We start from the raw sequence: 57671 nt of genomic DNA on the forward strand, positions 1-57671 counted from the left end.
GATTTATTCAACAAAGCCGTGAAAAGATGAAACAAAGCGTCAGTGGCATTGAACAGACTTCACAGCTGATGCGGTATATCTGCGCGTATTCAGAAGAGCAAAGCAGCGTCATTTCGCAAATCAATATTACGGTAACCAGATGGATCAGGTAACGCAGCATGCGGTGCTGGTTGAGCAATCTGCATCATCAGCGCATGAGCTGATGGATCGCGCCGGACAACTGCGCAACATAGTCGCGCTGTTCAGAACGGCCTGATAGTGTCAGCGAAACGGCGGCTTGCGGGCCGTCGTTTATTGCAGTTATTCCTCTTTGTTTTCCAGACAGGCCAGATAGGTTTGCCCCGAACGCATCACTTTCTCTTTGGCCTGCTGGTGAATTTCCTGCCCGTCAAATGCCCCATATAGTTGCCCGAATGCCACACCAGATAGCCGTTGCAGAATACTCTGCACCGCGGCGGCGGAAAGCGGCAGCATGTTCGGATAACTCCACATAAACGACACGCCATGCGCGCCGGGCGTCACCTGAAGAATATCACCCGCCAGGATCACACCGTCGCCTTCATCCCAGTGCAGTACGCAGCCACCGGGAAAATGGCCGCCCAGCCGTAATAGCGTCAGTGAAGGCAGCAGCGCTAATGACTCGCCCTGCCACAGTTTGATCTGTGGGCTGTCGCGCACTATCCATTCGCGATCGCGCGCGTGCAGGAAAATCGGTGCGTTAAAAGCGGCGGCCCACTCCTGCATGGTGGTGTAGTAGTGCGGATGGGAAATGGCAATGGCGTGCAAACCGCCGAGTGCTTTTACCAGCGTCAGGGTCGCCTCATCAAGATTGGCAATGCAGTCCCACAGCACATTTCCCTGCGGGGTGCGCAGCAGAAAAGCCCGCTGATCGATAGCAAATTTCGGCACGGTTTTGATGCTCAGCAGAGCATCGCTGTGTGCTGTCCATGTATTGGCATGACGGGATGTCAGTTGCTTGAAATCGATCCAGCTCTGGCCCGAGGCAGGCACGTACTGGCGCGGATCGTCACAGATTTTACAGTGAGTTAACTGACTCTGCTGTTGCTGATATGCGGTGCCACAGGCGGTACATAGCCTGATCATGGTGACCTCCATTTATCCCGACAGGGAATATTGTTCATCAGGGTGCCGTCCGGCGACGCCACGCCTGCTTCAGCCGTGCGCCATATAAGCCGGTACTCAGGCCACTGACAATGATCAGCAGCGCAGCCAGCTTCAGCGCTGACAACGGCTCATTAAAAATCCAGAACGATCCCAGTAAGCCAAACACCGGCACCAGCAAGGAGAGTGGCGCAACGGTAGAGACCGGATAACGTTTCAGTAAGGCGTTCCATACCCAGTAGCCAAACAGGGTATTGGGATAGACCTGGAACAGGATCGACAACAGCGTTATTCCGTGGGTGTGAGCCAGTAAACCGTGGAAGCCGCTCCATCCATTAACAGCATAAGCCAGAATAAATAATGGGATCGGGGCGAAGAGACTCGACCAGATTAAAAAAGCGAACACCTGCCGGGTATCCGCTTTTTTATACAGAATAGTGGCAACGCTCCACGCAACCGCAGCCACCAGTACGCAGCCCAGTCCGGATAGAGAAACGGATCCATCGGTCAGAAAGATGATGCACAGCAAGCCCGTCAGCGCGATGGCGATGCCCGCCCACTGATAGCGCGACAGCGGTTCGCGAAATACCCAGCCTCCCAGTAACAGGGTAAACAGCGCGCTGAACTGCAGTAACAGTGACGCGACCCCGGCCGACAGCCCGAGCCTTATCGCCAGATTGACCATGCCCCACAAACCGACGCCGAATACCAGCCCGTAGCCAATCAGCCAGCGCCATTTCACATCGGGTTTAGCAATGAAAAACAGGGCTGGCAGGGCACACAGGAGAAAGCGGATCCCGGCAAGGATAAAAGGATCAACCTCCTGCAAGCCGAGCTTAATCACGGAAAAGTTAATTCCCCAGATAGCGGTAATCAGCACGGCAAGCAGCAGATGATGCGTTTTCATTTTATCGCTCCTCAATGGCGGAAGAAGCAGCTAAAGCGCGTGACGTGACCCACCAGAACAGCAGCGCGGTCAGGCTGATAACGCTGCCGAGCAGACAAACGCCCGGCCATTGCCAGAGCGCATAGACCCGCGTGCCGGCCACTGCACCCAGGGCGCTGCCGACAGAATAGAAGCACATATAGGCGGCGATCAGCCGGCTACCCGCCTCAGGCCGGGCCTGGAGAAGCAGACTCTGACTGCTGACGTGGACCGCCTGCACCGCGAAATCCAGCAGGATCACGCCCGCGATAAACAGCCAGATCGAATTATTGAGTAACGCCAGCGGCAGCCACGACAGCGTCAGCAGCAGTAAGCCAGCGCCGGTGGTTCGTTGCCCATAGCCGCGGTCGGTCCAGCGACCGGCCCGGATGGCGGCCAGTGCGCCCGCGATACCCGCCAGGCCAAACAGGCCGATAGCGGTATGGCTGAAATTAAGCTGGCTTAACGGCAGCACCATCGAGGTCCAGCACACACTGAAGGCAGCAAAAATCAGCATAGCCAGCGTTCCCCGCACCTGGAGTCGCGCTTCATCGGTAAATAACCGGAAAAAGCTGCGCATCAGCTGGGGCCAGCGGGATTTGACGACAGGGACACGCGCGGCGGGCGCCGTGCGGTAGAAGATCCCAGCCAGCAGTACTAACAGTGCCGCAGAGCAGAGATAGACCGCACGCCAGCCCGCGAGATCGGCGATCACGCCAGCCGTCAGCCGGGCAAAAAGAATCCCCAGCACGACGCCCCCGGTGACCATGCCAACCACCTGACCGCGTTGCGCCGCTGTGCAGAGTGAGGCGGCGTAAGCCACTACCACCTGAACCACCACCGCCATCAGACCGACCAGGCTCATGCTGATCAGCAGGGCATAAAAATCCGGGGAGAAACTCACCAGCAACACCGCCAGCGCCAGCATCAAAAGCTGGCCGACAATCAGATGGCGGCCATTAAAGATATCCCCCAGCGGCACGATAAACAGCAGTCCCAGCGCATAACCCACCTGCGTGGCGGTAACTACCACGCCGGTTGAACCGGTCGGAACGGCAAAAGTTTGCGCCATAGCGTATAGCAGCGGCTGGGCGAAATAGATGTTGCCAACTGCCAGTGCGCAGATCATACCGAACAGCAACACCTGTCTCAGCGGCACCGGCTTACTGTTGGCTGATGAGGCCCTGACGCGACTGTCCACTGTCGGAACCCGCCTGTTCCTGTGGGTCTGAAGCATTACGCACCTCCGGTGATTAATTGGTTTCAAAATAAAACCAGTTAACCATTATTAGCTGTATTGGTTTTTTTTAGCAACCAGATTGGCGAGGACAGGGTATACTCAACAGAACGCCGCCCAGAGCAGGAGTGAACATGGCAAAACAATCCGCATTGTTAAACAGTGAATGTCCGGTGGCCCGAACGCTGGAAGCGATTGGCGAACGCTGGTGTTTAATGATCGTTCGCGAGGCGTTCGACAACGTCCGCCGTTTCAGTGAGTTTCAGAAAAACCTTGGGCTGGCGAAAAATATTCTGGCCGCGCGCCTGAAATTGCTGGTGGAGCTGGGGGTGTTTGATCTGCGGCCCGCGTCTGACGGCAGCGCCTACAGCGAGTATGCACTGACAGAACGTGGACGCGGGCTGTTTCCGATTATCGTGGCGATGCGCCAGTGGGGTGAACAGAATATGTTTACTGCAGGCGAAGTTCATTCGGTGTTGATTGATAATCAGAGCAAGCTGCCATTGCAGCCGCTGGCCGTGGTATCCGCCAGCGGAGAGCCGCTGGGGGCCGAGGATTGTCACCGTATTCGGGTGACGAAAGAAGGATAATGACACCGGTCTGAACCGCACGCATCGCGGGTCAGGCCTGGCTCTGACGGGTGAATCAGGGCTGACGTCTGAGCGTAATGCGGGTCAGTTCTGACGGACGTCCGAGACGAACCGCCATTCCTGGCCAGAGCGCCGTACCGTTATTGACATAGAGCTGCATTCCGTCCACCTGATAAAGACCGGAAACAAAGCCACCGTTGGGTTTCGCAAACAGCCGGTCCAGACCGACGATCAGGCCGCCGTGGGTATGACCGGAGAGCTGCACATCGACGCCCAGCGCGGCGTTGTGACGGGCATTACGGGGCTGATGATCCAGCAGGATGACCGGTGCATCGGCGGGCGCATTCTCCAGCGCTTTTGCCAGATCGGGGCCCGGTGCGTGTCTCGCGGGTGCCGATGCGTCCGGCAGACCGGCAATCACCAGTTTTGCCTCGCCACGCTGGATCACCCTGTGGCTGTTCAGCAACGGCTGAAGTCCCAGTGAAGCCAGATGTTCGGTCCAGATTGCCTGATGGAAGAAATATTCATGATTCCCGGTAATTGCCCAGACGCCATCGGGTGCATAGAGGCCGCGCAGCGGGGCGACATCGTTGCGGCGGTGTTCGAGACTGCCATCAATCACATCGCCGGTAACTACAATCAGATCAACCCCCAGCGACATCGCCTTTTTAACCGTTGCTGCACTCCAGTCCGCGTTAAACAAGCGCGTGATATGCAAATCTGTCAGCTGCAACAGCTGGTATCCGTCAAATGCCGCCGGCAGGTCGGGCAGCACAAGGGTTACCTCTTTGACCGGCGGCACCCGTATCGCCTGGTGAACGCCCACCGCCGCCAGCACCATGGCGAACAGCACGGCCAGATAGCGTACGCCGGGGACCAGTTCCAGCGGATGGCGCAGCAGCAGGGCGAGCAGCGCGATAATATCTATCGCGATCTGGGTCAGCGCCAGCAGAAGCACGGTGCTGAAGGCCCAGTTGAACAGAATGATAATGATGCGCGGCATCTCCGCCGAGAAGAGGCCGCCCGAGGTGAAGCGGCTGACCAGCAGATATTGTGAGGCCAGCAGGGCCAGCATCGATAACAGAACTTTAACGGCCAGCGGCATGGATAAGGGAACAATGACGCGCGCAATCACGTACCAGCTGGGTACGCTGAAAATCAGGTGAAACATAGCAATTTTCCCTTTAAGCACCGAAGAGCGGCGCAAGCGATAAAACGAGAACGTGCATTATTGACCGCATAAACACGCGGGTCGCGCAGGCGGGTAGTGTATACGACTCTGCCGCGGTGTTGACTGTGCGACGAATGCTTTATGCAGAGAAAACCGCTGGCAGCGGCTGGGTGAAACCGGCGGAAGGACCCTCGTGGCGCTGGCTAAAGCACCTCACTGCAGCACAGGAAGAGTGGCCGGCAAGCCGGACATTGGGTTATAGGACCACCGGACGTTTGTTCTGCGACAGCGCCGCCATAAAGGCGTCGTCCAGATGCAGATGCTGCTTAACCAGAGCCGGAGGCGTACTGGCCAGCCACTGATTGAGGGAGAAATCGGCGTAATAGTCGCTCTTAAACAGCTCAAGGAAGCGTAACGGACCCTTGCCGGTATTTTCGATGTAATGGCCCATAGCGAACGGCACGTAGCCGACATCCCCGGCCCGATAATCAAACGTCCGCGCCTGACCCGATGAGGCAAACACGCCCATCCGGCCCTCTCCCTCCAGGTAGTATTGCCACTCATCATTATTGGGATGCCAGTGCAGCTCGCGCAGTCCCCCGGGTTCGATTTCGACCAGCGCCGCCGCGATATCTTTGGCTATTGGAAAGTTAGAGGAGTCGGTGATGCGAACCGTCCCGCCCGGCGCTTTAATCGGATCCTGTGCCAGCATGTGGTGGGTAAAACGCAGCGTTGATCGGCTGCCGCCCTGCACAGCATCGCCGGCAGGCCGGTCAGGCAGCGTACTGGCGAAAATGTATTCGTCAGCCGGTGGCGGCAGCTGAGAGAAGGTAGAAACCGGCAGCTGGAAGTTTTTGGCGAGAATTTCAGGCGGAACATGCTTAAACCAGTCGGAGAGCAGAGACGTGCTGTCCTCATCGAAATTGCCATCATCAAAGGCCAGTAAAAATTCACAGCCGTCGGGTCCCAGCCCTGAATCGAGTGCGGGATACCCGGCGGGAAATACCATAGGTCACCGACGCCGATGTCATCGACGAACCAGCCGCCCTGCGTATCGAAGGCGGTGACCCGCGCGGTTCCGTAGGTCATGTAGGCCCATTCTGCTTCTTTGTGCCAGTGCAATTCACGTATGCCGCCTGCGTTGAGACGCATATCGACCCCGGCGATGGTAGTGGAGATGCTCAACTCGCGCTGAGTCACCTGTCGTGTCCAGCCGCCGCTGCCTTTGCGGACATGTGCATCGCTGAAACTGTAAAGCAGATTGGGCAGGGTGCCGCTGTCAGTGGCGGGCGGATTAACCAGATCCGGGTTTTCCGCTTCACGAATGGGATCGTGCGGACCCGGATCACGACCGCCGGATTGCGCACCGGCCGGATAAGTCCTGACCTGATTATCATGGGCGTGTACCTGACCCGCGGCCAGCGCAACCGTTCCACCGGCGGCAAAGGCCATAAAGCGTCGTCTGCTTAATACTGTCATGAGTTTGCTTCCTTCCTGTCAATTGATGAGGAGCAGTAATGCGTGCTGCATAACCGTTATAAGAGCAGACGAAAGGTTGCGTTTAACAAATTTGTAACGTCATCAGGCCGTGATCGTACCGGTAAGCCATATTGATGCGTTGGCGGGCTGGGCGAAGAAGGTTGCGCGTTGAGTTGAGTATAACCTCGGGCAAAAAACGGTCCTGTTAATCGCATTAGATGCCTGATTGATAGGCGTATGTTTAATCCCGGTTTAATGAGTAGGGCCGGTTACGACTGACATAACCTGTTACGGATAGGGCAATTAAAATTTAACTCTTAGGGCGCTAGTGATACCTTGCCACACAGCCATAACCTGCCACAGCGCGTATAAAAAGGTTGCCTGAATGTCAGGCAACCTTGTCTCATACTGCGTCCGGCACAAGCTGGAAGGTTAACGTAATATTCCCGACGCGGTTGTCGTTTCGTCGGTTACTCGCGTCATCGACACCGGGATGCTCTTATAAGCCGGTATACCACTCTGCGTATCGTGGCTGTCGAGCGGCACCATCACGTTAGCTTCAGGGTAGTAGGCACCGACGGAACCGGGCGCCATATCGATAATCACAATCGTCAGGTTTTTCATCTGACGCGAAGTGGGGTTACCGTCCGGGTCCAGCGCCATTAAATCGACCCGATCACCCACCCGCAGTTCACGTTTCTCGGCCTCTTCGGCATTGATAAACAGCACGTCGCGGCGTCCGGTTACCCCTCGATAACGGTCGTTCAGGCCGTACAATGTGGTGTTGTACTGATCGTGACTGCGCAGTGTCGTGAGCACCAAATCGTGGCACTTCAGCGAACGGGGATCCTCATTAATGCCCTGCATCACTTTGAACTGCGCGCGGCCTGACGGCGTATTCCAGACCCGCTCGGAAGCGGCATTGTGGAGTCGGAATCCGCCCGGCTTCTTCACCCGCTCATTGAAATTTTCAAACGCCGGGAAGACGGCTTCTATAGCATCACGGATGCGGCTGTAATCGGCGATCATTGCGCGCCAGTCGACGACACTGTCAGGCAAGGTAGCCTGAGCCAGCGCGGCGACCAACGCCGGCTCAGATTTCAGGTGTGGTGAAGCCGGTTCCAGAGAGCCGCGAGAGGCGTGCACCATAGACATTGAATCTTCCACTGTGACGCTTTGCGCGCCGGTCGCCTGAATATCGGTCTCCGTGCGGCCCAGCACCGGTAGCAGATAGTTGTGTTTGCCGAGCAGCAGGTGAGAGCGGTTGAGTTTGGTGGCCATGTGTACTACCAGGTCAAGGTTGCGCATCGCCGGGAATGTCACCTGGGGATCAGAAATGGCCTCAGCCAGATTGCCGCCCAGGCAGAGCAGAGCTTTGGCTTTGCCATCCCGCATCGCCTGAATGGCCTGAATAGCACCGTGACCGTGTTTCTGCGGCGGCCGGAAGCCAAAGACCTTTTCCAGATTATCGAGCAACGACTGCGGTGGGATTTCGGTGATACCGACTGTGCGATCGCCCTGCACGTTAGAGTGTCCACGCAGCGGACAGATTCCGGCGCCGGGTTTGCCGATATTGCCGCGCAGCAGCAGCAGGTTGGCGATTTGCTGGACGTTCTGAGTGCCATACTGATGTTGAGTAATGCCCATGCCGTAACAGATGATGGTGCGTTCAGCGCTGGCATACAGTCGGGCGATATGCTGGATCTCTTCACGCGCCATGCCTGACACTTTCAGAATATGGTCCCAGTCAGTGCCCTCAAGGTCGGCCTTCAGGCGTCGAATCCTTCGGTGTGCCGGGCGATGAAGTCTTCGTCGATCACCCCTGGCTCACCTTTGCTTAGCGCCTCCTGATGCATTGTCAGCAGGATTTTCATCACGCCTTTCAGCATCGCCGCATCGCCACCGACCCGTACTTTGTAATAGGTCGATGCCAGTTCGGTGGAGCTGAGGGAAAGCATTTCAATCGGACTCTGAGGCGACGTAAAACGCTCAAGCCCGCGTTCACGCAACGGGTTGATCGCCACGATAGTCGCGCCACGTTTAGAGACCTCACGCAGGGTGCCGAGCATACGGGGATGGTTGGTGCCGGGGTTGTGACCGATGCACAGCACCAGATCGCAATGGTCAAAATCTTCCAGCTCTACCGTGCCTTTGCCGACGCCAATTGATTCCGGCAGACCTACGCTGGTCGGTTCATGACACATATTGGAACAGTCTGGAAAGTTATTGGTGCCATATTCACGGGCAAAGAGCTGCCACAGGAAAGCCGCTTCGTTAGAGGCGCGACCCGAGGTGTAAAACTCCACGCTGTCGGGATCGTCATAGCTGCGCAGGTGTTCGCCAATCTCCTTGAACGCGGTTTCCCACTCAATCGGCTGATAGGTATCGGTGGCCGCATCGTACTTCATCGGATGCGTCAGACGCCCTTCACCCTCAAGATGTAATGCGCTGCGCTGCCACAGTTCAGTGACGGTATGGGCTGCAAAAAATTCTGGCGTCGTGCGTTTGCTGGTTGCTTCCCAGGAGACCGCTTTCGCGCCATTTTCACAAAATTCAAACGAGGAGGCATGTTGCGGATCGGGCCAGGCGCAACCCGGACAGTCAAAGCCCTGCGGCTGATTGACTTTAAACAGGGCAATCACATCCTGTTTCACTGACATCTGACCACGAATCGCATCCGCGACCGCTTTCAGGGCTCCCCAGCCGCCTGCTGCGCCGCCATAAGGGGCGATACCGGTTGTGCGATTTTGCTCTTTCATAATGCTCCACATTGTCTGTATTGTTATTTGCTAAGTCTGGTACACAAATAACCAAAACAGGGTGGATGCAGGCTATTATTTGATGAAAATCTTTCTCAAAATGTTTCTGTCAGACGGTGCCAGATTACTGGCTGGTCATCAGCATAAATAAAGACTGGCGCCATGAAGCGCCAGCAGAGAAATACACGAACCGAATGAGTGCAGCGCAATAATCAGGCGATCGTTACGCTCTTATTGTGTCCGGAAAACGGCGAGGGTTTAACTGGCGACAACCAGCGGTTTTGCCGGTTTCGCTTTCAGCCCAAACAGGGTCGCGAGGAAAGAGTGACGCTTGATGACCATATAGCAAAGCGCACTCAGTCCTGACGCAATAGCGGTCACTATGAGCACATACGTCACAGGATAATTATCCGGCAGGTAGTCGTCCAGCAGCCAGGCGAAGCCAATCGCGATAGGATAGTGCAGAATATAAACCACCAGCGCAGAGTCAACCACGGTGTTAACGATGCGGCTCTCTTTAAACCGTAACTTTTCAAAAAAGAAGATCACCCAGTAGGAAAAAATCACCGAGAACAGACTGCTGAGCAGTACCGGGATATATTTTGCCACACCCTGCAGATTAAATTTCAGCGTCAGGAAGAAAGCGATATAACAGATGATCGCCAGCAGCGTCACAAGGGCCGTGTTCAGCAGCGGATGTTTCGCTAATTGCGGGATAGCATCACGATTAAGATAAAGGACATAGCCTGCCGCATAATAAACACAGAAACGCGCCGTCACCGGAATTAACGTGATCAGCTCGCCCAGATCTTTTACCGCGAATTTCACCACAAACAGACTATTCGCCGCGAGTATCAGGGCTGCCAGCCAGACCGTAAACGGCAGGCGTCGGGCAAGGGTGGCCAGCTGCGCGTAGAGGCGGGCAGGAACGAAAAAGGAAATGACCGAAAGCGACACCAGGAACCACAGGTGATGCAGTTGCATATAGGCGGCCAGCAAACCACTGGTCGAGGTATCAACCCCTTTAATCGTCGCGCTCAGCCAGTACATCACGCCGGGTATAAAGGCAAAGGCGGCCAGCAGCGGAACCAGCACCCGCTTGCGGCGATTATCATAGAAAAAAGCCTGCCCCTTGCGTAAGAAAACCATCGCCGAGAACATGCCTGAAAGGAAGAAAAAGGCCTCCATCCGAAAGGTATGGATAAATTCGATCAGCGAGCTAAAGATCAATGACTCATTTTTATCCGAAACGTAATACCAGCTATTACCGCCTGGCAGACTCCGGGCCGCATGATATAAAACCCCTTCAAGGATAAGTATGGCGCGCAGAAAATCGAGGCCGATATTTCGGCTCGATAAAAAAGAGGGTGTAGTCACTTTTATTACCTTAATAAATGACGGAGTGTTGGGGTCTGAGGCGACCTTGTAGCGGCAGAATATCACTCTGAAGTTTAATTAACATATTGCACGACACTTTTCAGAATTTCCCCAGCACGCCATTCTGTCTGATCCATAAATTATGATAAACCGGCCTGGTCCTTTTTTAACGTCGCTTTTTTATCTGAAAATGACCTCTGCTGGTAAGCATCAGGCGCGAATTTTCGCCCCAACCCTTGCTACGCGGCGATTTCGTTGTCCGAAAAGCTGCCGGGCGGATAAAGCTTTGCTTAATCGATGGTTAAAAAACAAGCAGTCCGCGCCTCTGTTGCTGATGTTTTCTGGCCGCTGAGGTGCGCCTTTTTATATGGCCCGACATCGGCGGAGGTAATGATTGGTTGCTAAAGGGTTCGCTTATTCGCCTCTTGTTCTCTTCAGGCGGGATAAGGAGAAGAGGGAACGGCAAAATAATTTTGCCGCAGGCGAAATATCACTGATAATCTTTTTTTTCGGTTATGTCAGAGTAACGCCCAATGAGACATTTGCTCCTTACACTGTTTGTATCTTTCCCGCTTTGCTTATTTTCCGGCGTGTCACTGGCAGCCATTCAGGACGGTAAATATATTATCGAAGCCTATGGCGGTTCCAGCACCAAAGGCGCGATGGCCGTCAGAAAGGACGGTAAATTACGGGCTACGCTGACAAAAAATAACGAAATCTCGCAGCTGGGCCAGATGCTGAAAACCAAATATGGCGCTAACGTCGAGATCGTCAATAAAGGTGAGCTGTCGGCGCAGTCGAAGGATCTGTTACAGGGGCGCTATTTTTACCGCAAGAACAAAAGCTGGCGTGAAGAGATGGCGGCTTCGCCCGCCGATCTGATTCTGCTTAACTTTGCCACTAACGATGCCCGTCATTATCACTTCAAAGATATTGAACCGGATTACATCGTCAGTCCGGGGCAATACCGGGCAATCATGTCTGAACTGATCGCCGTGGCGCAGCAGTACGGTAAAGCGGTGATTGTGCAGGAGCCGCATCCGTTGTGCGGGCGGGCGGAAAAATGGAACGTTGCACCCTATGTGGCACAGATCGATAACCTGGCCCAGGCCGATGACGTGCCGCTGGTCCGGCAGTACCAGCGCATTCAGGAGATCGGAAACTGGCAGGCCATGATGTCACCCGACTGCATTCATCCTTCAGAAGCGCTCTATCAGATCAAAGCGCAGGAGACTTTCAGGGTAGTAGACCGTCATTATGGTCCACAGATTAAAGCCGCGATTAATGCCCCGTCAGCGGCTGTCCCGCCGTCTTCACGCGCCGCTACGGACCGCCAGGGCGGCAATGCCGGCGGCCAGGATGCCGGATAAGCGCTATAGCGGGCAGGCGCTGGAAAAACGCACGCTAAATTGCCGCCCGATCAGAGACCTGGCGACGAAGAGTGGGGCTTTTGCCGCTTTGGTTAAAAAGGCGCATCAGAGGTAGTGACGGACACCATAGACGGCCCAGAACAGGGCATTGGCACCGAGATAAGCCCAGCATCCCCAGTAGGCGATAGGTTCGCGTTTGGTTCGGAGTTTAGGCAGGAATGCCAGTAAATAAAGCGCTGAGGCGATAAGCGAAACGAAATAGAAAAATTTCATCATTCTCTCCTGGTTAATTTCCTTTGTTTTCAGGATAGCCAGGCCTCGCTATTTTGCTTACTGCTGATGAGAGCGATTCACTCTGACCGGCGACGTTTCAGGCTGAGGGGTGCCAGAACCGCGAGCAAACTCTGCGGGATCAGTTTGTGCGGGATAAAGAAATGATACCGTCAGGATGTTTAGCCTGAACGTAACAAACTATAATCAGCGCTGCACCGCTTTGATACAACCTGCAGGAATGCCGGTTTTGCGCCCGCCCTAAAAAGGAAGAGACCCCGCTGATGTTTTCTCGTTTTTTTATTTATCGTCCCGTCTTTGCATGGGTCGTTGCCATTCTTATCATGCTGCTTGGTGCGCTCTCCATCACACTATTGCCGGTAGAGCAATATCCTGATGTCGCGCCGCCGTCGGTCAATATCAGTGCCACCTATACCGGCGCATCCGCCGAGACACTGGAAAACAGCGTCACCCAGGTGATTGAGCAGCAGCTGACCGGGCTGGATCATCTGCTTTATTTCACCTCCAGCAGCAGTTCGCAGGGCAATGTGACGGTGACGGTCACCTTCAGTCAGGGCACCGATCCTGACACCGCACAGGTGCAGGTGCAGAACAAGGTGCAACAGGCCCTGTCGCGGTTGCCCAGCGAGGTACAGCAACTTGGCGTGACGGTCACCAAATCGCAGTCAAACTTTTTGCTGGTGATGGGGCTGTATGACACCACCGGCAAGAGCAACAGCACTGACATCGGTGACTGGCTGGTGAGTAATATGCAGGAGCCGCTGGCCAGAACCGAAGGGGTAGGGGATATCCAGGTCTTCGGCGGACAGTACGCGATGCGTATCTGGCTCGATCCGTTTAAGCTGAACGCCTATTCACTGCAGCCTTCTGACGTGACGGCAGCGATTCGCTCGCAAAATATTCAGATCTCAGCCGGTAAAATTGGTGGCCTGCCGTCACCTGACAATCAGCAACTGACCGCCACAGTCAGGGCGCAGTCGCGGCTGCAGACGCCGGAGCAGTTCCGCAACATCATCGTCAAAAGCGATACCCGCGGGGCGGTTGTGCGCGTCGGTGACGTGGCCCGCGTCGAGCTGGGTGGCGAATCGTACGACATGACGACCCGGCTTAATGGACATCCGGCTGCCGGTATCGGGGTGATGCTGGCACCGGGCGCCAATGCACTCAATACCGCGACCCTGGTAAAAAATAAAGTGGAAGAGTATCGCCACTCTATGCCGGAAGGCTATGAGGTCGCCTATGCACTTGATAGCACTGACTTCATCAAAATCTCGGTAGAAGATGTGGTCATCACCCTGATCGAGGCGATAGCGCTGGTCGTCGTGGTGATGTACCTGTTCCTGCAAAACCTCCGCGCGACGCTGATCCCGGCGCTGGCGGTGCCGGTGGTGCTGCTCGGAACTTTTGGCGTGCTGGCACTGTGCGGTTATACCATCAACACCCTGACGCTGTTTGCCATGGTGCTGGCGATCGGGCTGCTGGTGGATGACGCGATTGTGGTGGTGGAGAACGTCGAGCGCATCATGCACGACGAAGGTTTACCTGCCCGCGAGGCTACGGAAAAGTCGATGAAAGAGATTTCCGGTGCGCTGATCGCTATCGCGCTGGTGTTGTCTGCGGTCTTTCTGCCGATGGCCTTTTTTGCTGGATCGACCGGTGTGATCTACCGGCAATTCTCGATCACTATCATTGCGGCCATGTCTTTCTCGGTGCTGGTGGCGCTGACGCTGACACCGGCGCTATGTGGCATGTTGCTGCGCCCCGGAACACCGCATCGCAAAGGTTTCTTTGGCGGATTTAACCGCTTCTACGCCGCTACTGAACGCCAGTATCGTCACAAAGTGGTCAGCACGCTGCGTCGCCCGCTGATTATGGTGTCGCTGTATGCTGCAATGGGCGTCGTTCTGTTTGTAATGTTTACCCGATTGCCGGGCAGTTTTCTGCCCACCGAGGATCAGGGCAGTATTATGCTTCAGGCGACCCTGCCCGCTGGCGCGACCGCCAGCCGCACCGAAGCGGTTAATAAGCAGATCGTTGACTGGTTTCTGACCGAAGAGAAAGAGAACATCGACGTGGTGTTTACCATCAACGGCTTTAACTTCAGCGGTGCCGCACAGAATGCCGGCATGGCGTTTATTAAACTGAAAAACTGGGATCAGCGTCCCGGCAAGGAGAACTCGGCGGAAGCGATCGCCGGACGTGCCACCTATGCGCTTTCTGCTATTCGGGATGCGCAGATCTTTGCCCTGACGCCACCTTCAGTACCCGGCCTGGGGCAGAATAATGGCTTTACCTATGAATTGCTGGCAAGTGGCGGCACCACTCGCGATGAACTGGGCCAGTTGCGTGATCAACTGCTGCAACGGGCAGCGGAAAGCCCGGCGCTGATCGGGGTACGCGCGAATATCCTGCCACAGACACCGCAGTTGCAGGTCGATATTGACACCAGTAAGGCGGTGGCGCTGGGACTGCAGCTGGATGATGTGACCGATACTCTGACCAGCGCCTGGGGTGGGGCCTATATCAATGACTTTATCGATCGCGGCCGCGTCAAACGGGTCTATGTGCAGGGCGATGGTCAGTACCGGTCGGCACCGTCCGATCTGGATAAATGGTTTATCCGCAACAGTGAAGGCAGCATGACGCCATTCTCGGCCTTTGCCTCCACCCACTGGACAATGGGGCCGGAAAGTCTGAATCGCTACAACGGCTCTGCTTCTTACGAAATCCAGGGGCAGAACGCAGAAGGCTACAGCTCCGGCGATGCGATGAACACTATTGAACGGTTGGCTAATCAGCTCCCTGCCGGCACGACCGGGGCCTGGAGTGGTCTCTCATTGCAGGAGAAGCAGGCGGGCGGGCAGTCAACGACCCTGTATGCCATCTCTATTCTGGTGGTGTTCCTCTGTCTTGCCGCACTGTATGAAAGCTGGTCAGTACCGTTTTCGGTGTTGCTGGCGGTGCCACTGGGTGTACTGGGTACGGTGCTGGCCGTCGCCATGCGGGGTCTGAGCAACGACATCTATTTCCAGGTGGCGTTACTGACGACCGTCGGGCTGACCTCCAAGAACGCCATACTGATAATTGAGTTTGCCGAGGAAGCGGTGCGTCAGGGAAGCTCGCTGAGCGCGGCGGCACTGCAGGCGGCGCGAACCCGTTTACGGCCGATCATGATGACCTCGCTGGCGTTTATCGCGGGGTGATCCCGCTGGCGGTCGCTACCGGAGCCGGGGCCAACAGTCGTATCGCGATCGGCACCGGCATTATTGGCGGAACGCTGGCGGGTACGGTACTGGCACTCTTCTTTGTGCCGCTGTTCTTTGTACTGGTGAAGTATTATCTCACCCGACATCGTAAGGCCGGATAATGGTCTGGCACGTCTGCGGGTTCGCCTGCAGACGTGCTAATCCGGGGCGTAGGGTGATTTTCAGGATGGATTCAGTGGGGGATCTATAGCGTAGAAGTGAGATGCCATTCCATGGCGTAAAACGTCCTGGGGCGCCTTATTCAGAATTACTTGCAGGACGCCGACTGATTCTGCCCCCTTTCCGACCAGCTTCCCTGGCTTTTTCATGATCGTTTTTGAAATTGCCGCCACTGACCTTGCCTCCTGCACTGCCAGCTTCGCTCGCACGGCCCGGATCGTTGGCAAAATTGCCGGCACCACCTCTGTATTTCTGTTGTGTCATAGAGAGACCTCCTATCAATGTTCCATTAGATAAAAAGGACTAGCTAGCCACATCACGAAGCATAGATGACCGCTTCGTTTATGCAAATGCACATCTGAAAAATAGTGATAACGTTTCAATCATGACCTCGTGCCGTGGCTGAAACGGCAGCGATCCTGCTTTCCCCAGGCTACCCTTATAAGCTCAACGAAAAAGGAGAACGCGATGACTGATGCAACCTTAATCGATACGCTTGAGTTTGGTTCTGATCAACAGAAGCAAAAATATGAAATTTACGGTGATGATGCCCGGACGCCCACCCACGCGGTCATTTACCGTCAGCAGCAAGGGGAATGGCAGCCGCTGGATGAGACGCTGAGCTTTGCCGCCCAGGATGAACAGCAGGAAGTAACCGGTTCAATGGGGTATGGTGCTGGCGACAGCCTGCCGGACCTGCGCGACTTACCGGCTGAAGCCCGGCAGCGCTGCGAGAAGCACTGGCAGGAGAGCCGTAATGGGTAAGCAGTAAATTTGCCGGGGGGAGCGCTTCCCGGCTTATTTTATGCAACCTGCGCGCGCTGACCAATGGTGATTCCGGCCCTCCGCTTTGAGTTCTGAACGCGTACGGACCAGCTTTTAGCCCTCTATTTTTCACACCAGAAAGCGCTTTTAAGCGCGAAATTCTTCTTATCATAGCGAAAACAATAATAGGTCGATTCTTAAGGCGATAAAACAATGCCTGCCTGCCGCCCGCTTTGGCCGCAGTAGCCAGTCTGCGAATAGCACTTTTGATTGTCCTGCGTTGCCAGCATCGTTCGCCTCAGCGGCACTGAACAACCGCGCTGGCGGTAGGTTGATGACCTTCGTGCCGCCCGAAGCAGATTTCCAGCGGGACAATCAGGCCAGGCAACGGTTTACCTCTGCTGACCCGCTGGTGCTGACTACCGCCCGGCACCAGCGGGTTAATCGTCGAAGCTGGCCCGCTTGCGCATATCGCCAGCTCGGCAAACCGGCGGCTGGATTCTCCAGCTTCGGTGGGATCCTCGGTATGTCAAACAACCAGACGCTGTCGGCACGGGTGTTCTTTAATCATGAAGTGAAAGCGATGAGTCCGTTCCCGGTGGAGAATGCTGGTTACGCAGCGCACTATGCACAACGGGCATTACGTCGCCGGGAAGCACTGAACAGCCTGCAGACCGGCGTGTTTAACCGGTAATTAACTATCAGCAGGCGCTGATGGAGACAATGCCGGTACTGGAAAGTGCCACTCAAAGTCAGGGGGAAGCTCTGAGCATGGCAGAAACAGTATTCGTGCCATCAGCGATATTGCCAGCCAGAGCCAGCAGGCGCAGGACCGGCTCGATGACGGACTGGACGATCCGGGAAAAATCTCGCACAGCATTAATGAGATAACCCACGGCATCAGTAATATCGCCTTCCAGACCAACATTCTGGCAGCCTGCGTGAATTAAGCCAGGGCATGGAGGCAACGCAGGGCGCTACAGACCCTGTCGGGAGACAAGGTTAATGGCTGATTATTAAGCTGAAATGACAACAAAGTGCGGTACAAGCGCATCGGCCAGGCAAGCCGGGCTGGCAGTTGTTACACTTGACGGTGATAAACCACGCAGAGGTACCAATGAAAATTAAAAGTTATGCAGCCATGCAGGCTGGTCAGGCGCTCGAACTTTATGAATATGACGTTGCTGAACTTGCAGCAGAAGAAGTCGAAGTCGAGGTTGAGTATTGTGGTGTCTGTCATTCTGACCTGTCGATGATCGACAATGAGTGGGGCATTTCTCAGTTCCCTGTTATTGCCGGACACGAAGTGATTGGACGGGTTTCTGCGCTGGGCGATGCGGCCAAAAATAAAGGCTTGTCGATGGGTCAGCGGGTTGGTATTGGCTGGACGGCTAAGAGCTGTCAGCACTGCGACGCTTGTATTAATGGTGAGCAGGTTAACTGTCAGCAGGGCAGCACACCGACCATCATGAATAAGGGTGGTTTTGCCGAGAAACTGCGTGCCGACTGGCAATGGGTTATTCCGCTGCCGGAGAAACTGGACGTCACCACCGCCGGTCCGCTGCTGTGTGGCGGCATCACCGTCTTTAAGCCGCTGCTGATGAGCAATATCACCGCCACCAGTCGCGTGGGCGTGATCGGTATCGGTGGTCTGGGTCACATTGCCATCAAGATCCTGCACGCAATGGGTGCTGAAGTGGTGGCTTTCAGCTCGACACCGGATAAAAAGCAATCGATTCTGGACATGGGTGCAGATGAAGTGGTTAACAGCCGTGACGCTGAAGCGCTGAAACAGCAGGCAGGTCGTTTCGATCTGATCCTCAGCACTGTTGCAGTCGATCTGGACTGGAAACCCTATTTCGCGGCGCTGGCACCTAAAGGTAAGTTTCACACCGTTGGCGCCGTGATGAAACCGTTCCAGGTCGGTGCGTTTGACCTGATCATGGGTGACAAAGCGGTAACAGGTTCCTCCACTGGCTCGCCGGGTCAGCTACGTTCGTTGCTGAAGCTGGCTTCGCGTGCTGATATCGCACCGCAGGTGGAGTTCTTCCCGATGTCAGATATCAATAAAGCGCTGGAACACGTGCGCGCTGGTAAAGCCAATTACCGTGTAGTGCTGAAAGCCGATTTCTGATCATCGTTTTAAGAAAATTCATGCCGCAGATGACTGCGGCTTTTTTCGGGCTTTACCCTCTGATTCACTCTTTCCTTCCTGTTGTTGAGCAGAGTCTGAACCTGTGTCGGTTAAATTAACGGCACGGTATTCATCGACAGCAGATTGGCCCGATTTCATCGATCACTGTCCATTGAGCCTGTCACGTCACTCTTCTTAACCGGATAAAGTCACATTATCGCAACGATAGCGTCGTCGACGCTGATTGTATTCAACCGAACAGTGACCGGAGCCTGATGATGAAATTGACCCAAGTCCGTAATGCCACGCTGGTACTGCACTATGCGGGCAAGAAATTCCTGATTGACCCGATGCTGGCTGAAAAAGAAGCCTGGCCGGGCTTTGTGGGCAACGCCCGGCCGCACCTGAGAAATCCGATGGTTGAACTGCCGATGCCGGTTTCACAGCTGCTGGATGCCGATGCGGTTATTCTTACCCACATTCATACCGATCACTGGGACGAAGCCGCGCAGCAGCAGCTACCAAAGACAATGATGATTTATACCCAGAACCACAGCGACGCCGAGCTGATTCGTTCACAGGGCTTTCTCAACGTTCAGGTATTGCAGGAAGAAAATCGATTTGTGGATGGCCTGACAATCTTTAAAACTGATGGTCAGCATGGCAGCAATGCACTGTATGCCGATAAAGATATGGCCGATCTGCTGGGTGATGCCTGTGGACTGGTGTTTACCCATCCGGCTGAAAAAACGCTCTACATTGCGGGTGATACTGTCTGGGTTAAGCCGTATGTAAGAAGCCTGCAACGTTTTCAGCCAGACGTAGTGGTGCTGAATATCGGTAATGCAACCAACGATCTCTATGGCCCGATTATTATGGGTAAAGAGGATACACTGCATACGCTAAATATAGTGCCTGAAGCCACGCTGGTCGCTTCGCACATGGAAGCGATCAACCACTGTCTGCTGACCCGTGCTGAACTGCGCGCGTACACTGTAGAACAGGGCATTGCCGATAACGTGCTGATTCCACATGATGGTGAAACAATGACCTTCTGAGCGATCAGAGCAGGGCGGTGTTGAGATGAATAAGGGGAACGAGATGAGCGCTTTAACGGTTGCTGTAGTGGCTACGACAGGATTTAGTCCGTTTCACTTTTCGGTTCCCTGTATCCTGTTTGGCTCCGCTCTGCCGCAACCGGATCTGTTTCATCTGAATATTTGTGCGGAGAAGTCCGGCGTTATCCTTTCGGAGAGCGGCCTGTCGATCAATGTGGAACATGGGCTTGAACTGCTTGATGGGGCTGACATTATTACTGTGCCTTTCTGGCATAATCCGGCCGAAAAACCGGCTCAGCAACTGCTGGATAAACTGACTGCAGCCTGGCAGCGCGGTGCTGAAGTGGTGGGGCTTTGCCTGGGGACCTATGTGCTGGCCTATGCAGGCCTGCTCAACCAGCATCGTGCGGCAACGCACTGGGAATTTGAGCGTGACTTCAGTCAACGCTTTCCGGAAGTGCATCTCGACAGTAATGCCCTCTATACCCGTGACGATCGTCTGATTACCTCGGCCGGAACCGCAGCGGGCATTGACTGTTGTCTGGATATCATTCGTCAGCACTACGGCAGCGCCGTGGCCAACCGAGTGGCGAGAAGAATGGTGGTGCCGCCTTATCGTGAAGGGGGGCAGGCGCAGTTTATAGAGCGTCCGGTACCTGAAAATACCCGTGACGGTAAAATCAATGCGCTGCTGGACTCACTGCGGCACAACCTTCATCAGCCGCATGATCTCGATTCTCTGGCACGATCGGCTGGCATGAGCCGGCGAACGCTGACGCGCCATTTTTTCAAAGCGACCGGTATGACGCTGGGTGAATGGCTGCTCGCAGAGCGTCTGCAACGCAGCCAGGAAATGCTGGAAGCCACCGGCATCAGTATTGAAAGCGTGGCTGAAAAAGTAGGATTCCACTCACCCATCTCTTTTCGCCAGCGTTTTAAACAGCGGTTTGGCGTTACGCCCAGTGAATGGCGACGGACGTTCCGCGGACCGCTGTTAGTGTCGAAAGACAAGAGCGAGCAGCAACCAGGCCGCCAGGCACCGACGAGCGTGATGCAGATGAAATAGCGAGCCGGAAAATTCAGCGCGCAGGCGTGGCTAAATTTTCCGGAACGCCATCAGCCCGGATTAAAGCAGAAAATCATTCAGTGACTGACCGTTTTCCAGTGCGATTTTAATCGGTGAGGGTGTACGGCCCTGCCCGGTCCAGGTTTTCATCTCGCCATGTTCATCGCGGTAATGATATTTTGCCGGCCGCTTAGCGCGTTTTTTGCGTCCGTCCGTGCCCGGTGACAGGCCAGTCATCAGTTCGGTCGGGCTGATACCATCTTCCAGCAGTAATTCCAGGTACATCGCCAGTTTTTCAGCTTTCTCGCGCGCTTCGGCCGCCTGAGCCTCCTCGGCTGCGCGCCGCTCCCTGACAATTGATTCTAATTTTTGCACTATCTCTTCCAGCACCTCCAGATCGACATCGCGCGACTGTGCACGCAGGGTCCGGATGTTATTCAGGCTGCTCAGGTTGTCACTCATAAAAAATCCTTCAATACACAAATTAAACAACAGCATAGATGCACTGTAAGCGGTAAGGATAACATGTATCCCACTGATTTTTGAAGGGTTGTAGCCGACTGGGTGCTGAAAGAGAGAATCCCTGGCGAGGCAGAAAGGGTTCAAGCCGCGATGGGTCAAAAGGCGGACAGGGCGATTATAATCATATACGGCGCGCAACAGAGATATTTGCACTTTTGCCAGCGGTTAACTGTGCTTAACTGAGTTAAAGGGTTTGAATAAGGACAGGCATGAAGTTTCGCAGGAAAAATGCGGCGCCAGCGCCAAAGATTTCGCCGCTACTCAGAAGCATCACGTTATCAGGCTTGTTACTCACGGTGGCCGTTATCGCCATTAATCTCTGGACGCTGCGTGAAGACTGGCGTACCGCCGTTAGTCAGGCTGAAGAGATGGCGGTCAATCTGTCGCTGTCACAGGCCCGTCAGGCGGAAGATACTTTTCTGCAGACTGAGCTGTCGTTGCGCGAAGTCCAGCGTGAGCTGGAGACGCAGATAGCAGCAGGCCAGGTGGATGGCGAAGCGCTGAGTGATACCATGCGTGTTTTGCAAAGCCGTCTGCCACAGCTGCATGGTTTGTTTTATTACGATGCACAGGGCAAATGGATCGCGACCTCAATGAGCAGGACGCCCGCTGGGATTAATAATTCCGATCGTGAATACTTCCGCTATCACCGTGCCACTCTGCGTAACAGCGTACATGTCGGGCCGGTTATACGCAGTCGCAGCACAGAGGATCTGGTGATACCGGTGTCGCTGCGCGTCAATGACAGTAATAACGGTTTTAATGGCGTCTTACTTGCGACCATCAAAGTGGACTATTTTCGCCGCTTCTACAGTTATTACGAGCTGGGCGCGCGCGACGTACTGGTGCTGATGCTGGCGGACAGCACGGTGCTCTATGCCCGTCCCATGCCGGACAACTACATTGGAAAAAATCTCTCCTCAAGCCATCTGTTCCGCAACATGCTGGCAAATGCCGACCAGGGTAGCGGGCAGTGGAAAGCTGCGCTGGATGGCGAAAACCGTATCTTTGGATTTGCACGATCTGAACGTTATCCCCTGATTGTTGCAGCCGGGTATGATAAATCCACGCTGTTCACCCACTGGATCAAAGGCCGGGTGCAGGATGTGATGTTAAGTCTGGCGTTACTGGCGGTCATTCTATCGCAGAGTGTTTTTTTACTGCGCCAGGCGCGTCACACGTTGCGCTACCAGCGTGAACTCACCCGACTGCGCGATGAACTCACCGTGGCAAATCTTTCACTGGAGAGCCTGGCACACAGTGATGGCTTAACCGGCGTCGCCAACCGTCGCTACTTTGACCGGATGCTCCATGAAAGCCTGCAGCAAGCTCGTGTGAATGGTCAGCCGATTTCTCTGATCCTGATCGATATCGACTACTTCAAGCATTACAACGACACCTATGGCCATGTGGCTGGCGATGAATGCCTGAAAAGCATCGCGTTGATACTTAAAAACTTCGCATCAGGTGAGAATGAGTTGCCTGCGCGTTATGGCGGTGAAGAGTTTGCGATCATTTTGCCGGGTTATAACCTGGAGGAAACGCTGAAACTCGCCAGAACGATCGTTTCCACGGTTTATCAGCTGGAGATCCCGCATCGTAACAGTGGTCTTGCGGCAAAACGAGTAACGCTCAGCGCTGGCTGTGCCACTCAGCGTCTTAGCCAGGGGCAGGAACCGTTGTCAGACCTGATTGAGCGTGCCGATGAGGCCTTGTATCGCGCCAAGCGACAAGGTCGAAATCGTGCGGAATGCGAAAAACCAGGCAGTTAAGCACCGCTGAACACGTACGGATTCGCCTCTGTGGCAGGGTGGTAGCTCAATATTCTCAGGAGGTGACAATGTCAAAGGATACGGGATTCAGCCATCTTGCTCTGCAGGTTCACGATCTGGAAAAGAGCATCAGGTTTTACCCGCGTTATGCCGGAATGCAGGTTATTCACCACCGCGAGCCCGGCATTGCAGAAACACAGAAAGTGGCCTGGTTGTCAGATCTAACCCGGCCGTTTGCGCTGGTGCTGGTGCAGTCAGAACGCTGCGAAGATACGCCGCTGGGCCCGTTTGGTCACATGGGTGTCGCATGCGCCAGCCGGGAAGAGATCGATGCCAAAGTTGAACTGGCACAGCAGGAAGGGGTTTTGCGGCGCGCAGCACAGGAGTCTGGAGCGCCGGTCGGATACTGGGCGTTCTTTGCCGATCCCGATGGTAATACACTCGAACTCTCATAGGGTCAGCAAATTGGAATGGAAATTATTATGGCGCGTAACGCGGTAGTGCAAGGTGAGAATTAACCGGCGCCACTGATCTGCATATCGCCGTAACGTGTTGAGTCGCGATAAAGGCAGAAAATTGTCACAGGTTAATCCTGTGTCACGCCGGATGGCGAAGGGCAGAGGGTGATAATCACAGTACGCTTATATCGATGTTATGCAGTTAACATGATGAAACATTCACATTGCTACTTTCATCCCTGCTGCCTTAATTAACGCCATTTTCGGAGAGCAGGTGAAACAAAGCCTTTCTGAATATGGCGCGGCTTGTTAACAATCAATCCGCCCGGCCAGTGCCGGGCGGATTTCCTTCGGGCGGTACGCTGCAATTAAATCAGGAAGTCATCCAGTGACTTACCGTTATCAATCGCAGATTTGATCGCAGAGGGAGTACGTCCCTGACCGGTCCACTGCTTAACTTCGCCGTTTTCATCGGTGTACTGATATTTGGCCGGGCGAGGCGCGCGCTTTTTCTTCTCAACCGGCGCCGACTGCATACCATTTAACAGTTCGTTAGGATCGATACCTTCCTGCAGCAGCAGTTCACGATATTTAGCCAGTTTCTCAGCCTTTTCACGATTTGCAGCTTCTGAAGCCTGCGCCTCTTCACGACGCTCACTAACAACAACAGAAAGTTTTTCCAGCATTTCTTCCAGGGCAGCAAGATCGAGTTCGCGAGCGTTGGCGCGAAGGGTACGGATATTATTCAAGCTGCTGAGAGTGTCACTCATCAAAGTCACCATAGTCTTGTTCAGATAATAAAATACAGAGCGGGTTCACGCTGATGCTTTTCGTCAGACCTGCTTTTTAAAATGCTTGCCTTCGAAGAATCTCAATACTGAACCAATAGTTCAACTCAGACATATTAATCGTTTTTCAAGGCAGTTGAAACTGCAATTAACGTGCATTAACCTGGGAATCGTAAATGAACTTACACTTTTTTGTTCTGTGGCTCAAAAAATCAAAAAAACGCAGCGCTTTTCATCCGCGAGTTAAATCAGCCAGAACGGGGTTATTCCTCACTGTGCGTCAATTGTTTAGCGCGTCATACAGACTTTTTTTAGCCATTATCAATCGGTAGAACGATAGAAATCATGTGGATATCATGTCATGTGAAACAGGATGTGTGGGCTTTGTTAAGCGTGATAATTACGCACTAAAGTATTGATCCGCTAACAAGCACAATTCGCTTCTGCCATATTCATTCCGCTGGAGGAATAACTTATCTTTATGATTCACTTCTTCTTTCAGAATGATTGACGGGTAAAAGAGGAGGCAGGCTGCAATTTGGTGCTTCACACTCGCAACCGGTTGGGTTAAATGTCATTGGCATCGGCTAATCTTCCTTTTTCCTATTCCGGCTAAAGTGAACAGCAGTCAGACCCGAGATGATTTGCAAGTGGTTATCCAGGGTAATAATAACGATAGGGTCTGTGGTTGAGCAGGGCTTATATATGAACAATAAATCATCAAATGCCGATTATTGACTGTATGCGATGACATTATTGCATTAAACGCATTAAAATTTTCTTCAGGGGACGGCATCTGACAGCTGGTATTACGCCGCCGGAAGGGGGCGTTATCCGCTAAACTGCTACATGCTGAACGCTCTCTGTGCATTATAAAGAGGTGGGTCTGAAGTAAATCGACCGGTATGACTATAGCAGTGACAAGTGATGAGATTTTTTAGATAGCGCTGACGCTCGTTTTTCTGGCGAATTGAACGTTTATAACGGCGCGATGTAACACGACTTTTTCAGGTGTCCGAGAGGTGAATAGCGCACTGGCCCGGCCATTTCGCAATGCTGGGAACAGAAATCTTCAGGGCCAGTGCCTGGGTACTTCTGCTAAGAAGATTATTCGGCCCGTTAAAGCGAAAGCGGTTCATCTGCTGCTGCTCACACAGAGAGGCTTGCTGTGTTAAATCACAGAGAACAGGCTGAAAACTGGTTTTCAGTGGCTGACGTTGAGACAGCCGGAAAGGGATATGAGAGTCAGAGACGTTGCTTTCTGCCAGCCTCAGTCAGGCTGACGCTTTTGATTTTTGCATTCTCTGATGAGGCTATTCTGTTGACTTTCAAGGGAAACAAAAAGAATTTACCGGTCCGTTATTGTAAAACCTGCCATAAACCTATGGTGTGGCGTAAAAAATGGGAAAAGTGCTGGGATGATGTGCAGTATTGTTCTGAGCGTTGTCGGCGTCAGCGTCATCAGTTGCCCGACAAACATCAACTCTGATCATGCTTTTACTAGTGTTCGGTTGCATCAGGTTTGACCCGTTTGTACTCAACGCATCCGGACAAGCTGAGGATGATGAACAGTAGAAATAGAGTATTCAGGATCAGTTTCTCATCGATATTAATTCTGTTGCCGGCCGGTAACACAAAACGCTACCGGTCGGAGAGTATCAGGAGATCTGCTTTTTAACGGGTAAAGGTAAAGGGCCTGCGTTTAGCGGGCTGTCGACACGCAGAAGTTGACCCTAACGCCAATAAAGGAACCATCAATCAGCGTATGGCCAGAGGCCGTCCATCTTTACCGTCAACACCGGCGTAGCGATAGCCAGCTTAGCCATCAGCGCTGTAATGGGTCACCAGCGTAGACCACCTTCTGCATCAACAAAGTTTTAGTGAAATGTTCGGGAGCAGCATAGCCTTCGCCATACAGGGCAAAAATGGCAGCCAGATTAAGTGTTGCACCTCCGCCAAACGGAAAAACAATGCAGTATCGCCTTTCTTGCCGCCAGTATCAGTTGCTTTTATCCCGGCTGACAGCATGACAGGTCCGGTTATAACAGGTAGCGGCTGGTCCAATCTGTGCACCATCGCGAGTGTTTTGATCCACTGCCTATTGAGATAAATCCCGCTGGAAGGTTTGCCTATTTCAGCGTTGAGGTCGTAAAATTTTTACCCTATTATGCTTTCAGGTCGATAGCTATCGCTGATGACGAGGAAAAAACAGTACGCTTATGCCAGTCTAAACCTTTTTCATGTCATTAGTCCTTGATGTAATTATGGTTGCTTTGCAATCTCGTTTTTAAGGGAACAATGACCTGATTTTCAACAAGCTCTTTCACATCCTGCTGCTTCAGTTGGTGTGTATTTCCGTCAGTATATCTATAAGATATCAGACCGGTCTCTTTATCTTTGGCTGGTTTCCCGTGCGTGGAAATCATATGTTCATCGCGGTCCGGGATTACGTTATTGCCTGAACAGGCAGAAACCATCATTGTCGTGGTGAGAAGAAAGACGCTACATACTGTTTTCCGGCCTGATACTGAGACTTTTATTGTGACTACCTGCTCAACTTTGTTAATTATGACCGGTATTACCGGTACTGCGCATTTTCACTACTGTTTATTAAACCGGTTCGCAATGGTCAGGTTTTATTTTTTTGGGCCCGTAAGTTGATCTCTTTCATTGTTGATTCGGAAAGAAATTTACTTAACGGCTGCAGGATGAAAGGCTCTGCCCGCAATAATCCGCATCCGGTTTAATCCTGGTTAAGGGTAAAAAATGCGTCTGAACTTTACCTTTTTCAACATTCAGATCATTGTGCTGAATGCACCCAATCGCCTTACATGCTGACGGCACATCACGTCTCGATCTTCTGGCTTATCCAGCGCGGCAGTATGCTTTCACAGTGCGGTTCCAGCATGCCGGGGTGTCGATGAGCCTTGGTTTTTAAGATTTCTGCCTGCATCATTTCTTTACGTATTTGCTTAAAAAGCGCTCGATTAGCGCTGCGGTTAATCCCTCAGACCCTGTCAGCCAGACTGGAATCTGCGTCTCTTGCTCCAGAAAGTGATTTCAGTCACTTCTGTTAGCTGATGTCTGTCGGTTCCTCATGCAGAGGATGACCTCAGACAGCTACGGCTGCAATCAGCTCATGTAATGCAAAAACAAATTTTGCGCCTGATTGCTAAAGGTTACGGACAGGTATGCATACTCAGAATCCTGATCGGACAACCAGCCTCACTACCTTCCGGGAAGTCTTCAGGCAGCTTGAGCAGGGGAGTTATTCCCGCATTCAGCTGAACACCAATATGTCTGGTGATGAGTTTTTCCGCCTGGTCTATCTGGTGAAGCAGACCGGTGACATAGAGATTAAACACCAGAAGAATGGTTTCTGGCTGAAGCAGCAATAAGACTGGGCTCTCTCTGTGACTGAAAGATATCTGAGGCGCAGGGAAGTTGTCTGGCTAAAATGATGTCATATAACCGCCAGCAGGTTACAATGCCCGGCTGTCTGCCAGTAAACACTCGGACACTTCCTTAGCCCATCAAGTAGTTACATCATTCTAAAGAAACCTTGCTGATGACGGTGCCAGAAATTTACCACCGAGCCCCTCCTGACAACGTCCGCTGCGTGCTGAAAATAAGATACTGACCCTGACTACCGTTATCGTGCAAACCTTAAACATGCGCCTGGGATGGCCCCCTGAACAGGCGCGCCGCCGGGCCGCAGGCCCGATGTTTGAAGTCGCTTTATTGAATGATGTAACTAAGCCGCTAACGGTTAATTGCCTGACCGGCAGTTAACCGCAAGCCCCCGGAAATCTCTGATTTCATGCCGCGAGCGCCATAAAATCAGCTCACCGGGGCGGTGGACTTAGTGGTTAGTAGGGTGTCGCGGTAAGGCCGTCAGGTCAGTCAGGCAAGTGTCGGGAATAAGCCTTCCCTGAATCACCCTATGCCAGCTGTCGCGATCGGGTGAGGCGCAGCCTGGATCTTTATAACGGTTGAACGCAGGTTGACGTTTCCTGACATTATTCAGCGTATCCGATGTCAGATCAAAATCAGGAATAATTATCATTTATATAATCACTGCCACTTACCACCACCCAGATTGTCATATGGCGATGAACATGCAAAGCACTTACCGTATCCTCGGATATCAGCCCGCAGTGAACCCCGCCTGGCGTCAGAAATTGCTTACCATGGGAATGCTCCCGGGGGCAGTTATTGAGATTATCCGCGTCGCGCCGATGGGCGATCCTGTACAGATCCGCACCCGGCGCGTCAGTCTGGCTGTGCGGCAGCGTGACCTCGCCGCCATCATTCTGGAGGAAATTGCCTGATGAAAAATATCACCATTGGGCTAATCGGGAATCCGAATACCGGTAAGACCACGTTATTCAACCAGCTAACCGGTGCACGCCAGCGGGTGGGCAACTGGGCCGGCGTGACCGTCGAGCGCAAAGAAGGACAATTTTTCACGGCTCAGTCTGATGTCCGGCTCGTCGATCTGCCCGGCACACGTTCACTCACGACGCTATCCGCGGAAAGCTCCATCGACGAAAGTATCGCCTGCCAGTACCTCTATAACGATCACGCCGATTTAGTGATTAACGTGGTCGATGCGTCGAATCTGGAAAGCAATCTGTTCCTGACGTTCCAGCTTCTGGAACTCGGCGTGCCCTGCATTGTCGCCCTGAACATGCAGGATATTGCCGCCAGTCAGAATATCAATATTGATGTTGAGGCACTGTCTGTCCGGCTGGGCTGTCCGGTGGTCTCGCTGACATCAACCCGTGGTGAAGGGCTGGCACAGCTCAAAGCGCTGATCGATAATCCACATTACTATACTTCGCCAGAACGAGTGCGTTATCCGGCAAACATTGAAGCTGCTATTCATCAACTTTGCGCGCTGATGCCCGCATCGATACATTCTCAGAAACGTTATTGGCTGGCGCTGCAGCTACTGGAAGGGGATATCAACAGTCAGCACCTTTGTCCGACGCTGATGCCGCATCTGGCCGATATTATTCAACAGGCTGGCGGTGATACCGGTGTGACTATTGCCGATTATCGCTATCGCGCAATTCATGCCCTATGTGCCACCGTCAGTAATATTCACCATGCCGCACCCGGTAGCCTGACCAGCCAGATCGATAAAGTTGTGCTGAACCGTTGGCTGGGTATCCCGATCTTTCTGGCGGTGATGTACGTGATGTTCGTGCTGTCGATTAATATCGGGGCGGCATTACAGCCGCTGTTTGATAGCAGTTCGGTCGCCCTGTTTATTCATGGCGCGCAGTGGCTGGGCTATGTCTGCCATTTCCCCGCCTGGCTCACCGTCTTTCTGGCGCAGGGGATCGGAGCGGGTATCAATACCGTGCTGCCCATCATTCCACAGATTGGCCTGATGTTTCTGTTCCTCTCCTTTCTGGAGGATTCGGGTTACATGGCCCGCGCCGCCTTTGTGATGGATCGTCTGATGCAATCACTGGGACTCCCGGGTAAATCCTTTGTCCCGCTGATTGTCGGATTTGGCTGCAATGTTCCCTCGGTCATGGGCGCCAGAACCCTGGACACGCCGCGTGAGCGACTGCTTACCGTATTAATTGCGCCCTTTATGTCCTGCGGCGCGCGGCTAGCCATCTTCGCTGTTTTTGCCGCCACATTCTTTAGCACGCACGGTTCCAGCCTGGTTTTTTCACTCTATCTGCTCGGTATCCTGGTGGCGATCGTCACCGGATTAATACTGAAACATACCTTATTGGGCGGTGAAGCCTCGCCATTTATTATGGAGTTGCCGGTCTATCACCGGCCTCATCTGAAGAGCCTGCTGATCCAGACCTGGCAGCGACTGAAGATGTTTATGGTGCGTGCGGGACGGGTCATTATCCTGGTCAGTATGCTGATGGGCGTGCTGACCAGCTTCTCGTTCAATGGTCAGCCGGTTGACGATATTAACCAGTCTGCACTGGCCACAACCAGCAAAGCGATTACACCGGTCTTGCTGCCCATTGGTGTTACTCAGGATAACTGGCAGGCTACAGTAGGATTGGTCAGCGGCATCATGGCGAAAGAGGTGGTGGTGGGTACGCTAAATAGTCTTTATACCAGCGAGGCGATTCAGAACGGTGCCTTTAACCCACAAGAATTTAATCTGCTGGCCGAGCTAAAAGATTCTCTCATCGAGACCTGGACTGGTCTGACTGCAGCGTTAAGTATAGATGCACTGGCCCATCCTATTGATGCCAGCAAAGGCGATGGCGAAATGGCGGCGAGTCAGAGGGGCGTGATGACAGCCAGATTTGGCAGCGGCATTGCGGCCTACAGCTACCTGATCTTTGTGCTGCTGTATGTCCCGTGTGTATCGGTGATGGGCGCTATCGCGCGCGAGGCCGGCCGCAACTGGATGCTGTTCTCTTTCTTCTGGGGTCTTAACATCGCCTTCACCACTGCAACGCTGTTTTATCAGAGCGTGACCTTTGCCGAACATCCCACTTTCAGTACGACCTGTCTGATTAGCGTTATCGCACTGAACGCGGTCATTCTGCTGGCAATGCGCAAATCGGGTTCCCGGATGAAACAGCAGCCGCTCCAGCTGCCTGTCGTCAGCAGCGAATCGGGTTGCAGTGGTGGCTGCAGCGGTTGTGCTAAACAGGATACCTTCGCGCAGTAGCGCGATTGTATTCCGCAGCTGGCAGAGGGGCAGACCCGGAATTCTTCATGGCTGATTGAGAATGCGCTTCTGGCATACCTCAAAGATTTCATCCGCCAGCGGATCGTTACCCGGACAGGCGCGTGACTGCACCATATCACCAACCATCCGGGCGATAGTATTGATTAACTTCGACCGGTCAGCCCTATTAACCTGCAACGGCACGCCGTCTGGCCAGGATCGCTCTCCGCATACGACATTGTTCCCCGCGGGGACGAAGTAATATGAATGGATTTTCAGCCATGACGGTAAGCGCCAGTTACCCCTTATTTGTTAAAGATATAGGCCTTGTCAGTACCGGCTTACACACAGGCTGTCCACTTTTTCTGTGGATAACTATCGGCAATAAAAATATCAGAATCGTTGTGATGTCAGTCTGCCGGCTGTTCCATAAGATCCACCATGGCACCTTTATGTGCATCGAGGTGGCGGATATAGCGCATCAGGGTCTCCGGTTTTTTCCAGGTTCCTTCCTGCATAATCTGGGCGATAGAGTACCCTTTTGCTGCCATATCCTGCGCTGCGCCGACGCGCGCACTGTGCCCACTCCAGCCGGTATAGCGGTTTTTATTGGGCTTCACCGGGTCGCGCTGACCCGCAACGGTCCAGGCACGAGAGAAAATCTGCTCCAGTGCGCGCGTACTCAGCGGAGCCTCTGCCGTTATTACCTGACCTGAGCGGTGCACGGCACTAAACAGAAAAGCATCTGGCTGACTGGCCAGTCCTGATGCCTGAACCCATGCAACAAGCCGCTGCGTTGAACGGGAGCTCAACGCTTTTACCAGCCCGCCCGTCTGAACCACGGTTTTTGTCCAGCCAACATCCAGAATAATCCGGCCATCCGCGGCATATGTCACATCCCGAATCCGCAGTCGCGCCAGCTCGCTGATACGCAACAAAGTGGCATAAGCCACATGCAAAAACGCCAAATCACGCAGCTGCTGCAAACGGACCGAATTACTCCAGTGATTATCCAGATTCAGCAGATCGTCGAGCCTGAACGGTACGGCCTGGCCGGCTCGCTCTCCCTTCATCACCGCAACACGATTTATTTTCTTCACGGCACGAAAAACCACTGGCGAGTGATTGGGTGCAGGCAGTCCGGCGTTACGGTGTAACATCGAGATTAAGGCGGCGTGCGAATTAACGGTGGATGAAGCCCGGCCGCTCTCTGCCAGGAACGACAGATAATCGCGCAGATCATCAGAAGTCATCGGCAAAAATCTACGCTGATTATCTTCTGCCCACTGGCTACAGATACGCATCACGCTGAGCAGTTGCCGCCAGGTATTCGGCGAAAAAGCCTCTTTGTCCTGAACAAACTGCTGCAGTTGCGCCGAGAGCTCTGCATGGCTCACGCCACTAACGTTTGCCAGTTGGGTTAACTTTGTCATATCTGCTCATCTGTTGTTTTAATTTGCGATTGATCGCGCTACGTCAATTCTGGCCAGTCATACCCCTGCACAAAAGCCAGAATTGGCGTAGCGTTGCCATTTTTAAACTGCAATTATTGCTTTTCCGGCCTGAAAGTCCGTCCACGACATTGAACTGGCTTCGTATAAGTACAATTATACGAAGCCAGAAGATCAATGAACAGCATTCATTGACCTTAAGTCGTTGTGGCTGAGCGAAAGGGATGCTGATGCCCGTCGCTGACCGCACTCTGAGATAATTATCTACGTCGAACAGAATATTGCAGACCGTACGGGCGCTACAATAAAGCTTCGTAAGGTATGAATAGCATTATCAGGAAAACAGACAGGTGCAGGTTTTTAAAAATTAAAAAATCAATAATGCAGGGCTGAGTAATGATACTTTTCCCTATCAGATTCATTCTTACGTGAATATCCAATCAGGAGTGCGCTTTTCAGCCATAAAATTTACATTTTATTTAACCAACCATCATCCTTTATAAGAACCTTTCTATATATCAAACAGATTTACCCACTCATCAATGATATGGACACAGAATAACCGTCGGTTATCTCTGGCGACATTGAAAAAGGTAGAACTTCAATTCGCTCATTACAAGGCATGCCAGAAATCAGAACTTAAATCTAAATACCGATAATGAATAGCATAAACATCTAAATGAATTCATTTTAACAATTTATGTATCTGATCAGCCAGTCAATCAGATATTATTCTTCCAATACATCGGCGTTTACACTTAATCGGGGTTCTTATTAAAATGAAAAAAAACTTATTCTCACTCTGTTTTTTAGGTCTGTTTTGTCTGCCGAACGTCACTTTAGCAGCTGAACCCGTAACCTGTATTAAAGCATCAGAACAGGATGTGGCGGGCTTGTTTACCAAATGGAACGATTCTCTGGCAACCGGTGATGCAGAAAAGGTCGCAGACCTCTATGTCAGCGATGCCGTTTTATTACCAACCATTTCGAACCAGGTCAGGCTGACCAATCAGGAGCGAATTGATTACTTCAATGATTTCCTGAAAAAAGGACCGCAGGGTAAAATTGATTCGCGCACCATCAGAATTGGTTGTAATAAAGCGATTGATACTGGCGTCTATACGTTCACGTTTAAAGACAACAGCCAGGTCACTGCGCGCTATACCTTTACCTATGTCTGGGACGATAACAGCTGGAAGATTTCAACGCATCACTCCTCAGCAATGCCGGAAACTGTTAGCAAACCCTGATTTTCGAAGCAGTGACGATTGAATATATCAGCTGATCCAGCGCCAGAGTAACACTGGCGCTGGTTAACCTAATCAATAAAAGATTAAAACTATTTTCCAATGAAAAATTACCTTTCTTGCTGGTAAGAAGCATGAAGATTTAAATAGATACAAAGTCTTTTAAGATAACAAGGCTATATCATCGTTATCAGGTAGTAATTAAGGCAATAAGCTTGAGTGGGATATATTTACATTGCTCTTTCCGGAAGAGTATTTTTTAGCATAAATGCATAAGCCTTTTTCTGGATCTTTTACTAAAGGTAACAGTAGAGTAACTTTTTGTTTTTAAACTGATCTTCATGAATGCATTTCCGAAGAAATGTATTCATGTCTGTCAGTTAAAATCTGACCAAAGTAGATATCAAACCCGGGACGTTTATTAAAACCCTCGTCACCATGACTGTGGACATTAATATACTTACCAATATATTGATTTAACTTTTATTTAGAGAACTAACTAATGAAAATGAATAAACTGGCTGTGGCTTTTACTGCCATCCTGGCACTGTCTGCGGGCATGGCTCATGCGGAAGAAGATGAGACTCCCCCGGTCGATCCGTCTAATCCAGCCACTACGCTTAGCGGCGGTACTGTCCATTTCCGTGGTAGCCTGGTAGACGCAGCCTGTTCTGTTAGCTCAGATTCAGCTGATCAAACCGTTGAGCTTGGCCAGTACACCCTGCACCACTTCAAGACAACAGGAGATACATCCTCGCTGGTACCTTTCAAAATCAATCTGGAAGACTGTGATACCACAGTGGCCAGTACCGCTGCTGTCGCCTTTTCTGGTCAGCAGGATGCGACTAAAGCAACCCTTCTGGCGGTTGACTCTAGTGCAGGTGGTAACACCACAACCGCATCCGGCGTAGGTATTCAGATTTTGGACGAAGCGTCTAAACCTGTCACTCCAGACGGCTCCAGTTTTTCAACGGCGCATACCTTAATTGATGGTCAGAACACCCTGAACTTTGCTGCGCAGTATGTTTCTACTGCAGCCAAGCCTACTGCAGGTCAGGCGAATGCTGACGCTGTATTCATTATGCAGTACCAGTAATTCTTGCACTGTAGTCCTGTCTCTCCGGCCGACATATTCGCGGCCGGAGGGTTTTAGGTGAGGCTATCCTATGCGTTTTTGCCTTCGCAACACTGCTCTTATCGTACTGTTTACGTTCACCAGCTTTGTGGATTCATATGCCCGCAATCACGTAGTGACAATCCGCGGTGGAGAAGTTCATCTCAGGGGCGCGCTGGCCGAGGGGGGCTGCGAGGTGTCTACGGAAAGCCGTGAAATGCAGATTGATATGGGGCAGTACCGGACTGATAGCTTCGACGGAGTAGGCTCACTGTCAACGCCAGCCATTCCGTTTAGCATCCATTTAACTGATTGTAATCCTTCTCTGGCTAATGAAGTGGGTATCAGCTTCTACGGTATGACTGACCAGAAAGAACCTGACGTCTTTCTGGTGACCTCCTGCGATGCTTCTCAGGCAGCAATTAGCGGTGGAGAAGGGAGCAGCGGTCTGGGCCTGGTGTTATACGACAAGGCCGGCCACCAGCTTATTCCGGATACGCTAACCGACCTTACTGCGCCTGTTCAGGCTCGTGAGGTCGTAATGAACTATATAGCCCGCTACCGTGTCACCTCACGCGAAACATTGCCTGGTACGCTGTGTAGCGAGGTCTGGTTCCGGCTCGAATATCCGTAACGGACAAGGGTCAAGACAGTTCGTAAAGGAATGATTAATATGAGTTTCACAAAGTTTGTTTTAGCACTGATAGTGGCTTGCGGCAGTCTCACCGCGACAGGGGTCGCCACCGCAGGCGGCATAGGTCTGGGGGCTACACGCGTCATTTATCCGCAGTCTGCCAACCAGGCATCGCTTGCCGTCACCAACAGCGATCCGCACGAACGCTATCTTATCCAGGCCTGGGTGGATGATGACAATGCCCATAAGACTCGTGACTTTATTGTCACGCCGCCATTATTTGCCTCCTCGCCGAAAAGCGAGAACACGTTGCGCATTATGTACGCAGGCAAGATGCTTCCGCAGGATCGGGAAACTGTTTACTGGTTGAATGTCAAGGCTATCCCCGCCGTCAATAAAGAAGCCATAAAAGAAAAAAATACACTCCAGCTGGCTATCCTGTCGCGAATCAAGCTTTTCATGCGTCCGGACGGGCTGAAAATGGGAGAAGCTGAAGCAGTGAACCATCTGCGCTTTAAGCAAAGTGGAGGTCGCCTGGAGGTGATAAATCCTACGCCCTATTACGAGACGCTGGTAAATCTGACAGTCGGGGGGGAAAAACTGCCTAACGTTATGGTTCCGCCTAAAGACAAGCTGTCGCTCAAGCTACCTTCAGGTGCGAGTGGAGTGGTTCGATTTCAGACCGTAAACGACTATGGCGCTATAACGCCGCAGCAGACGGGTAAAATGTAGTTGATTTGACTTTAATTCCGCATCCGGACTCAGCATGGACCTTTCATCATTATCAGGTAAATATCTTTTTGTCGGACTGTCGATAACGGCTATTGCACTGCCTGTACCTTCATATGCCGCCGATTGGTTTAACCCCGCGTTTTTATCCGGGGGCGAGCATGAAGTAGCAGATTTGTCGCGCTTTGAAAGCGGAGCGGGACAGGCGCCGGGCGTGTATCGCGTTGACGTCTGGTTAGGTGATGAATTTGTCACTACGCAAAATGTCCGCTTTGAGGTGGATGACGAACCCGCACGGACTGTATCGGAACCGAAAAGTAACGGTGATCATGTCGTTTCCTCATCATCAGACGACACGGGTCTGGTGCCCTGCCTGACGATAAAATGGTTGAAGCGGCTCGGCGTGATGACGGCAGGCATTCCCGCGCTGCAGGGACGGAAGAGTGATGACCCTGAGTGTCTGAATTTCAGAGCGCTGTTTCCGGGTGCCAACTCCTTTTATGATTTTTCCTCGCAGCGGCTCACCCTTAACTTTCCGCAGGCGGTTCTGCAGAATGGCGTCCGTGGTTACATTCCTCCGGAAGAATGGGACGAAGGAATCAACGCCGCGCTGTTGAACTACACCCTTACAGGTGACCGGGGGCGTGAGAGCGACAACTATTATTCGAACCTCGAGGGGGGATCAACCTGGGGGCATGGCGTCTGCGCCATAATGCTGTCTGGAGCTACTCTGGCTATAGCAATTCGACCCGCAGTAATAAATGGCAGAATATTTCCACTTACGCGCAGCGCACGGTGATTCCGCTTAAGAGTCAATTCTTACTGGGGGATAGCAGAAGTGACAGTGAAGTGTTTGATAGCGTGGGCTTCCGAGGGGTCCGCCTGTATTCTTCCGATCCAATGTATCCTGACAGTCAGCGGGGTTACGCCCCGACGGTACGGGGCATCGCATCAGGACGCTCAAAGATTACGATCAGGCAGAACGGGTATGTTATTTACCAGACGACTGTTCAGGCTGGCGCTTTTGACATTACCGATCTGAATCCTACCTCATTCAGCGGCGATCTTGACGTCACGGTGGAAGGCGAATCAGGAGACGTCCAGCATTACATGGTGCCTTACTCCGCAGTCCCTCTTCTCCAGCGTGAAGGCCGTACAAAATATGACCTGGTGGCGGGGCGCTATCGAAGCGGCCTGCAGAATAAACGCGCGCCAGTTTTCTTGCAAGGAACACTGGCTCGGGGGTTTGAAGGCGGTTATACCCTTTACGGTGGTACACAGCAGGCCAACAAATATCATTCCGTAGCGGCCGGTATCGGACAAAATCTCGGTACCTGGGGGGCAGTATCTTCAGACCTGACCAGCGCCTGGAGCCAGCTTGCTGATAACAGCTGGCATCAGGGACAGTCGCTGCGCTTTCTTTACAACAAAACGCTAAGCGGTCTCGGGACCAATTTCCAGCTGCTGGGCTATCGCTATTCGACCCAGGGATTCTATACCCTGGATGAAACAGCCTGGAACACGATAGAAGGCTACCAGTACAGGTGGAAGGATGAGGGCAATGGTCAGGAAAATCACTCTGAACCGGTCAGCTACCACAACCTGCGACGCAGCAAAAAGGGACGCTTTCAGATGAATGTCTCCCAGCAGCTTGGCGATATGGGGTCGCTGTACTTATCCGGAAGCCAGCAAACCTACTGGAATTCAACGAGTAAGGATTCATGGTACCAGGCCGGCTTCTCCAGCGGCTGGCACGGCATGAACTACAACCTTTCGTATTCGATGAACCGCAGCACAGGGCTTGCGAGAAGCAATCGCCTGCTGTCGCTGAACCTGACTATTCCATTTGGCCGATTCCTTGGACACGATATGCCTGAGCATGACGCGTTGAATAGTATGTATGCAACAGCGCAGACCAGCCGGGACCAGGACGGCGTGACGCGGTTGCAGTCGGGCCTGAGCGGCACGCTGCTAAAAGAACACAATCTGAGCTACAGCATAATGCAGGGACACAGCAGTGAAGTGGGTAACAGCGGCTCCGCAAGCGCATCTCTGCGTGGCAGATACGGTACAGCCAGCGGGGCTACAGCTACAGCCGTTACGATCACCGGATTAACTGGGATATCTCCGGCGGGATTGTTGCTCATAATGACGGCATAACGTTCGGCCAGCAGCTCGGCGATACTAACGTGTTGATAAAGGCGCCAGGAGCAAAGGGCGTTCATGTAGAAAACGGCAATGGCGTGAAGACGGACTGGCGCGGATACACGGTGCTTCCTTATGCAACAATGTACCGCCGCAACCGGGTAGCACTGGATGTCAACAGTCTGGATATGCATACAGACCTGGATGACAACGTGCAGAATGTGGTGCCAACGCAGGGAGCGATCGTCAGGGCAGAGTACGGGACGCATACGGGAATACGTGCGCTCCTGACGCTAGTGCACAATAACCGTCCAGTGCCGTTTGGTGCCGTCGTTACAGAGAAAGTGTCAGGCGCGACGGGCATAGTGAACGAGTCGGGAGAGATTTACCTGACGGGCATACCGTTAAGCGGGGAACTTGCGGTGTCCTGGGGAAATAACAATATGCAGAAATGCAACATGCCCTACCAACTGCCTGAAGGCAGTGAAGAAATTCCTGTCGCGCAATTAACTCTGTCTTGTGAGGGACAATGATATGCAATCATTATTAAAGCTCTCCGTTACCCTGTTATCTGTCATATTGTATATACCTTGTATGCATGCCGAGGCCGAATCAATGGGTGCTATTACACTTGATAGTTTTACATCTCAGTGGGATGGAGGAGAGACAATAACTATCGTCTCAGCTTCAGCGAGCGCTACGTTTAATCCTGACGGGACATGGTGTAACCCCTATAGTGACGATGTATGCGGTGTTGCAATCATGGGCATGGCGGACATTAACTCGGTGCAAACACCTTTTAATTATCTCGTAAAATCTGGTAGTGTGGATTCCTTTACTGCCCGCATGGCCGCTGAGGTTATAAACAGCTTTCCGGGCCTCACTATCCCTCTATCCACCTTAGTAGGAACTTCACATGTCGATAAAGTTCGAGGGGTATGTATTGGTAAATATGAAAAAACTCATAGTGGTGAAAGTTTTTCTCGTTTTCCTGGTGTGTGTAGCGGGGGGAATATACCCCCGATTGAGGCACCTGCGAAATGCGCTATAAACATAAGCAATAACGTTATAGATTTTGGCAATATTTCTGCCAGTAAGTTTTCAGAAGCCGGTGCGGGTAATGTACCTGAAGGGGTCTTACCTCAAACACGCAATGTAACCATTGAGTGTTCTGATGTTAACGAATCCACTCATGTAAGAGTGCTGCTTAAAGCAGACAAGATGAGCGGTAATTTTATACAGTCCAGTAATGATGATATAGGTTTTTTAATAAAGGATGCTACGGGTTCAATTGTCCCACCTAACAACAATGGACAAGGCATTGATTTATCAACCGACACCAGCGGAAATGTGATCACAAACATTAATGCCTCTCCAGTAAGTATCTCTGGTAAGAAACCATTGGCTGGCGAATTCTCTGCTGCAGCGGTTATGGTTGTTGAAAATGACTAGATTAATTTGCAGCGCCGAAAAAAAAAGTTTTTTAATTTTAATGCTTTCTGGCTTGCTGACGATGTCATCTGCTGTTGCTGATGAGGAGGGCCTATTAACATTAAAAGGAACAGTGATTGAGCAGGCTTGTACAGTTGATCCTTCAGATGAAAACAAAATGGTCGAATTAGGTGAATGGTCAACCAGGAAAATTTCATCCCCTGGTGGACATTCAGAACCAGTGGATTTCACTATAAAACTTACAGGTTGCTCAGCGGGTGGTGTTACACTCACCTTTACCGGAGAAACAGATACTAATGATAACAGCCTGCTGGCGTTAAATAATGAAAGTACTGCTTCAGGCGTGGCGGTAGAAATAATGGATTCCGCCCATCAACGGCTGCCGCTGAACGAGGAATCTAAGCCCGTCGATGTGGACGATAATGGCAATGTCAGGCTTAATTTTTCTGCACGTTATATTTCGACAAGCGATAGAGTCACCGCCGGTACAGCTAATGCAGATAGTCTGTTTACGCTTAGTTATGACTGAAACAGGCATAAAATAATTTGATCGGTGAAACAGAGTAATAACAGCTTTCAACTGCATGATGCGTTTTCCCTGCTGACAGCTAAATAGCATCAGAACAGAATGCCTGTTGAAGATCAGCCTGTATTTAATCACGAAAGCCATCCGGAATCGTGGCGTATTTTTCCACTTGGTAAATTTACGGCATAAGGCCTGACCGTGATCCATAAAATAAAGCGGGTCATTTTTGTCAGCGGGCATGATCTTTATCATTCACGCGGTCATGGAAAAGCATGGCTTGCTTGTAAATATCTTTTTGATATGCATTGTTAAGATCAGCGATGAGGTCACAACTCAGCCGCGACCACATAACCGTCACCTCATTTAACATAATCTATGTTTTGCGAACTTTGATCTTCTGCTCCTTTCATTCATTTTTAATGATCAGCCTGTCCGCTCGCTCTGCCCTGTTCTGCGCTCAAAACAGGGGGATCGCACATAGCCAGCTGACTCTTTTCCTTCTAATGGCAGCGTAAACCAGAACCGGCTCCCGCCTTCCTGACGATTCTCTGCACGTAACTCACCGCCGTGACGTTTGATAATCTCATGACTGATGGTCAGCCCCATGCCCATGCCTTCCGCTTTTGTGGTGTAAAACGAATCAAATATTTTTCCGATCACCGCATCAGACAGGCCCGCGCCGTTATCTGCAACGTCAATGCGAATAACTTTACCGGAAGGATGGGAAGAGGCGATGCGTAGATGGCGAGCACCGGTGTTATCTGCCATCGCTTCGACGGCATTGATCACCAGGTTGAGCAATACCTGTTGTATCTGAACGCTCTCACAGAAAATCTCATCGTTTTCTGCCGCCAGATCCAGCTCCAGCGAGACAAAACGACGTTCCAGTTCCAGACGCGACAGCACGATAATGTCCCGGGTAATGAGATGCAATTTTGCCGGAGCAAATTCGGCAACCTGATTACGTGTCAGCGCCTGCAGTCCGCGAATGATATCGCCCGCCCGCCGGCCTTCCCGGATAATTTCATCCAGACTACTGCTGGCATTCTCCAGATTTGCCGGGTCACGTTTGAGCCAGCGCTGGCTGGCACCGGCATTAGCCACAATGGACATCAGCGGTTGATTAATCTCATGGGCAATGGAAGAGGTAAGCTGGCCGACGGTGGTTGCCCGCGCGACGCGGGCCAGTTCCGCCTGAGCGATGCGCACCGCGTCTTCCGACTGGCGCTGCGCCGTGATATCGGTGAGCGTGCCAAAATATTCGGCCACTTCTGGCCAGTTTTCATTTGGCTCGCCAATGCCTTTGATGTAACGGCATTCTCCGTCATCCCGAATGATGCGAAACTCAGCCTGCATGACCGTTCCTTCCCGCACGCTGGTTTCAATCAGCGCCCTGAGGCAGAGAATATCATCCGGATGAACGCGACTCTGGAATTCAACCATCGAAGTGGTCGCCTGCGCCTCCGGCAGTCCCATAATGCGTTTATATTCATCGGAGATGTACTGAATATCCGGTTCAAGATACCAGTGCCAGGTGCCGGTATGACTGATCTTCTCACCCAACATTAAAGAGGTCTGGCTGGCACGCAGCTGTTTTTCAATTTTGCGACGTTGAATATTCTCATCCACCAGCTCGGCGTACAGGCGGGCCGTCTCAAGGGATACCGCCGCCTGCGCGCCCAGCATTGAAACGATCCTGGAGTGATCGGCGGTAAACACGTCTGGCATCAGGCGGTTTTCCAGATACAGAACCCCCACCATCTGCGCCTGTCTGAACATCGGGACACACATCACCGCCGCGCCCGAGGCAACCAGATAGTTATCCTGACTGAAGGGACTGAACACCTCGGGCTTACCGGTACGGATCTCCTGTCCGGTGCGGATCACTGCAGACAGTACCGACAGAGGAAGATCGGTGGCGACCGGCAATTCACGGACAATCCTCACTTTAACGCCGTCCACGGTGGTCGAGGCTCTTGCCTGAATTTCCGGTAAGCTGCCATCAATCAGGCGAATCAGCATGCAGTGCTGGGCACCGGCACGTTCCACCAGCATCATCATCAGGATGTGAATCAGCCGATCCAGATTAATCTCTTCAGTGAGCGCACGCATCACCGTCACCATGCTCTGCAGATCGCTGATGACCGGACTCTGCTCAAACGAGACGGTGCTCAGTGCGGTCTGCGTCGCATGGCTGGCAAGCGCCGGATGCTGCATCTCCAGCTGGCGAACCTTGGCCCCGGCGCCCCAGCGGTCCCAGGCGGCGAGAGCTCCTTTGATATAAGCATCCCCGGCAAACGTCATGTTACTGGCATAAGCCATGCGTGCAGCCAGCTCACAGGTGAGCCCATTAATGTGATGAAACTGCCCTTCGCGCGACAAATTAATCGCTTTTTCGAATTGCTCAAATGCCTGTGCCGTTTTTCCTTCCAGACGAAGCCATTCCGCGCGTAGCAGTGCTTCTTTATCAGCGAACGTTTTGCTGTTTTCGTTTGACCAGGTCACGATCCTGTCGAGGTGCTGCTCCAGCTGTAGTCGTAAATTTTCCGTCATCGCCCCGGTTTTAAGCGGTACGGTCAGCGAAAGCGCGCTGTAGAGATGATAATCGAGCATATGCACATGCCCTGGAATACGTTCGGTGAACGGTTCGGCCTGTTTAAACCATGCCTCTGCCGCCGCATACTCGTTGGCAAAAAAGTGGGCCATCGCTTTATAAAGACGTGACCAGAACTGCATCAGGTAAATGGGTTCAACCGCGAGTTCAGGTTTAACCACCGCCAGCACCGGCGGCAGAAAGTCATCACCGGTGAACACATTGTTGCGCGGCTTGCGCAGGAAAAGGACGTAGTCCAGCTGCATCCCCAGGATGACTTCCACGTCGCGGTATTGCGCCTTTCTGACAAACTGCATGCCGCGCGCTATTGAGGTGTGTACCCCATCAAGATGATCGCCACGCGTAAGGGTGTTCATGATGATGTGACGCAGCGCCAGACAGGCCGACGTCCGGTCGCCCGTTTCAACACCGACATCGAACGCTGCTTTTGCCCGCTCAATGGCATAAGTCAGCGGCATCGTCCAGATGCTGACCTGATCGAGCGGCAACAGCGTTCGGGCTTTAAAGCTGACAAAGTCATGCTTATAAACCAGTTCCCGCGCCAGCAGCGTGCTGGCAAAGCCGCGACTGTACTCAGCATATTGATCGCCGCACACCACACCATACCAGGAGAGCGCAAGCGTAGAGGCACCACTGAGACCGCGCGCCATCGACAGGTGAAGCAACTGGCACAGGATCATAAAGTGCAGCCGCGGGTTAATGAACGCAGCAAACGTGCTGGCGCTGGCCAGCAGATTCATCACTGCTTCGGTATTTTACAGTTTACCCGCGACAGTGAGCGGAAGCGGGTGTAGGGATTTTTTCCCACATCCTTCTTCAGCTTCGTCCGTGCCTCATCACACTCCGCCTGCTCCGGATTGCGGTTAAGGTGGATGCCAAACACTGCCAGCCAGGCCAGAGCCGTCTCCAGCGCCAGCTTACTGTCTGACTGACGCATATGGATTTCAGCAATCAGGCAGGCGGCGCCGGCTTTATCTGCGGCGTCACCGGGTGAAGACTGGACCCGGGAGCTTAACGCCAGTGCGCCGGGCAGATTGCCGTGAAGAAATTCGCATTCCGCCTCTTCCAGCAGAAATTCACTGCTTTCTACATATCCTGCTCCGTGGTGAAGCGATCTGGCCGTCTGCAGATACCGCAGCGCGGAAAGGTAATCGCCGGTATTTTTTGCACGTCTGCTGGCGTGGAGTAATAGCTGGCAGAAAGGCCGGGTCTCTTGCCTGAGCAGCGTAAGGTTTTTAACAGCCAGGACGTGATGTGCTGCCCTGAAAAGCACGGCATGAGTAATATCGTGCTCTGATTGCTGGCGGTAGTAGCGCGCAGCAGCTTAATGAAAGGCATCCTTATCTTCATGCCGCAGAAGATTAAGCGCCGCCTCATGCATGCTGTCATGCATAAAGGCATATCCGATCTCATTACGGGTGATCAGCCTGGCCGTCACGGCAGGCAACAATGCCTGCTCTATTTCTGCAGCAGAGGCATCGATAATCCGGCTCATAACCTCACGTTCACCCGTGCTGCCCAGCGAGGCCAGCTTACCCAACATCCTGCGGGTGGCGAGCGGTAGCGAGGCGAGATGCTGCAACACGCTGGCCGCCACATTCGCCGTATAGTGGCAGTTTTTAATCGCCTCTGAATCGTAGGTCCATCTGAACGGCGCATGATGCGTAATCAACCCTTGTCGCACCGCCTGCCGGAAAAAGTCATGGACCGCGAGCGGATTACCGCCGGTTTTTTCATGAATGACCCGGGCAAGTTCCGCCGTCGCCGAACTGCGGGTATGAAATCGCCCCGCCAGCCAGCCGGCAATACACTTCTCCGAAAGCGGTTCTGGCGTAATCTCCAGGATGCGGGGCGTAGAAGCCCGCAGCTGGTTCAGATTGCCCGCAATGAGCGGACAGGGTAACGAGGTGATATCCCGGTGCGCGACAACCAGCAGCAGCGGGATCTCTTTGCTCAGCCCCAGCAGTTTCTGCAGTAAGAGGAGTGAAGCCGGGTCAGCCCAGTGGCCGTCATCGATAAGCATCACCAACGGCCGCCCCTGTGCTGTAAATGCTTTAACCAGACTGCAGGCAACCAGATTAAAGCGGTCTTTCGCATCAAGCGTATTCGAGTGCGGCAAAACAGTGGCTTTCTGATTAAGCAGGATACCCAGTTCAGGCACCAGATTTACTGCCAGGCCGGTATAGGCACCCAGCGATCGCGAAATATGCGCTTTCCAGCGGGACAACTCCTCGGTGGGAAGGCCCAGTACATGCAGTACCAGCGTCCGGAATACCTCGGTAAAAACGGCATAGGGTAAGATCGGCGAATGCTGATCGACTTTCACCACGCTGAGCATCGTTTTCTTGTTACGCAGCAGTTTAAGCGATGAGGCGATCAGGGAGGACTTACCCGAACCGGCTGCGCCACTGATGGTCACCAGGCAGTGTTTCCCGCTCTGGCTCACCGCCTCAAACGCTGACAGGATATCGATTGCCTGCGGGTGATCGGTAGAGAGGACGTCGGACGAGAAGCTCGCGGAGGAGGTATCCTGCAGTCCCAGCGCAAAAGATTCCATTGATCCGTCCGGCATCAGGGTTGCAGCACAGCGGCGCAGATCGGCCAGTACCCCATCAGCCGTCTGATAACGGTACTCTGGCGATTTGGCCAGCAGCCTAAGAATGAGCGCGGAGAGAATGGCCGGAACGTCAGGACGAATGATATGAGGGGACAAGGCTTCCGAAGCAATGTGATGGTGCACCCATTCAGCATGGCCGCCTTCGGGGCTGCCATAAGGTAATCTGCCAGTCAGCAATTCATAAAGCACAATGCCCAGACTGTAGAGATCACTGACACTACTGACCGGATGGGCAGAACGGGAAGTATGCTCCGGCGACATATAGGCAAGGGTTCCTGCGGCTGCCGGCAGTCGCGCCTGCTCAGGCAGTTCGCTCTGCACCGATGAGAGTCCGAAGCCACCGAGAGAGACAGCACCCTTATCGTTAAGAAAGAAGTTTGCCGGCTTGATATCGCCATGCACCAGCCCCTGCTGATGTGCCTGGCTCAGGCTGCTGCAAAGCAGCGCGGCATAATGAAGAAATTCAGCAATCGTGCCAGCCGGCAGACACAGTACATCGGCCAGCGTGCGGTAAGTAAATGCGCGATAAATCAGCGCATAGCGACCCTGATGAAGAGTATGACCCAACGGCTTCAGCGCCCAGCTTTCAGCAAGCCTGTCGCGCAGTTCATATTCATTTTTCAGCAGTTGCGTGACCTGAAAGAGTGACGCTTCACTGGCGGCGGTCGCCAGCACAAAGATTTCACCGGTGACGGCGTGGCGGCACCGAATCCACTCAATATTGCCCTCCTGCGCCAGCGGGCTGAAGACAATATCGTCTGATAAGGTGAATTCATCGTTTTCTGCTGAGTTCAACGCCTGTGGATTTGTGCTCATTGACGGGCAGCCCTTGAGGAGAATTCCTGCCGGATATGTTCAAACAACGTATCAATTTCGATAGGTTTTGGCAAAAAGGCAATCGCCCCCAGATTAATGGCATAGCGCAACATATTCTCATCGCCGTTGCCTGAAATGATAATCCCTGGCGGGTTTTCAATGCGCTGAGTGAGGTTAATAAACAGCTCGAACCCATTCATTCCCTTTAGCTGGACATCAATGATAAAAAGCGCGGCATTCGCCATCGCGGCGTCATCACTCAGCAGAGATTCGGCTGATTCAAAGGCCTCGGTCAGATAGCCTTCAGACTGGAGCAGATTGGTCAGTCCACTCCGTACAGAACGTTCATCATCAATGACGACAATGCGCTGCGACAGCTGCATGCTGTTTTCCTTACATAAAGCTCAGGCCTGATTCAGGCATTTCCATAACAGGATTGCTCACCTGATAGCGGGGTTATGTCGCCAGTTTTCGAGTGCCTGATCAGCGGTTGCTGTCACTCACCCTGTCAACGTCATGAGGCTGGCGAATCTCCCGCTACGTAACGGGTCGTGCACATTGTAGGAACCTTTTTTTCTTCAGACTATTATCCTTAGGTATAACCATGACCACGCAGGGTTTACCTGTAACTCCCGGCTTTTCTCCTGCAAACGGGCTTTCTGTTCGCCAGCCTTGCTTTCCTGACTGACGCCCTTCCCGTCCATATCCGACTGCTTTGTCTGTCGCCCGCTTCACCGCTGTGATAACCCGCTGGCTGAAAGCTCGCCACGCGCATCCCGGTGACAAAGGACAACATCAATTTTTTTGATTTACTTCAGCATATTTCTGGCATTTTCATCGCACCACGTCCGGCGTAATCTTCATCACATCGAGGCAGATTGCCTCATCAACTAAACTTAACGCTGAGAGAATTATCATGAAAAGCATCAAAAAAATCGCTGCAGCTATCATTCTGTCTCTGGTTTCATCCGTCAGTTTTGCCCAGACGGTAACGGCTACCGCTTCCACGCTGGACGCCGCCGAAGCGAAGATTGCAGCCAGCGCTAAACAGGCAGGTGCCCGTTACAGCATCACTGAAGCCTACAGCGGAAATCAGGTCCATATGACAGCTCGTCTGACCCGATAAATAGTGGTGCCTGTTCTTCCGTGAAAAGGGCTGCCAACAGGCATCCCTTTTCGTTTTTAGCGACCCGGATGTCATTGAATAAATGCGGGCATCAGCCGTTTTCCGATGACGCTTTCCACCGCGATAGCCGCCTGAAGAATATCCCCATCCTGACCCGGAGCCCCGTAGAGGGTGTACGCCTTCCGCATCTTCGCCTGCGGGTAACGCCATCACCGGCGCGCCCACTTTTCCGGTGTATTTTGCTGCTGAAAGGGGCGACAGCAAAACATCGGCCTGTGCGGACGCCAGCGCAGCCAGAATCCCGGCTTCAAGGCTTAGCGCAATATCCTGTTGGCGATCGCGAGCATATTCTGCTGAATGGATATCGGGTGCAGCCTCAGCTGCCTGCAGCAGGGACTGACCATAGGGGATGGGCGATGTTCCACGCGATGATGTCGCATAAAGAGCCCATACCGCACGGTTTAAGCACCGTCAGCAGGCTGTTAATACTGGCACGAAACTCCGTGCGAAATACGCATGACCGAACGCGGTTAAACTGCGCTGCGGAAGGCAGATCGTAAGGGTCGATAATCACGGCCCCCGTCTGAGTCAGTGATTGCAACAGGCGGTCAAACACCGCTGTGCGTGCGGGCATCATCACGCTGTCGGCAATGAAGCGCCGGGGAATACCGATCCGCAGCCCCGCAGCGCTTTTCACAAATTGATTCAGTTGAGTTCACGCGACGCAAACTTTTCCAGCGCCGGGCCATCAAGCCGGTAACGTACCCACTCGCTCAGCGGAAGCGCATCAATACTGTGATAGAAATCTTTGGCGGATTTATCCCAGTCGAGCACATTCCATTCAATCCGGTTGCATTGCCGGCTGACAGCAAGCTGAGCAATATAGTGAAGTATGGCTTTGCCTGCCCCGCGCCCGCGGTAATCGGGCGTGAAATAGAGATCTTCCATATTCAGGCTACAGCGGCCGAGCCAGGTGGAAAAACTCATTGAAATGACGCAGTAGCCAGCAATCACACCCTCGATTTCACAGAGGTAGGCTTCTGCGGTGCTGTCGGGTGCAAACAGAGAACGTCTGATCTGGTCAGCATCCGGCACCGACTGTAACGGCGCTTCGCTGTATACGGACAGGCCGTTTACCATGTTACAGATGGCATCCGTATCTTCCGGGCTGGCCTGTCGAATAATAACGTTCATAAATATTCTCTACTCAGTACCGTTTGATGCCCGTAAGGATAATCGCTATTCTTTAATGAATTAAGTGCAATAAAATCAATTACAGGTGAATCTGATGCATCATGTACTGAGACGACTCGATCTGAATTTGTTGCCTGTTTTTGATGCTGTATACCGGCACCGTTCTGTCAGGCTTGCGGCCGGTGAGCTGGCAATGAGCACCTCAGCGTTAAGCCATGCGTTAACCCGCCTGCGTGAATTCCTGAAAGATCCGCTGTTCTATCGCCAGGGCCACCGGATGTGTCCCAGCGTCTTTGCGCATCAGCTGGCGCCTCATATTGCCGCGTCCCTTGCCGTCCTCAATCAGCATCTCAGCCCGGTCAAGCCGTTTGAGCCTCTGACCAGCACGCAATCTTTTCGGATTGCCGTTACGGACTACACCGCCTTCTGTATCTTTCCGGAACTGATTAAAGAGGTTGAAAAAACCGCACCCGGCATTAATTTCGAACTCTGCCATCTGCCGCATAATCCTGCGCTGAATGAATTACTGGCCGGTGAAGTTGACCTGGCACTGAGTTTTAGCGAACCGGATGATGTCAGACATCAGGATCTGGATGAGGTGGATTTGTTCAGCGATGAATTCGTGGTGATCAGCAATATTCATCGCGCCAGCCTGACGCTGGAAGATTATCTGGCGGCGGGTCATCTGGTTGTGACCCCGTGGAATGAAAAGCAAGGCCTGCTGGATACGCACCTTGCCCGACTGGGGCTGACGCGCCGGATTACTCTCAAAACGCCCTCAATGCTGAGTTCTCCGCATATTGTGGCTGAAAGTGAATTGCTGATGGCTATACCGTCTTATGTCGCCGGAAGAATTGCCCGGCTAGCGAAGGTGAAAGTCTTCCCACTGCCCTTTTTCGCCCCCGCTTTTACGGTGAAAATTTACTCTCACCAACGCAGTGGCAAAAAATCCTCGGCCGACTGGCTTAAAAAGAATATTTTTCAGAGCATTCAGCGTCAGAATCTGACGCTTAATCACGTCCCTGTTCTGCAAATGCCGATTGGACAGCCTCAATAATCTGCCGGGCCTTTTCGCCATCTTCAAGTTGCGGGAACGCTTTTTTCAGCTTCCCGGAAACCTGCCAGCCATTCTCCTTCAGCGAACGGATGATGCGGCTGGCATCCTGATCCGGCATCTCTATTACCTCTTTCAGACGCTGCTGTGCCCGTTGGAAAATGACCAGCACTCTGGCCTCATCAGCCATTTCCGTTTGCACGGTATGCGCGATCACCCGGGCGGTGTAGAGCACCTGTTCCGTTAAGTCGGGGTAGCGCCAGGCGAATCGCGCGTCGTCATAGTCACTGAAACTGAAGTTGCTCAGCGTACCGTCTGGATAGGTGATCAGCTCACCGAAACGATAGCTGCCGGCGTAACGTCGCATCAGGCGCTTTGAAAAAACGTCCAGCGTGCGATCGTAACCCGCGCGGAAATCAAGCGAACTGGTGATGGTGGCTGAGACCGGCAGAATGACGCCGTCCGGTACGGCCCGATCGCGAATCAGCGTATCGTTGATTAAAAACCGGTGAATGCGCCCATTGCCGTCGCGCATAGGATGGATATACACAAAACCAAAGGCGATAACGCCGGCACGCGCCAGCGGTTCAGCGCCGCGCGTGGCCTGTTCAAAATCTTTCAGACCCTGCATAAAGCGTGGAATGTCAGTGTACCGCGGCGCAATGTAATGAACGATGTCTTCCCGCATCGTCGCCTGTCCGACAAACACCGGCGAGCGGCGCAGCCCCAGCCCGAGCGCATCGTGTCCCAGAATGCCTTTCTGTAAGGTGTGCAGGCTGGCATCACTGAGCGGATCGTCAAGCTGGCCGCAATATTGCGCAATCACATGCGCAAAGCGCTGAATGCGATCGGCCTGGCTGGCCTCTTTTTCAATCAGAAAACTGGCGCGTGATTCCTTAAACGTCAGCCAGCTGGCCGTGCGCATCAGAATGTCTGCGCCAAATGCGTTATCCAGCTCGGCGAGGGCGCTCTTCAGATCAAAAGCCAGCGCCTGTGCGGTGGCGGCCGTCCGCCGCACAATCGGGCAGAAATCGACGCTGCCCGGCAGGTTGTCATTGATGCGCCAGCGCTTTGACCGCTTTACGCGGGTGCGGGTGCGGGTCAGGTAAGCTTCAGACGAAATCGCATCAACGTAGCCGCCGTTGGTCACATCCGACACCGCCAGCGTCTCGCCGGTCAGCCATTCATAGAAAAAACCGGCACGACGGGCATATTGCCCATAAGGCTCGCGGCGGCACCAGCTTTCCAGGGGTTCTGGACCGGTGGCGGCAAACAGGCGGGCAAAAAATTCCAGATGGATCTCTTCATATTTGAGGCCAAAGGCAAAGTGACCGGCAAAATCGTCTTCCGGACGATAGCTGGGCGGATAGCGGTTCTCTATCTTCCCCTGACTTTCATGATGGGATCGTACCGTGCCAATGGCCGATTCAACACGCAGCGGTTGCGCCAGCTCAATAGCATAACGTTCAGATAGCGCCCTAAAACCGACCAGCATGGTTAAATCCTTTATTTTCCGACCGAAAATGATAATAAAAGAAGTTTGTAACACGAAAATGATAACCCCGCCAGTCGGCTACGTTAACGGCTGCGTAAAAAGGGTAATAAAAAGAGGCTTAGCGGTGAAAATGCTAATAACTGAGGCGTAATCAGATCGGGACAATTTTCACGAAAGTCCTGTTCCTGACGAACAACGCTGAGAAAAAGTGGGGCGACTACCCGTAAAGGCGCGCAGAAAAAACATGACGGGTAAGGCACTGAAACCCTTTCCCGGCAGATGACCCGCAGGGAAAGGCTGATAACGTTTCCCAGCCTGCGTCACTGGCAGGCTGTAATCGGGCGGCTTCCTCAGCGGCGTTCAGCACCCGGATATTCGTCTGAAACGAGTTGCTGTTGATGACCGTGATAATCTCGCCACCGCGGCCCGCATTAACGGAGGCTTCCGTGACCAGCTGGCTGGCATGATGCGCGTTTCAGCATTCTGTTCCACCGAGGAGGCCAGCTGTTCCATACTCGCCGCGGTTTCTGGCAGGCGATGTCAGGGCTTACGCGCGATACAGAGCACCCCGATGATGATAACGGCTATTCCCGCCAGTCCGCGCCAGCTAAAAGACTCATGAAAAAAAGGGAGGCCGACAGCGGCCAGCCACACCAGCACATAACTCAGGCTAAGCAGTGGATAAACCCGGTTAAGCGGAAAATGACGAAGCGCCTGTATCCAGCACAGCATTGACAATCCGTAGGTGCCGAGTCCGGTCAGCAGCATCAGCGCGGGAAGCAGGGCAAAAGAGATGCCCGCTGCGGCCAGCGCCACAAAAATAAAATTGAGGCTCAGCATCGGATACGCCTGGCTGACCGGCACCCGCTGCAGCCCGTGGCGCAGCTCACGCTGGACAGCGTAACTTGCCTGCGGTTCGGGCGAGATCGATAGCGCCAGCAGGATTACGTACGCAGGCCGATGGCACAAGCTCTTCTGCGAGATGGCCGTTGTGCGACAGCAAATGACCACAACACCACAGGCGCGCTCGCAACAGACGAAAAACCCAACAGCGCGTGAGTGACCCGCAGGCAGATCGTCCTGCCGGTCCGGATCATAGCGACACTTTTTCAACCGGACAGAATCGATGATCGGCCAGTGAAATCACTGCCGCTTCAGCAATTGCCTGGGCTTGCAGACCATCTTCCAGCCCAGGAAGATCGTCAACTAACTCCCCATTCAGCGAACGGACAAACGCATCCAGCTGCGCAAAGTAGGTCGCCTTTACGCGACTGAACCAGTCAGGTAGCAGCCCTGGCTGCTGGATCTGCTCGCGCTGATAGCAGGTCACGCCTTGCTGCTGCTGACTGCGGGACTCCAGCATGCCAAGTGGTCCCATCACACTGATCCGCTCATCGTAGCCGTAGCCAGTGCGGCGGGCATTATCCAGTTGCGCCAGCCCGCCACGTTGCAGCCGCAGCAGCAACATGCTGGTGTCCACGTCCGAAAAATTGCTGATGGCGGGCAGTGCCAGTGCCGCACCCATGGCGGCCACTTCCGTCACTTCGTCATCGGTCAGCCAGCGTAGCAGATCAAAAAAATGGATCGCCTGATCGCGCATCTGTCCTCCGGATGCCTGCAGATACGCCAGCGGCGGCATTTCAGAGGAACGGCAGACCATCTGAATCAATTCCGCCGGCCCCACTCTGCCCTGCCGGAGTTGCTGCTTAAGCTGCTGGTGGCTGACATCGAAACGGCGATTGAATCCGACCGTCACCGGCACATTAAAGGGCAATACCTGAGCCACCACCCGGCGCGCGCGTTCCAGTGACAGATCGATAGGCTTCTCACAGTAGATCGCTTTGCCTGCGCGCGCCGCCGCCACCAGCAGATCGGCATGGGTCGGTGTCGCGCTGGCGATGAGCACCATGTCAATACTGTCATCATTCATCACCTGGCTGACTGGCGCAGCGTGAGCAGCAAAACGCGCAGCAAATGTGGCGGCGCGTACGCTATCAGTATCGGTAACGGAAACCAGCTCTGTGGCCGGATGCGCCTGCAGATTCGCGGCATGCACCTCACCAATAAATCCACACCCCAGCAGGGCAACACGTTGCTTTTTATTCATTTATTTGAACTCCATCATAATCCAGCGGAAAGCGACCTTCGCAGCTTAACCTTGCTGGTTACACTGGTGACATCGCATTGTTGAGGTCTTTACCTCAGGAGAGAAAAGAATGTCGCTGAAAGAGATCGCCCGGCGTGCGGGTGTCGGTCTGGCGACCGTGGATCGGGTGCTCAACGAGCGCGGCGGCGTGTCACCCCTGACAGTGCGTAAAGTCCTGCAGGCCGCGCGTGAAAGCGGGATGAAACGCATTTTGCCGGAAGAGCATCGCCAGCCGTGGCAGATTGAAGTGTTAATCAGCAGCAACGATGCTTTTTTCTTCCGCCAGCTGGCACAGGATTTTATTGAAGCGGCAATGCATCCGGGCTATCGGCGGCTGACACTGCACCGTACGTTTGTGCCTGAAGCGCAGCATGAGCGACTGGCACAGCGCATTATGGCAGGCAGCGAAACGCGGGACGGTCTGATCGTCTTTGCGCATGCACATCCGGCGATTTACGCCGCGCTGGTGCACTGTCAGGCGCGTGGAGTGCCGGTTATCACGCTGGTGACCGATCTGCCTGACGCGGCCCGGCTCTGCCATGTTGGTATAGACCAGCAAAAAGCAGGACGTACCGCCGGACAACTGATGGGCAAAATGCTGCAACAGCCGGGTGAGGTGCTGGTTGTCAGTGGACGAATGGATTACACCGCGCATCGAGAGCGAATCGACGGCTTTCGTGATGTGCTGAGCGCACGTTTTCCGCATCTTCATTTGCGGGAGGTGCTGGCGGCTGAGGAAAATCGTGATGTCATCAGTAAACTGCTGGAAAAACAGTTGATCCAGGGCGGAAATTTGCGGGGTATTTATAATACGGGTCTGGGAAACACCGAAATTGGCCAGGCGCTGGCGCGTCATCGCCGCCTGAATCAGTGCGTGTGGATTGCCCATGAGCTCTATTCCACCACCCGTACGCTACTGGCGCAGCAAAGTCTCGCTCTGACGCTGGACCAGAACACGCGGCAACATGCGCAGCTGGCGCTGCAACTGATGCTGAACTATATGGAACAGGGAGAAAAACCTGAAATATACGCAACAGGTAAGGTTGAGTTCGTTATTTACACATCAGAAAATAGCGTTTAGGCATCAGGTGCGGGAGGTCTGCCCACATTCTGCAAGCAAGGTTCAGATCGGCCGCAGGATTAAAGAATAAGCCGTTTATGCCACTATTTTTCCCTTTAAAGTTTGCTCTGCACCCTGTCAGCACGCGCAACTTTAGTCCGCCTTTTAACTTCAACCATCAATAAACCCAATTACTTTTTTCATCTTATTTCTGGAAGCTGGGTTAGTTGATGATTTACTGAATGTTAAAAAAAGGTAAAGCATAAAATTAATGTAATATTTTAAGCAGCGTAAATAGTCATTAATTACAGCGCAATAGCTTTCCCGCACAACAAATCAAAAACCCGTATATCAATTAACCTATAGCCCTGCTCAATAAACAACCACTCCGCACCTTTTTGTCGACTAATATCAACTTTGTTTACTTATAATGACTGATAATGTCAGCACTGTCAGAGACCTCTTACGGTACCTTTAAAACCGTAATAATTCCGGAACCGTAATGAGACAGAACAGGGGCCTCCCGTTCAGCATATGTTAACAACATTAATTTAAAATTATAAAAATTCTTACATGTTAAAACCTAATTACTTTTTACTTTACAAGGAGATAAGCGCCGTGTATCTGAAATGCGACCTGATGACTTCAATGTAACAATGATTGGTTCGGTGTAATACTCCCGTTAAGTTACCGCTCCGTTAAGCATGACTCTTTATAAAGAGCTATGTGTCCAGGCTGAGCGAGAACAACACGTCTCAAACTCACGCCAGCCAGACAGCATTATGATTTACGTCTCCGTTAAGGACGCCGAACGTTTTTTAACATATTGATTATTGGAGGATCTATGAAAAAGACTGATTATCTCATGCAATTGCGAAATTGCCCCTGTAAAGACATTCTGGATATCGTCACCAGCTATATGCGTTACCGTGTACCAATGGAAGACCTTTCTTCATTTGAAAGTGCGTACGATCACCGCAAAGCCGAACTGGTTATGAACGAAATTTATAGCGAAGTGCCCATTGAAGCCTGGCGGTATGTCTATTAACAACACCCACTCACTATGTACCTTAAATCATCACTATTTCAGGTCAGTCAGGCCCTGTTACTGAATAAATGATTGTCTGACTGAATGAAAAACAGAGCACCATCAACACGGGTGATGCTCTGTCAATATTGAAAGTAATGGTGAAAATATCCCCATTGATACCGTCTATTCTAACGGAACCGCCAAAAATTTTGTTCACTTTGCATTTAATCAGATAGCACGTTTCATGTCGTCTGCCACGCCGAGGATGGCCGGCAGCCATTACAGGCCCCGGCAGCAGGTGGCCGGTTTGAAAGTTTAATGTTAGTACCGTTTCCATCTGCATGACTGCCAGGCAGGCAAATGTTACTCAGGTTCGCGTTATTGCCCCGGCACTAAGGTTGCAAACCTGGGTTTATAAAATTCAGTTCTGCCTCTGCATCTTTACTTTTTGGCAATAACAGGAAAACAGACCTGCGCCTCTATTCACAAAAAGACGTTGAGCAGTCTGTTCAGTGCCTGAGCTCATCAATAAATACCTGATCTTTTGCGGCGTTTCTCATTACGTCAAGCATTCAAAATCATCGTTGCCGTACCAGACAGACTGCGGCATCAGACGTTCCGGACGCCATAAATTACTTTGCGAAGACAACTATGCTGACGGAAGACATGGCCGCTATAAATAATAAATCGTTGTCGCCTTTTTTATGCATAAAGTGACAAGGGATACCCCATGATAAAGGCAGTGCGTTCAATTACGTTAAACCTTTTAAGTACACCATTTTTATGACAAAGTATGCCATTAACGGCATAGAATTATATCAGTTGATATTCAGCTGGGGCAATTTATCTGGCTGGGTAACGGTGTCCTGAGCTAAAACGTTACCGCACAGTTCATCCACCGACCGGTTCTGACATCGACATAAACCGCTAACGGTTTTAACGACGCCACCATTAAGACCAGGCAAATTCCCTATCACGTGCATAAATGCCCTTTCGTTGAGATCTGGAAGAACCACAATCAGTCAACTACTGAGGTTAATATCAATGTATCCAGAGCAATAACCCGCTTAGTTTTTCTTTTAATGATATAGGTTAAATGCAAACTTAATGGCAATACAGTAAACAGATATTGTTTGTCAGGTAATTTCATTAATTTATTCCTCGTCATCTATCCTTGAGAGCTTCACTTTACTGCCAGTGATGTCATCGACCACCGATTATATATACTCAAAAAGCAATGCTTGTAAAAGCTTTTAACAATCAAACCCCACCTGCAATTTCCGCATCACCTTAATTTTCAACGAAGAAGATCTGCGGACGCAGTGTTCATCGTCACAACAACATAAAAGCGGACACTTTCGGTATCTTTACACAATTCAAGAATGCCCGGCATAATCCTCTTACTTACATTAAAGATGGCATTATGAATTATATGTTTGCTATCAACCTGACCGAAAATTATCAGGCAACTCATTCAATGCGTTTAAACATGTCCTGATGGAATCGTGATCAATTGAGTTGAAACCGGATCGTCAAAAAATCTTAAGGAAGAGTTACAGGTATGAATAATAAACTTAGAGTGAGCAGAATAGCAAAAATGCTAACGCTGGCCAGCGGCGTGAGCATTATGCCCGGTTTCGGTAGTGCGGCGATGACAGGAAGCCAGACGGGCAGCGATATTTCGTTACCAGACGGTACCATGCTGATTGCGGATAAAATTCTGAATGGCGGGCTATATGGTATTCTTGTGCCAAACGTCTCTTCCGCTAAAGTTGCTGTGGGTACTGGCAGTACCGTTCGCGTTACTGATACCGACCATTTTGCCCAGGGCATTATTTTAAAAGGACCGAACACTCTTTTTACTGCTGACAAACTGATTGTTAGCGTATCAGGCAAAACAGCCAGTGCGTTTGAGGTTACCGGTAAACAGGCCAGCGCTGATTTAGGCACTGGCAGTTCGATCACCTCCGTAGGAACAGGTAGCGGATTTGCTGATGGCGTAACGGTGAGCAATGCCTCAAGCCTCACAGCAGAAGAACTGCAAATTTCTACCCAGGGCACCAACGGCACGGGGCTGCATGTTTCTGGCTATGGCAGTCAGGCCAGTCTGGGAAATGACAGTGACATTCAGACTAATGGCAGCAACAGCTATGGCGTCCGGGTTGATGCATTGACAGGTGTGGCCACAGGCAGTGCCCCGTTACTGACAGCAAATCACCTCACCATCCATACGCTGGGTAACAGTTCA

The 57671-nt window shown here is 52.5% G+C and carries 44 protein-coding genes and 7 pseudogenes (1 of these 51 running past the window's edge); 27 read left to right on the forward strand and 24 right to left on the reverse strand.

Annotated features, from left to right (window positions below; translation table 11 throughout):
* A pseudogene (locus HA41_RS08920) lies at positions 1–256 on the forward strand (methyl-accepting chemotaxis protein); the annotation flags it as partial.
* A gap of 44 nt (positions 257–300) precedes the next feature.
* Here the strand turns inward: HA41_RS08920 and HA41_RS08925 are convergent.
* Genes HA41_RS08925 through HA41_RS08935 form a run of 3 tightly spaced genes read right to left on the reverse strand, consistent with a single transcriptional unit; the run spans position 301 to position 3248 of the window.
* Positions 301–1104 (reverse strand): MBL fold metallo-hydrolase, encoded by an 804-nt coding sequence (locus tag HA41_RS08925; RefSeq protein ID WP_094120482.1) that lies wholly within the window; start codon positions 1102–1104, stop codon positions 301–303.
* A 37-nt stretch (positions 1105–1141) separates the two neighbouring features.
* The gene (locus HA41_RS08930) at positions 1142–2029 is read right to left on the reverse strand and encodes an EamA family transporter (RefSeq protein ID WP_094120483.1); all 888 of its coding nucleotides are present in this window, start codon (positions 2027–2029) and stop codon (positions 1142–1144) included.
* A 1-nt stretch (position 2030) separates the two neighbouring features.
* Positions 2031–3248: an MFS transporter gene (locus HA41_RS08935; protein ID WP_244175107.1), complete on the reverse strand. Its 1218-nt coding sequence runs from the start codon at positions 3246–3248 to the stop codon at positions 2031–2033.
* Between the two features lie 170 nt (positions 3249–3418).
* Between HA41_RS08935 and HA41_RS08940 the strand changes: the two genes are divergently transcribed.
* The gene (locus HA41_RS08940) at positions 3419–3874 is read left to right on the forward strand and encodes a winged helix-turn-helix transcriptional regulator (protein WP_094120485.1); all 456 of its coding nucleotides are present in this window, start codon (positions 3419–3421) and stop codon (positions 3872–3874) included.
* 55 nt (positions 3875–3929) lie between these two features.
* On the opposite strand, the gene HA41_RS08945 is transcribed toward HA41_RS08940, so the two are convergent.
* The 4 genes and pseudogenes from HA41_RS08945 to HA41_RS08960 form a co-directional block, all read right to left on the reverse strand.
* Positions 3930–5045, reverse strand: a complete 1116-nt coding sequence (locus HA41_RS08945; RefSeq protein WP_094120486.1) for a metallophosphoesterase — start codon at positions 5043–5045, stop codon at positions 3930–3932.
* Positions 5046–5301: 256 nt separating this feature from the next.
* A pseudogene (locus HA41_RS08950) lies at positions 5302–6524 on the reverse strand (cupin domain-containing protein).
* A gap of 432 nt (positions 6525–6956) precedes the next feature.
* Positions 6957–9283 (reverse strand): annotated as a pseudogene (locus HA41_RS08955) (FdhF/YdeP family oxidoreductase).
* A gap of 258 nt (positions 9284–9541) precedes the next feature.
* The gene (locus HA41_RS08960) at positions 9542–10660 is read right to left on the reverse strand and encodes an acyltransferase family protein (RefSeq protein ID WP_094120487.1); all 1119 of its coding nucleotides are present in this window, start codon (positions 10658–10660) and stop codon (positions 9542–9544) included.
* Between the two features lie 590 nt (positions 10661–11250).
* On the opposite strand from HA41_RS08960, the gene HA41_RS08965 reads away from it, so the two are divergent.
* The gene (locus HA41_RS08965; protein ID WP_244175108.1) at positions 11251–12030 is read left to right on the forward strand and encodes an SGNH/GDSL hydrolase family protein; all 780 of its coding nucleotides are present in this window, start codon (positions 11251–11253) and stop codon (positions 12028–12030) included.
* A gap of 105 nt (positions 12031–12135) precedes the next feature.
* Here the strand turns inward: HA41_RS08965 and HA41_RS20975 are convergent, their stop codons facing one another.
* A complete protein-coding gene (locus HA41_RS20975; protein ID WP_158086617.1) occupies positions 12136–12306 on the reverse strand; it encodes a hypothetical protein in 171 nt (56 codons plus the stop codon).
* A gap of 278 nt (positions 12307–12584) precedes the next feature.
* Between HA41_RS20975 and HA41_RS08970 the strand changes: the two are divergent.
* Positions 12585–15688 (forward strand): annotated as a pseudogene (locus HA41_RS08970) (efflux RND transporter permease subunit).
* 136 nt (positions 15689–15824) lie between these two features.
* On the opposite strand, the gene HA41_RS08975 reads toward HA41_RS08970, so the two are convergent.
* Positions 15825–16010 carry a con-10 family general stress protein gene (locus HA41_RS08975; protein ID WP_072051034.1) on the reverse strand — a complete coding sequence of 62 codons (186 nt, stop codon included), beginning with the start codon at positions 16008–16010 and terminating at the stop codon, positions 15825–15827.
* Positions 16011–16214: 204 nt separating this feature from the next.
* Here HA41_RS08975 and HA41_RS08980 point away from each other — a divergent pair, with 204 nt between their 5' ends.
* The 5 genes and pseudogenes from HA41_RS08980 to HA41_RS09000 all read left to right on the forward strand — a co-directional run bounded on the left by HA41_RS08980 (position 16215) and on the right by HA41_RS09000 (position 20769).
* Positions 16215–16511, forward strand: a complete 297-nt coding sequence (locus HA41_RS08980; protein ID WP_094120489.1) for a hypothetical protein — start codon at positions 16215–16217, stop codon at positions 16509–16511.
* A gap of 481 nt (positions 16512–16992) precedes the next feature.
* A pseudogene (locus HA41_RS21680) lies at positions 16993–17446 on the forward strand (methyl-accepting chemotaxis protein); the annotation flags it as partial.
* A gap of 182 nt (positions 17447–17628) precedes the next feature.
* The gene (ahr, locus tag HA41_RS08990) at positions 17629–18645 is read left to right on the forward strand and encodes an NADPH-dependent aldehyde reductase Ahr (RefSeq protein WP_094120491.1); all 1017 of its coding nucleotides are present in this window, start codon (positions 17629–17631) and stop codon (positions 18643–18645) included.
* 278 nt (positions 18646–18923) lie between these two features.
* A complete protein-coding gene (locus HA41_RS08995; RefSeq protein ID WP_094120492.1) occupies positions 18924–19703 on the forward strand; it encodes an MBL fold metallo-hydrolase in 780 nt (259 codons plus the stop codon).
* A 43-nt stretch (positions 19704–19746) separates the two neighbouring features.
* Positions 19747–20769, forward strand: a complete 1023-nt coding sequence (locus tag HA41_RS09000) for a GlxA family transcriptional regulator (RefSeq protein ID WP_094120493.1) — start codon at positions 19747–19749, stop codon at positions 20767–20769.
* A 60-nt stretch (positions 20770–20829) separates the two neighbouring features.
* Here HA41_RS09000 and HA41_RS09005 read toward each other — a convergent pair whose 3' ends face one another.
* On the reverse strand, positions 20830–21231 hold the full coding sequence (locus HA41_RS09005; RefSeq protein ID WP_094120494.1) for an H-NS family histone-like protein: 402 nt from the start codon (positions 21229–21231) through the stop codon (positions 20830–20832).
* A 269-nt stretch (positions 21232–21500) separates the two neighbouring features.
* Here HA41_RS09005 and HA41_RS09010 point away from each other — a divergent pair, with 269 nt between their 5' ends.
* The gene (locus HA41_RS09010; protein WP_094120495.1) at positions 21501–23063 is read left to right on the forward strand and encodes a GGDEF domain-containing protein; all 1563 of its coding nucleotides are present in this window, start codon (positions 21501–21503) and stop codon (positions 23061–23063) included.
* A 68-nt stretch (positions 23064–23131) separates the two neighbouring features.
* A complete protein-coding gene (locus HA41_RS09015; protein ID WP_094120496.1) occupies positions 23132–23518 on the forward strand; it encodes a VOC family protein in 387 nt (128 codons plus the stop codon).
* A 371-nt stretch (positions 23519–23889) separates the two neighbouring features.
* On the opposite strand, the gene HA41_RS09020 is transcribed toward HA41_RS09015, so the two are convergent.
* Positions 23890–24291, reverse strand: coding sequence for an H-NS family histone-like protein (locus HA41_RS09020; protein WP_094120497.1), 402 nt, complete (start codon positions 24289–24291; stop codon positions 23890–23892).
* 1336 nt (positions 24292–25627) lie between these two features.
* On the opposite strand from HA41_RS09020, the gene HA41_RS09025 reads away from it, so the two are divergent.
* Complete coding sequence (locus tag HA41_RS09025) at positions 25628–25798, forward strand: DUF2256 domain-containing protein (RefSeq protein ID WP_094120519.1); 171 nt, start codon at positions 25628–25630, stop codon at positions 25796–25798.
* A gap of 757 nt (positions 25799–26555) precedes the next feature.
* On the opposite strand, the gene HA41_RS09035 is transcribed toward HA41_RS09025, so the two are convergent.
* Positions 26556–26888 carry a YgdI/YgdR family lipoprotein gene (locus HA41_RS09035; RefSeq protein WP_425270645.1) on the reverse strand — a complete coding sequence of 111 codons (333 nt, stop codon included), beginning with the start codon at positions 26886–26888 and terminating at the stop codon, positions 26556–26558.
* Positions 26889–27500: 612 nt separating this feature from the next.
* Between HA41_RS09035 and HA41_RS09040 the strand changes: the two genes are divergently transcribed.
* The 3 genes from HA41_RS09040 (at position 27501) to feoB (ending at position 30973) form a co-directional block, all read left to right on the forward strand.
* Entirely contained in the window at positions 27501–27707 is a 207-nt protein-coding gene (locus HA41_RS09040) for a hypothetical protein (protein ID WP_094120499.1), read from the forward strand.
* Positions 27708–28415: 708 nt separating this feature from the next.
* Positions 28416–28640 (forward strand): ferrous iron transporter A, encoded by a 225-nt coding sequence (feoA, locus tag HA41_RS09045; RefSeq protein ID WP_094120500.1) that lies wholly within the window; start codon positions 28416–28418, stop codon positions 28638–28640.
* Entirely contained in the window at positions 28640–30973 is a 2334-nt protein-coding gene (gene feoB / locus HA41_RS09050) for a Fe(2+) transporter permease subunit FeoB (protein WP_094120501.1), read from the forward strand. The genes feoA and feoB overlap by 1 nt, the downstream gene beginning before the upstream one ends.
* Positions 30974–31018: 45 nt before the next feature.
* Here the strand turns inward: feoB and HA41_RS20980 are convergent, their stop codons facing one another.
* Together HA41_RS20980 and HA41_RS09055 are read right to left on the reverse strand one after the other, a co-directional pair.
* On the reverse strand, positions 31019–31171 hold the full coding sequence (locus HA41_RS20980) for a hypothetical protein (RefSeq protein WP_158086618.1): 153 nt from the start codon (positions 31169–31171) through the stop codon (positions 31019–31021).
* Positions 31172–31383: 212 nt separating this feature from the next.
* A complete protein-coding gene (locus HA41_RS09055; protein WP_094120502.1) occupies positions 31384–32406 on the reverse strand; it encodes a tyrosine-type recombinase/integrase in 1023 nt (340 codons plus the stop codon).
* 797 nt (positions 32407–33203) lie between these two features.
* On the opposite strand from HA41_RS09055, the gene HA41_RS09060 reads away from it, so the two are divergent.
* The 7 genes and pseudogenes from HA41_RS09060 to HA41_RS09090 all read left to right on the forward strand — a co-directional run bounded on the left by HA41_RS09060 (position 33204) and on the right by HA41_RS09090 (position 40274).
* Positions 33204–33674 (forward strand): SgcJ/EcaC family oxidoreductase, encoded by a 471-nt coding sequence (locus tag HA41_RS09060; protein WP_094120503.1) that lies wholly within the window; start codon positions 33204–33206, stop codon positions 33672–33674.
* A gap of 499 nt (positions 33675–34173) precedes the next feature.
* Positions 34174–34767 (forward strand): type 1 fimbrial major subunit FimA, encoded by a 594-nt coding sequence (fimA, locus tag HA41_RS09065; RefSeq protein ID WP_094120504.1) that lies wholly within the window; start codon positions 34174–34176, stop codon positions 34765–34767.
* A gap of 70 nt (positions 34768–34837) precedes the next feature.
* Positions 34838–35419, forward strand: coding sequence for a fimbrial protein (locus HA41_RS09070; protein WP_094120505.1), 582 nt, complete (start codon positions 34838–34840; stop codon positions 35417–35419).
* A gap of 30 nt (positions 35420–35449) precedes the next feature.
* A complete protein-coding gene (locus HA41_RS09075) occupies positions 35450–36151 on the forward strand; it encodes a fimbria/pilus periplasmic chaperone (RefSeq protein WP_094120506.1) in 702 nt (233 codons plus the stop codon).
* A gap of 34 nt (positions 36152–36185) precedes the next feature.
* A pseudogene (gene fimD / locus HA41_RS21685) lies at positions 36186–38826 on the forward strand (outer membrane usher protein FimD).
* Position 38827: 1 nt separating this feature from the next.
* Complete coding sequence (locus HA41_RS09085; RefSeq protein ID WP_094120507.1) at positions 38828–39745, forward strand: fimbrial protein; 918 nt, start codon at positions 38828–38830, stop codon at positions 39743–39745.
* Positions 39738–40274, forward strand: coding sequence for a fimbrial protein (locus tag HA41_RS09090; RefSeq protein ID WP_094120508.1), 537 nt, complete (start codon positions 39738–39740; stop codon positions 40272–40274). Before HA41_RS09085 ends, HA41_RS09090 begins: the two co-directional genes overlap by 8 nt.
* A 420-nt stretch (positions 40275–40694) precedes the next feature.
* Here the strand turns inward: HA41_RS09090 and HA41_RS21350 are convergent, their stop codons facing one another.
* From HA41_RS21350 to HA41_RS09100, 4 genes are all read right to left on the reverse strand, one after another.
* Positions 40695–43625, reverse strand: coding sequence for a GAF domain-containing sensor histidine kinase (locus HA41_RS21350; protein WP_244175109.1), 2931 nt, complete (start codon positions 43623–43625; stop codon positions 40695–40697).
* Complete coding sequence (locus HA41_RS21355) at positions 43625–43822, reverse strand: hypothetical protein (RefSeq protein ID WP_244175110.1); 198 nt, start codon at positions 43820–43822, stop codon at positions 43625–43627. Before HA41_RS21355 ends, HA41_RS21350 begins: the two co-directional genes overlap by 1 nt.
* Before the next feature lie 387 nt (positions 43823–44209).
* On the reverse strand, positions 44210–46318 hold the full coding sequence (locus HA41_RS21360) for an ATP-binding protein (protein ID WP_244175111.1): 2109 nt from the start codon (positions 46316–46318) through the stop codon (positions 44210–44212).
* The gene (locus tag HA41_RS09100) at positions 46315–46701 is read right to left on the reverse strand and encodes a response regulator transcription factor (RefSeq protein ID WP_094120509.1); all 387 of its coding nucleotides are present in this window, start codon (positions 46699–46701) and stop codon (positions 46315–46317) included. The genes HA41_RS21360 and HA41_RS09100 overlap by 4 nt, the downstream gene beginning before the upstream one ends.
* Before the next feature lie 533 nt (positions 46702–47234).
* Between HA41_RS09100 and HA41_RS09105 the strand changes: the two genes are divergently transcribed.
* Positions 47235–47444 (forward strand): YdgH/BhsA/McbA-like domain containing protein, encoded by a 210-nt coding sequence (locus HA41_RS09105; RefSeq protein ID WP_094120510.1) that lies wholly within the window; start codon positions 47235–47237, stop codon positions 47442–47444.
* A gap of 376 nt (positions 47445–47820) precedes the next feature.
* On the opposite strand, the gene HA41_RS09110 is transcribed toward HA41_RS09105, so the two are convergent.
* Entirely contained in the window at positions 47821–48141 is a 321-nt protein-coding gene (locus HA41_RS09110) for a hypothetical protein (RefSeq protein ID WP_094120511.1), read from the reverse strand.
* An 8-nt stretch (positions 48142–48149) separates the two neighbouring features.
* Positions 48150–48638 carry a GNAT family N-acetyltransferase gene (locus HA41_RS09115; RefSeq protein ID WP_094120512.1) on the reverse strand — a complete coding sequence of 163 codons (489 nt, stop codon included), beginning with the start codon at positions 48636–48638 and terminating at the stop codon, positions 48150–48152.
* A 94-nt stretch (positions 48639–48732) separates the two neighbouring features.
* On the opposite strand from HA41_RS09115, the gene HA41_RS09120 reads away from it, so the two are divergent.
* Positions 48733–49695, forward strand: coding sequence for a LysR family transcriptional regulator (locus tag HA41_RS09120; protein ID WP_094120513.1), 963 nt, complete (start codon positions 48733–48735; stop codon positions 49693–49695).
* Here the strand turns inward: HA41_RS09120 and HA41_RS09125 are convergent.
* The 4 genes and pseudogenes from HA41_RS09125 to HA41_RS09140 all read right to left on the reverse strand — a co-directional run bounded on the left by HA41_RS09125 (position 49649) and on the right by HA41_RS09140 (position 53294).
* Positions 49649–51187, reverse strand: a complete 1539-nt coding sequence (locus HA41_RS09125; RefSeq protein WP_094120514.1) for a Fic family protein — start codon at positions 51185–51187, stop codon at positions 49649–49651. The two genes, HA41_RS09120 and HA41_RS09125, sit on opposite strands and share 47 nt — an antisense overlap.
* A gap of 337 nt (positions 51188–51524) precedes the next feature.
* Positions 51525–51715: pseudogene (locus HA41_RS21365) on the reverse strand (methyl-accepting chemotaxis protein); the annotation flags it as partial.
* A gap of 12 nt (positions 51716–51727) precedes the next feature.
* Positions 51728–52027, reverse strand: coding sequence for a 4-amino-4-deoxy-L-arabinose-phosphoundecaprenol flippase subunit ArnF (arnF, locus tag HA41_RS09135; protein WP_143807307.1), 300 nt, complete (start codon positions 52025–52027; stop codon positions 51728–51730).
* 253 nt (positions 52028–52280) lie between these two features.
* Positions 52281–53294: a Gfo/Idh/MocA family oxidoreductase gene (locus tag HA41_RS09140; RefSeq protein ID WP_094120515.1), complete on the reverse strand. Its 1014-nt coding sequence runs from the start codon at positions 53292–53294 to the stop codon at positions 52281–52283.
* 109 nt (positions 53295–53403) lie between these two features.
* Between HA41_RS09140 and HA41_RS09145 the strand changes: the two genes are divergently transcribed.
* The 3 genes from HA41_RS09145 to HA41_RS09155 all read left to right on the forward strand — a co-directional run.
* Entirely contained in the window at positions 53404–54414 is a 1011-nt protein-coding gene (locus HA41_RS09145; RefSeq protein WP_094120516.1) for a LacI family DNA-binding transcriptional regulator, read from the forward strand.
* 823 nt (positions 54415–55237) lie between these two features.
* Positions 55238–55441: an Hha/YmoA family nucleoid-associated regulatory protein gene (locus tag HA41_RS09150; protein ID WP_094120517.1), complete on the forward strand. Its 204-nt coding sequence runs from the start codon at positions 55238–55240 to the stop codon at positions 55439–55441.
* Positions 55442–56984: 1543 nt separating this feature from the next.
* Positions 56985–57671: the 5' end (the start) of an autotransporter outer membrane beta-barrel domain-containing protein gene (locus HA41_RS09155; protein ID WP_094120518.1), read on the forward strand. 2268 nt of this gene lie beyond the right edge of the window; only the first 687 of its 2955 coding nucleotides appear in the window; the start codon lies at positions 56985–56987; its stop codon lies off the right edge, out of view.

Origin of the sequence: Pantoea conspicua, assembly GCF_002095315.1 — a bacterium.
GTDB classification, from domain to species: domain Bacteria; phylum Pseudomonadota; class Gammaproteobacteria; order Enterobacterales; family Enterobacteriaceae; genus Pantoea; species Pantoea conspicua.

Excerpts from the sequence above, each read along its gene's own strand:
- HA41_RS08925 (WP_094120482.1), bottom strand. The coding sequence starts at position 1,104 with ATGATCAGGCTATGTACCGCCTGTGGCACCGCATATCAGCAACAGCAG.
- HA41_RS08930 (WP_094120483.1), bottom strand. The coding sequence starts at position 2,029 with ATGAAAACGCATCATCTGCTGCTTGCCGTGCTGATTACCGCTATCTGG.
- HA41_RS08940 (WP_094120485.1), top strand. The coding sequence starts at position 3,419 with ATGGCAAAACAATCCGCATTGTTAAACAGTGAATGTCCGGTGGCCCGA.
- HA41_RS08945 (WP_094120486.1), bottom strand. The coding sequence starts at position 5,045 with ATGTTTCACCTGATTTTCAGCGTACCCAGCTGGTACGTGATTGCGCGC.
- HA41_RS20975 (WP_158086617.1), bottom strand. The coding sequence starts at position 12,306 with ATGATGAAATTTTTCTATTTCGTTTCGCTTATCGCCTCAGCGCTTTAT.
- HA41_RS08975 (WP_072051034.1), bottom strand. The coding sequence starts at position 16,010 with ATGACACAACAGAAATACAGAGGTGGTGCCGGCAATTTTGCCAACGAT.
- HA41_RS08980 (WP_094120489.1), top strand. The coding sequence starts at position 16,215 with ATGACTGATGCAACCTTAATCGATACGCTTGAGTTTGGTTCTGATCAA.
- ahr (WP_094120491.1), top strand. The coding sequence starts at position 17,629 with ATGAAAATTAAAAGTTATGCAGCCATGCAGGCTGGTCAGGCGCTCGAA.
- HA41_RS08995 (WP_094120492.1), top strand. The coding sequence starts at position 18,924 with ATGAAATTGACCCAAGTCCGTAATGCCACGCTGGTACTGCACTATGCG.
- HA41_RS09000 (WP_094120493.1), top strand. The coding sequence starts at position 19,747 with ATGAGCGCTTTAACGGTTGCTGTAGTGGCTACGACAGGATTTAGTCCG.
- HA41_RS09005 (WP_094120494.1), bottom strand. The coding sequence starts at position 21,231 with ATGAGTGACAACCTGAGCAGCCTGAATAACATCCGGACCCTGCGTGCA.
- HA41_RS09010 (WP_094120495.1), top strand. The coding sequence starts at position 21,501 with ATGAAGTTTCGCAGGAAAAATGCGGCGCCAGCGCCAAAGATTTCGCCG.
- HA41_RS09015 (WP_094120496.1), top strand. The coding sequence starts at position 23,132 with ATGTCAAAGGATACGGGATTCAGCCATCTTGCTCTGCAGGTTCACGAT.
- HA41_RS09020 (WP_094120497.1), bottom strand. The coding sequence starts at position 24,291 with ATGAGTGACACTCTCAGCAGCTTGAATAATATCCGTACCCTTCGCGCC.
- HA41_RS09040 (WP_094120499.1), top strand. The coding sequence starts at position 27,501 with ATGCATACTCAGAATCCTGATCGGACAACCAGCCTCACTACCTTCCGG.
- feoA (WP_094120500.1), top strand. The coding sequence starts at position 28,416 with ATGGCGATGAACATGCAAAGCACTTACCGTATCCTCGGATATCAGCCC.
- feoB (WP_094120501.1), top strand. The coding sequence starts at position 28,640 with ATGAAAAATATCACCATTGGGCTAATCGGGAATCCGAATACCGGTAAG.
- HA41_RS09055 (WP_094120502.1), bottom strand. The coding sequence starts at position 32,406 with ATGACAAAGTTAACCCAACTGGCAAACGTTAGTGGCGTGAGCCATGCA.
- HA41_RS09060 (WP_094120503.1), top strand. The coding sequence starts at position 33,204 with ATGAAAAAAAACTTATTCTCACTCTGTTTTTTAGGTCTGTTTTGTCTG.
- fimA (WP_094120504.1), top strand. The coding sequence starts at position 34,174 with ATGAAAATGAATAAACTGGCTGTGGCTTTTACTGCCATCCTGGCACTG.
- HA41_RS09070 (WP_094120505.1), top strand. The coding sequence starts at position 34,838 with ATGCGTTTTTGCCTTCGCAACACTGCTCTTATCGTACTGTTTACGTTC.
- HA41_RS09075 (WP_094120506.1), top strand. The coding sequence starts at position 35,450 with ATGATTAATATGAGTTTCACAAAGTTTGTTTTAGCACTGATAGTGGCT.
- HA41_RS09085 (WP_094120507.1), top strand. The coding sequence starts at position 38,828 with ATGCAATCATTATTAAAGCTCTCCGTTACCCTGTTATCTGTCATATTG.
- HA41_RS09090 (WP_094120508.1), top strand. The coding sequence starts at position 39,738 with ATGACTAGATTAATTTGCAGCGCCGAAAAAAAAAGTTTTTTAATTTTA.
- HA41_RS21350 (WP_244175109.1), bottom strand. The coding sequence starts at position 43,625 with ATGAATCTGCTGGCCAGCGCCAGCACGTTTGCTGCGTTCATTAACCCG.
- HA41_RS21355 (WP_244175110.1), bottom strand. The coding sequence starts at position 43,822 with ATGCGTCAGTCAGACAGTAAGCTGGCGCTGGAGACGGCTCTGGCCTGG.
- HA41_RS21360 (WP_244175111.1), bottom strand. The coding sequence starts at position 46,318 with ATGAGCACAAATCCACAGGCGTTGAACTCAGCAGAAAACGATGAATTC.
- HA41_RS09100 (WP_094120509.1), bottom strand. The coding sequence starts at position 46,701 with ATGCAGCTGTCGCAGCGCATTGTCGTCATTGATGATGAACGTTCTGTA.
- HA41_RS09105 (WP_094120510.1), top strand. The coding sequence starts at position 47,235 with ATGAAAAGCATCAAAAAAATCGCTGCAGCTATCATTCTGTCTCTGGTT.
- HA41_RS09115 (WP_094120512.1), bottom strand. The coding sequence starts at position 48,638 with ATGAACGTTATTATTCGACAGGCCAGCCCGGAAGATACGGATGCCATC.
- HA41_RS09120 (WP_094120513.1), top strand. The coding sequence starts at position 48,733 with ATGCATCATGTACTGAGACGACTCGATCTGAATTTGTTGCCTGTTTTT.
- HA41_RS09125 (WP_094120514.1), bottom strand. The coding sequence starts at position 51,187 with ATGCTGGTCGGTTTTAGGGCGCTATCTGAACGTTATGCTATTGAGCTG.
- arnF (WP_143807307.1), bottom strand. The coding sequence starts at position 52,027 with ATGCTGAGCCTCAATTTTATTTTTGTGGCGCTGGCCGCAGCGGGCATC.
- HA41_RS09140 (WP_094120515.1), bottom strand. The coding sequence starts at position 53,294 with ATGAATAAAAAGCAACGTGTTGCCCTGCTGGGGTGTGGATTTATTGGT.
- HA41_RS09145 (WP_094120516.1), top strand. The coding sequence starts at position 53,404 with ATGTCGCTGAAAGAGATCGCCCGGCGTGCGGGTGTCGGTCTGGCGACC.
- HA41_RS09150 (WP_094120517.1), top strand. The coding sequence starts at position 55,238 with ATGAAAAAGACTGATTATCTCATGCAATTGCGAAATTGCCCCTGTAAA.